A 57671-nucleotide genomic window follows, 5' to 3' on the forward strand; every position below is an offset into this window, starting at 1 on the left:
GTAAAGGCTAAAGAGCTAGATGAATCCTACCAGGAAGCTAGATTCTCGTTCGTTGAAAAAAACAGTCATTTTACTAGACTGCAAGAAACGATTCCTGAAGCACTTCGTTCAGTTGATCGGTTCGAGCTGGAAGTAAACCATCAGCAAAGCCAATTACACGATCTCAATACCAAGCTAGAACAGGCTCAGATAGCACTCCAAAATTCTAAGGTTTCCCTTTCCACCATTGAAGGACAACTTCAGTCGATCCTTCAGTCAAAAGAGACGAAGCAAGCCGAGCTTCAAGTAGAGCGAGAAGTGTTTAAGGTAAAACTGGAACAACAGGGCTTTCAAAACTATAAGCAATATGAAACAGCGAAGCGATCTGAAGTGGAGCTTCAACAAATGGAAGTAGAGATTTCGAACTATCGTGAGTCACTTCGCTCGGTAACGGATCGTTACACAGAGTTAGAAGCAGTATTAAAGGATGTACCACTTCCTAATATTCAGGAATTAACAGACCTCATAGAAAAAATGACACTGGAAATAAAGGATATTGATAATCACAAGAGTGACTTGAGCTTTAAAAAGCGCGAAAACGAACAAATATTAGAAACGATTCATTCCTTGAACAAAGAAATGAAGCAATTTGAAGAACAATACAAGATGATTGGTAACCTTGCGGATATTTCAAAAGGGAACAATAATCTACGAATTACATTTGAGAGATACGTCCTCGGTTCTTTTTTAGATGACATATTAAGAGAAGCGAATGGTCGATTGCTAAAAATGACGAGTGGAAGATTCCAACTGCTTCGAAAAATGGATAAATCAAAAGGGAACACGCAGAGCGGACTTGAGCTCCTCGTTGTTGATTCATATACGGGGCAAGAACGTCATGTAAAAACATTATCTGGTGGAGAGAGCTTTAAAGCCTCACTATCTTTAGCACTTGGACTAGCTGATGTTGTCCAGAATTATGCGGGTGGGGTTTCCCTAGAGACGATGTTTATTGATGAAGGCTTCGGTACGTTGGACCCTGAATCCCTCGACCAAGCGATTGAGGCACTGATTGACATCCAAAGTAGCGGACGCCTTGTTGGGATCATTTCACACGTACCTGAGCTAAAGGAACGAATTGATGCTCGATTAGAGGTAGTTGCTAGCCAAAGCGGAAGTACTACTTATTTTCAATTTATTAATTAACCATAACCAGGAGTAAAGGTACCTTTACTCCTGGTTATTTGGTTTATAGGAGGAATATGGGTTCCTTTGTAATTTTATTCGTGAAGGGCAAGCCTGTACACCAAAAAGGTTGAGCAATTAACATTTTAAAGTTAAAGTAAAAGGGTGCAGAACATTAAAGTAGGTGCAAATATGGAAAAACGATATTTTACAATAGGCATGGCAGGTCATATCGACCACGGAAAAACAACACTCACAAAGGCACTGACCAATGTTGATACCGATCGTTTAAAAGAAGAAAAGGAACGCCAAATTTCCATAGAACTAGGGTTTGCTCCCTTATATGAAGATGAACATATACAAATATCAGTGATTGATGTTCCAGGACATGAGCGTTTTATTAGGCAAATGATTGCTGGGGTGGCAGGTATTGATTTGGTCGTCCTTGTCGTAGCAGCAGATGAAGGAGTTATGCCACAAACAAAGGAGCATTTAGAAATTCTCGGTTTTTTAGGAATAAAGTCAGGTATTGTTGCGATTACCAAAATGGACAAGGTGGATGAGGAATTTTCAGAATTAGTAAAAGATGATATTTATGAAGAATTAAGCGGAACCGTCTTTGAAAACTCACCTTGCGTCCTTGTTGATAGCCTTTCAAATAAAGGCATTGACGAGCTTAAATCACGAATTATACAAACGTTAGAACAACAAGACGTTCGTGATGCAAAAGGACCCTTTCGCTTGCCAATCGACCAAGTGTTTACCGTAAAAGGTCAAGGAACGGTTGTAAGAGGAACCGTGTATGAAGGAGCTGTTGAGGAAGGTCAACTTCTTACCATTATGCCTCAAGGAATTGAGGTAAGAGCAAGGCAACTTCAAGTACACCACCAACCATCTAAACAAGCGTTTGCCGGTCAAAGGGCTGCGATAAATTTATCAAACGTAACCAAAGAGGCGATTGAACGGGGCGATGTTCTTGTATCGTCAGAGCATTTTAATGTCACACGTACCATTGATGTTGCCATTCAAATGGTAGAAGATCTTGAACATCTGGTAAAGCAAAGAATGCCGATTAAATGTCATATAGGAACAGCCGAAGTGATGGGTAGAATCGTATTTTTTGACCGAAATGAACTGAAAGAGAACAGTGGGGAAATCCTTTGTCAATTAAGACTTGAGGAGCAAATCGTCACAAAGCGTGGAGATCGTTTTATTTTGCGTAGACCTAGCCCGCAGGAAACAATAGGTGGGGGATGGGTTATCGATCCTAAAGGCGAGAAATACCGTTTCGGGCATCAAACGGTTGAAGAGCTCGCTAAGAAGAAAGAAGGGTCACCGGCCGAACGAATAACTGCCGCGTTAATTGAGGCGAAGAGTTTGTCAATTGATGAACTCATTAAGCGGACCTCTCTCGATAAGGAGGAACTTTTGCTTGCCCTTGCTGGAGGGGAAATTATCCGCTACAGTAATAAAGAATACACCTTACAAGCAATTATTAAAGACGTTGAGGATGAATTATTCGAGCGATTGACTGATTACCACAAACAGTTCCCTCTGCGAAATGGGGTAAATAAAGCCGAGCTTTTACAAGGTTTAAAAAAATGGTATTCCAGGTCGTTAGTGGAATATGTAATAGAACAGGGATCTGCTTCAAATCAGTTTCAACGAAAGGGACAATTTGTATCCTTAGCCACCTTTACTCCTCATGTACCATCAAATTGGGAAAAACGAACAGAAAACCTTCTAAATGCATTAAAAAAAGATGGTCTACAAGTAAAGTATTTACATGACTATATAAAAGAGGCTGGAATTCCGGAAACCCTAGTCGAGGACGTTAAGAGATATTGGACTGAACGAGAAATGATTATCCCTCTAGACGAATCATATTATTATCATGGTGAGGTTTTTACAGAAGCTGTGAAAAGACTTCAAGCTGAGACAGAACAAGAATTTGATGTTGGGAAAGCAAAGGAAGTACTCGGATTGTCTAGAAAATATATGATTCCTTTTCTAGAGCGATTAGATGAAAACGGAATAACAAGACGGATTGAAAACAAGCGAATGTGGTTATAAATAAATGAATAGCCTCACCGGTTATTGCAATTGATAATAACGCCGCTCTGTTACCATTAATTAGGGAAATAGATACAAACCGATCGCGATTTATAATAGAGAATACGTTGTTACAATGTTCCTCAAAGGGAATAACCGTGTTGTTTATTGACCTTTCTAGGGTCGTAATGATTGACACCATGGTTGCCACAAGTTATTAGACACCATTTGTGGACAAAATATAGGGATTTGTCCGCCTGAGATGGACAGTTGCAAAACCGCTTCTCATAAGGAAGTGGTTTTTATATTTGATAACAAAAAGCACGTTATGATATCTAACAAAATAGTTCTCAGTCACTAGGTTGTAAGTATTATAATGGGCTTAATAGTTTTTTTGTTACATAATTTCACATACCTTAAAGAACGATATGTAAGATTTGTCTTTTTATCCTCCACAATGACAAATGATCTTCTTTCAAAAACTTACTCTATTAACTAACTCCCTAGAACTTCTCGTAAGAATATCTCACAACTACCAGACATAATTGACAAAATGACTAGCTATTACCAAGAAGGATTTTACATAATGTATCATGCGAGGGTTAACAAGCAAATGTAAAATTAATTAAAAGTTTCGATTTTTCTGTATTTAATATAAAAAGAGGAGGGATACTGTCCATTTACAAGAAATATAATGTACAAGATGTGCATGAAAATAAAAGACTGCTATGATTCATTGTTTTTTTATTTTCAAAAAAAATAGAATAGAATTATTTCGGATTAGGGGGAACTAAGAGAATGGCGGATCAAGTAACCATTGGTTTAATTCAGGCTAGCAATGATGTGGATGGAAAAGAACCCGTTGAGGTTCATAAACAAAAAGCCATCGAAAAACATATCAATCTCGTTCGTGAAGCAAAGGAAAAAGGAGCACAAATTGTTTGCTTGCAAGAAATCTTTTACGGACCCTACTTTTGTTCTGAGCAAAATACAAAATGGTATGATGCCGCAGAAGAAATCCCTAATGGCCCCACAACAAAGCTATTTCAGGAACTCGCTAAGGAACTAGGAGTCGTAATTATTCTCCCAATTTATGAGCGTGAGGGTATTGCCACCTATTATAATACAGCAGCCGTTATTGATGCGGACGGTTCTTATTTAGGAAAATACCGCAAACACCATATCCCGCATGTAGCTGTAGGTGATCAGGGTTATGGGTTCTGGGAAAAATACTATTTCAAGCCTGGAAATCTAGGATACCCCGTATTTGATACCGCATTTGCAAAAGTCGGAGTGTATATTTGTTATGACCGACATTTCCCAGAAGGTGCCCGAGTACTAGGTCTTAATGGAGCCGAAATAGTGTTTAACCCTTCCGCCACAGTATCTGGTACCTCCGAATACTTGTGGAAGCTTGAACAGCCTGCCCATGCAGTTGCCAACGGTTATTACGTGGCCGCAATCAATCGTGTTGGCTACGAAGGTCCGTGGAATATGGGCGAATTTTATGGCCAATCGTACCTCGTTGATCCAAGAGGTAGCTTTGTGGCCACAGGTAGCCGAGACAAAGATGAAGTAATCATTGGAGTAATGGATAAAAAAATGATCCGTGAAGTAAGAGATGTTTGGCAGTTTTACCGTGATCGACGTCCCGAAACGTATGAGAAAATGACCTCAATTTAGAAAGCAAGTGTAAAAACAAAAAAAGCCTAGAGGGGGTATTTACATTTGAGTACGGTAAAACAATCGAGAATTTCCTACGATCATATAGCCGCTAACTTTCAGGAGGTCCATCCTGGCCTTTCCAATCGAGAGGCGGTAGAGGAAGCAAATCGCTGCCTTTATTGCTATGATGCACCTTGTATTACAGCCTGCCCAACAGGGATTGATATCCCAACCTTCATTAAGAAAATAGGCTCAGGAAATATAAAAGGTTCCGCAACTACCATCATGTCAGCCAATCCAATTGGCGCAAGCTGCTCCCGTGTCTGCCCAACAGAAGAATTATGTGAAGGAGCATGTGTACTCAACCATTCTACTAAACCTATTATGATAGGCAACCTACAACGATACGCAACAGATTGGGCAATGAAAAATAACCAAACTCTTTTTAAAGCTGGTAAGAAAAACGGCACTAGGGTTGCCGTAATCGGTGGTGGGCCTGCTGGATTATCAGCGGCAAGAGAGCTCGGTATCCTCGGGTATGACGTAACGATTTTTGAAGCAGCTGAACATGCTGGCGGCCTAAATACGTATGGAATCGTTTCGTTCCGACTACCAAAGGAAGTATCGTTTTGGGAAGTCAAACAAGTGGAAAGTGTCGATGTAAAAATTAAGACAAACACAAAGGTTGGCATCGATATCTCTGTCCAAGAAATTCTAGAAAACTATGATGTTGTTATTTTAGCAATTGGCATGTCTAGTGTCCCTAATATAGGGATTGAGGGAGAAGATTTACAAGGGGTATATGATGCGATTGAGTTTGTAAAACAAACGAAAACGAGTCCCATTACTGATGAGTTTCTCGGTAAAAAAGTGGTTGTAATTGGTGCCGGTAATACGGCAATTGATGGTGCTACTTGCTCTGTTCGCCTCGGAGCAGAAAATGTAAAGATCTTATATAGAAGAACGCTAGAGGAAATGACGGCGTATGACTTTGAATATGAATTTGCCAAGCAAGATGGAGTCGAGTTCAGATGGTTAACCGCCCCTGTCAGAATCATTGGAGATGAACTTGGTAACGTCAAGGCGATTGAATGTATCAAAATGGAACTAACCGAAGCCGGTGAAGATGGCCGAAGGAAGCCTGTTCCGGTAAAAGGCTCTGAATTCCATTTAGAGGTAGATGCTGTTATAAAAGCGATTGGCCAGTCTAGATACGTAAATCTCATCGAAGAGATGAACCTCGTGCATGATGGTGGCGTCGTTACAATTAACGAAAACACCTACCAGACCTCCAACAAAAAAGTATTTGCTTGTGGAGATGTAATTTTCGGAAAAGGTCAAGGAGAAGCGATGGTAGTTTCCGCAGCACAACAAGGCAAGAAAACTGCCCACGCCATCCACCAAATGATTACCAAAACCGTATCTGAAACCGCCTGAACAAGGGCAATCAATTCAAGGAGGTATGATGATGGCAGATTTACGTATCAACTTGGCAGGAATTCAATCACCGAATCCTTTCTGGCTCGCTTCAGCTCCCCCGACAAACTCTGGATATCAAGTGCAGAGAGCTTTTGAGGCGGGATGGGGTGGAGCTGTATGGAAAACGCTAGGAGAACCGATCCTGAATGTTTCATCTCGCTTTGCAGCTGTAAGCTTTAACGGACAAAGGGTAGCGGGCTTTAACAATATTGAACTGATTACCGATCGACCTCTTGAAGTGAATTTGAAGGAAATCGCGGAAACCAAAAAGAAATTCCCCAATCATGCGATTATTGCTTCTCTCATGGTCGAGCCAAAACAAGAGAAGTGGCATGAAATTGTCAAAAAGGTAGAAGCCATAGGGGTGGACGGTTTAGAACTCAATTTTGGTTGCCCTCACGGAATGGCGGAAAGAGGAATGGGTTCAGCCTCTGGTCAAGTTCCTGAGCTAGTCGAAAAACAAACGTATTGGGTAAAGGAAGTTGCCCAGACACCCGTCATTGTTAAACTCACTCCGAACATTACCGATATCACCGTTACAGCTGAAGCAGCAACAAGGGGCGGGGCAGATGCCATTAGCATGATCAACACCATCAATAGTTTAGCTGGTGTCGATATTGATACTTGGAACACCATTCCTCATGTAGCTGGTAAGGGGGCTCACGGTGGATATTGTGGACCCGCAGTAAAGCCAATCGCCTTAAATATGGTCGGTGAATGTGCGAGAAATCCTCATATCAATGTTCCGATATCTGGAATAGGCGGGATATCAAACTGGAGAGATACCGTAGAATTTTTGTTGATGGGTGCGACAGGCGTTCAAGTGTGTACAGCTGCAATGCATCATGGCTTCCGTATTGTTGAGGATATGATTGAAGGCTTAAACAATTATTTAGATGACAAAGGAATCGCTTCGGTCATGGATATTGTGGGTAAATCTGTACCTAAATACTCTGATTGGGGAAATCTTGACCTTAATTATAAAATCGTTGCGAGAATTAATAACGATGTGTGTATCAACTGCAATAAATGTCATATCGCCTGTGAAGACACATCTCACCAATGCATAGATCGGTTAAAAGGAGCCAACGGGGAAAGTATTTTACGCGTTCGTGAAGAAGATTGTGTGGGCTGTAATTTATGCTCGATTGTTTGTCCCGTCGACGGTGCGATCGACATGGTAGAGTTGCCCAATGAACTCCCACCAATGACTTGGAACGAGAGGCAAGCCGTGTTAGGGGCCATCCCATGCAATGTTGATGTTATAAAAAGATAATTCATTAAGGGGGAAACGAACTTGAAGAAAGTAATAAAAAACGGAACGATCGTAACAGCGTCAGATACGTATCAGGCTGACATTCTAATTGAAAACGGAACAATTCGTCAAATTGGTGATAACCTCCCTTCGAACGACGCAGAAGTGATTGATGCAACAGGGAAACTCGTACTTCCTGGTGGAATCGACCCCCATACCCATTTAGACATGCCCTTTGGCGGCACGGTAACAAAGGACGACTTCGAAACAGGGACAATCGCTGCAGCATTTGGTGGAACCACTACCGTTATCGATTTTTGTTTGACTAATAAGGGTGAACCATTAAAAAATGCGATAAAAGTGTGGCATGATAAATCGAAAGAAAAAGCGGTTATTGACTACAGCTTCCATCTAATGATCGGTGAAATTAATGACCAAGTTCTAGAAGAACTGCCCACAATCATGAAGGAGGAAGGAATCACATCCTTTAAAGTATTTATGGCATATAAAAATGTATTCCAGGCGGATGATGAAACCTTATTCCGTACCCTGTTAGCAGCAAAAGAACATGGAGCGCTCGTGATGGTGCATGCCGAAAATGGGGATGTGATTGACTACTTAACAAAGAAAGCACTTGAGTTGAATCAGACAGACCCTATTTACCATGCATTAACCCGACCACCAGAAGTAGAGGGCGAAGCAACTGGCAGAGCCGCTACTTTAACAGGGTTAGCTGAGTCGCAACTGTACGTCGTGCATGTTTCTTGTGCAGAGGCAGCTAAGAAAATAGCAGAAGCTCGCTCAAAAGGAATTGATATATGGGGAGAAACTTGTCCACAATACTTAGTTCTTGATCAATCCTATCTCGAAAAACCTAATTTTGAGGGAGCCAAATACGTGTGGTCACCGCCATTGCGTGAAAAATGGAACCAAGATGTATTATGGAATGCTCTCAAAACAGGTGAGCTGCAAACCCTAGGTTCCGATCAATGCTCCTTTGATTTTGATGGCCAAAAAAGCCTTGGTAAGGGAGACTTCTCAAAAATCCCAAATGGAGGTCCTATCATCGAGGACCGATTATCCATCTTGTATTCCGAAGGTGTGAAAAAAGGAAGAATCACTTTAAACCAGTTTGTAGATATCACCTCAACGAAGGTTGCAAAGCTTTTTGGGCTTTATCCGAAAAAGGGAACCATAGCGGTTGGTACAGATGCTGATATTGTCATATTCGATCCGAATGTTGAGCGGACGATCTCAGCAAAAACACATCATATGGCGGTTGATTACAATGCCTTCGAAGGAATGGAGGTAGTTGGTGAAGCCGTTTCGGTTCTCTCAAGAGGAGAATTTGTAATCCGTGACAAAGCCTTTATCGGGAAGATTGGTGGTGGACAATACATTAAACGAGCAAGGTACGGAAAAACACTAGAAACCGAAAACAAATCCGTACCAATTTAAAACAAATGCAAATGGGAAGGATATAAATTTTCTGCGAGTTCCATTACCAGAAAATTTTATATATTAAAACTAGAAAAGGAGTGGTTTCATGAAAAAAAGTAGTGGTTATTTAAAGTCTCCAGATTTACTTCCCATTTCCCACAGCGATAAGAAAATTGGATCATTAGGCTTTTCAATTATTTGGGTAGGGATGGCTGTCGTTTTAGCAGCCTTTGCGATTGGTGGCTCTGGTGTCCAGAGTCTGCCTCTTGGCTGGGTAATTGTAGCAACGATCATTGGTTCAGTCGCAATTGGAATCTTTATGACAATTATTGGAGACATCGGAATCGAACATGGATTATCCTTCCCCGTCTATATGAGAGCACCGTTTGGAACCATCGGGACTCATATCCCTTCCATCGTTCGTGGAGTAACCGCTGCTTGCTGGTTTGGTATTAATACGTACTTTGGTGCAACCGCAATGAACGGAATACTAAATGCACTTTTTCAATTTGATAATTGGTTTATTTGCTTCGTATTGTTTGCTACTGTACAACTTGTGAACACCGCCTTAGGGATTAAAGCGATTGAACGATTCGCCGATCTGGCCGCTCCGATCATCATTATTATCTCTGCCTGGATGTATACATCTCTATCTGACAAAGCGATAGAGCAAGGTAGAGACGTATGGACTTGGGTGGAAAGTCCGGTGACAGGTGGTGCTGCATTAACCGCATTTATGGTTGTGGTTATGGCGAATATGGGCTTTTGGGCTACTCTTGCCGCGGATATGCCTTCTTTATCCCGTTTTATCAAAGCTCCTAAAAACGAAAGAAATTGGTTTAAACGAAACAAAGCTCAAATTTTTGGAAATATCATAGCCATGCCGATTACAAACACGTTTATGGTCATTATCGGCGCAGTGTCCTATATTGCCGTTTTAAATTATGACCCGGTCGTCGCCCTACAAGAAGCAGCTACAGGCTTTATTCTAGGAATTCTTCTCCTTATGATCGTTTTAGCACAATGGTCAACCAATACCTCAGCAAATGTAATACCAGCAGCTACGATTTTCTCCAATGTTGGCGGTCCGAAAGTTCCGTTCTGGGTTGGAGTAATCATCGCCGGTGTGATAGGGATAGTCGTTCAACCTTGGAGCTTATTTGGAGTGATTGTTCCTGCTCTACTCGTGATCGGTGGGGTTCTATCAGCCATCGTTGGTATATTATTTACCGATTATTATGTAATTCGCAAAAGACGAGTTAACGTAGAAGACTTGTACGAAGCAGATGGTCAGTACAAATACATGAATGGGGTCAATCTTGCTGGAATGATTTCATGGATCATCGGAGGAGCAGCCGCATATTATTTATCAACCTATTCGTTTATTGTTGGATTCTTGGTAGGGGCCATTATTTACTATTTCTTAGCCAAGTATTGGTGGTTTAAAAAATATGAGCAAGCTGAGCTCGTGGATCCTAGCGACGAAAAATACCTCGGTATCACCGTCGGACGTGATTGGGATATAGAAGCAGGAGAAGAATCGGTTCTTGTACCTGAGCCGATTAACACACAAATATAAAAGGGGGACACTCCATGTCCGAATTCCAACAATATCTTCAAGAAAGAGATAAGATTGATTTTTTTATTCAAAAGGGATTTACGATTAAAAGTGTCACCGAAACATTAAACGGATCCTTTGTTGACTTTGTAAACGAACACTCTGAAGAAAAAGAAACCGTCACCTTACATGTCGCTACAGCTGAAGGGCGGAAGTATTTCTCAGTGATGATCATAAAACAGCAAAAAGGAGCTTAACACAAACGCGAGTCACACAGACAATGTCTGCGTGACTCACGTTTTTACCAATTGAATTGGAAGGGGGCTGTTCCTTGAAATCGTATATTACTGTTGGAGATTTGTTACAAAGAAATCATTTTGAAGATATTGAAGTTCTTGCAGGGGAAGAGGGACTTATTCGTCCAGTAAAGTGGGTACATATTGTAGAAGTAACCAATATTCGGAACCTTTTGCGTGGAGGTGAATTTATTTTATCCACATGTGCCTTATTACATGACAATAACGAGTTATTTTTATCCGTAGTGGAGCAATTAATTGAAGTACACGCTTCTGGATTATGCATTGAACTTGGAACATACACCACGCATATACCTAATGAAGTTATTGAGCTTTGCAACCTGCACCACTTTCCATTGCTCATTTTTCACAATGAAGTACCCTTCGTGGAAATCACTCAAGATATTCACGCCCTCCTAATCAATCGACAATATCAAATGATATCTGAGCTCGAAAGCTACACACAGGAACTAAACAAAAAACTGCTGACATTCGGTCATACAAAGGAAATCCTACAGTTTACGAAGGAATACCTACAGATTCAATTGATGATCGTCTTTAACAATCAAGAAATACAATTTTCTCCGGATGTAAAAGAAAGTGAAAAAAAGAAAATTATACACATGTTTCATAATGAGACGAATCAAGGTACTGATCTTGCCACACAAACGATGACAAAAGTTCCGATTCATCTATTAGGAGATACATATGCAGAATTATATCTAATTGCAGTAAACCACACTCTTACAGAATTTGATCACTTAATACTCGATCGAACCGCAACTGCTCTAGCACAACTCCTTTTAAGACAATTATACGTAGAAGAAAAAAAGAGGGTTGAGGAATCTGAATGGCTTTCAGGTTGGCTCGATGGGGAGCATAGCGAAGATGCCATTCATGACTACCTGGTCTATCATTTTCCTAAGATTAAGCCAAAGGGTGCGTTTGTATGTCAATTTAAGTTAGAAGCAATCTCAGACTTTTCCATGCTTGATATCACCTATTTTAATTTATACGTTCGTGCTTTCTTTGAGCCTCAAGGATTTACACTCTTTTCAATTGAAAAAAAGCATACAATTACTTTTATCTTCGTTAACGAACGAAACACCTCATCGTGGAAGGCCCGGATGAAGGAAGGGATTCAACGTTTAGAAAAATCGGATATAAAAATGGCCAACCAAACAAGTCCCTTTGTACTCGGAGTAGGAAAATTTGTTACACATTTATCCCATGTTCATGAAAGCTATTTAACCTCCTTAGAAACGATCCGCATCCAAGACCGCTTAACCGTACCTTCCCAAAGTCATTTTTACGATGATCTGCATATTTTCCGCCTTATTTCCTTATTAAATAAACATATTAATCTACAAGAAATTGTCATGGAGTATCTCGAGCCCGTTCTAACCTATGACGATATGTACAATGGCAAGTTATTAGAAACGTTAAAAACGTATCTATCCTGTAACGGGTCCAAGCAGGAAACAGCTAAGCGATTATTTATCGTACGCCAAACGCTTTACCATCGTATTGAAAAATTAGAAAAGCTACTTGGTGAGGACTTTTTACATCATGAAAAAAGGCTTGCGATTGAGTTCATGATTCTGTCTCACGAATTCCTTCTTTCTTCCCAGTTGAAGAAGGAGAAAGGAGTGCCCCAGTTATTCCCCAATGAAGGCAAAATGTAAAGTTTAACACAAGCATTTTTTCACAAAACGTCTAATGCCACAAAGGCAGCATATCCTTGATAATAAATACAAGAAGATAACTAATCATTTAAAAGGGGGATGCACAAATGACAGTAATCAAAAAGCAAACGGTAAAACTCAATAACTATATTAATGGGGAATGGGTAGAGGCTTGTAGTTCAGATTCATTGGAAGTGCTAAATCCTGCAACCTCAGAGGTGATCGCAACCGTTCCCCTTTCTTCTAAAGAGGACGTTGACCAAGCAGTAAAAGCAGCAAACATTGCTTTTCAAACTTGGAAAAATACTCCCGTTCCAAAGAGAGCAAGGATTCTATATAAATACCATTACTTATTAACAGAAAATCATGAAAAACTAGCTCAGTTAGTCGTAAAAGAAAATGGCAAAGCGTATAAGGAAGCATATGGAGAGGTACAACGAGGAATTGAATGTGTCGAGTTTGCCGCGGGAGCTCCTACATTAATGATGGGTGAAACGTTATCCAATATTGCTGAAGATATTGATTCCGAAATGTATCGTTATCCGTTAGGGGTAGTGGGTGGAATTACACCATTTAATTTTCCAATGATGGTTCCTCTTTGGATGTTCCCACTTGCGATTGCCTGTGGAAATACCTTTGTACTAAAACCGTCGGAACGAACACCTCTTTTAGCAAGTGAACTAGTTGAATTATTTACTCAAGCCGGAGCTCCTAAAGGAGTGCTTAATATTGTTCATGGAGCACATGATGTAGTGAATGGGCTGATCGAACATGAAGATGTCAAGGCGATTTCCTTCGTTGGTTCACAGCCGGTTGCAAAGTATGTATACGAGCGTTCAGCAGCACAAGGTAAAAGAGTGCAGGCATTATCCGGTGCTAAAAACCATCATGTAGTCATGCCTGATGCCAATCTGGAAAAAGCCGTTTCTCATATTATTAGCTCTGCTTATGGAAGTGCAGGCCAACGATGTATGGCATGTAGTGCAGTCGTTGTTGTTGGTGATGGAGAAGAGTTTGTAGCTGCACTTAGGGAAAAGGCAGACGAATTACTAATCGGAAATGGTCTTGATGAAGAGGTATTACTAACACCTGTTATCCGTGATTCTCACCGCGAGAAGGTCTTACAGTACATTGATATCGGCATAAAAGAAGGGGCCACTCTCGTTCGCGACGGTCGACCAGAGATGGAACAGCATAAGGAAGGTAGTTTTCTTGGACCCACTATTTTCGACCATGTTACTCCTGATATGAAAATAGCAAAGGATGAAATATTTGCCCCGGTTTTAAGCCTATTACGGGCAAAGGACCTGGATGAAGCTTTATCCTATATTCGCAAGTCTCGTTACGGAAATGGAGCAACCATTTACACAAAGGACGCAGCTGCTATTCGTCAATTCCGAGAGGAAGCAGATGCTGGCATGCTTGGGATCAATGTTGGTGTACCTGCAACTATGGCCTTTTTCCCATTTTCCGGCTGGAAGGACTCCTTTTATGGAGATCTACATGTAAATGGAAAGGATGGCGTCAATTTCTTTACAAGAAAGAAAATGATTACATCCCGTTTCGACTATTAAAACATAACAGGGTGAGAAAGGGGAATTTGCGATGGCACAAATGAAGCAAGGAGAAGATTTTCTAACAAAAGATAAAGACTTTGTATGGCACTCCATGAAACCGTACAATCCAAACGGTACGATGATTGCTGAAAAAGCAGAAGGCTCTTGGGTAACAGATCATGATGGAAATCGCTTTTTGGATGGAATGGCTGGTCTTTGGTGTGTCAATGTAGGATATGGTCGGACAGAGCTCGCCGATGCTGCATATGATCAGCTAAAGAAAATGGCTTATTTCCCACTCACCCAAAGCCATACACCTGCGATTCAATTAGCTGAAAAGCTTAATGAACTTTTGGGCGATGAATACGTGATCTTTTTTTCGAATAGCGGTTCAGAAGCGAATGAAACAGCCTTTAAAATTGCTAGACAATATCATCAGCAAAAAGGGAACCACTCACGATATAAATTCATCTCTCGTTATCGAGCCTACCATGGTAACACGATGGGGTCTCTTGCTGCAACGGGGCAGGCACAGCGAAAGTTCAAATATGAACCTCTAGCTCCTGGATTCGTTCATGTAGCGCCACCTGACTCTTATCGCTCAAACGATCAATTGGGCAGTCCAGCCTCGGAGCTCGACTCTGTCAAAGAGATCGAGCGAGTGATGACATGGGAGCTTAGTGAAACGATTGCTGGAGTCATTATGGAACCGATCATTACCGGTGGAGGCATCCTCATTCCGCCTGAAAACTATATGAAGGGTGTTAAGGAAGCTTGTGAAAAACACGGCGCTCTACTAATTGTTGATGAAGTGATTTGCGGATTTGGTCGTACAGGGAAAGCATTCGGCTTCATGAATTACGGAGTGAAGCCTGATATTGTTACGATGGCAAAAGGGATCACAAGCGCCTATCTTCCATTATCGGCAACAGCTGTCAAAAAGGAAATCTATGAAGCTTTTAAAGGCAGTGAAGAATACGATTACTTCCGCCATGTCAATACATTCGGTGGCAATCCGGCTGCTTGTGCTCTTGCATTAAAAAACCTAGAGATCATGGAGACCGAGAAACTGTTTGATCGTTCCAAAAATTTAGGAGAACAACTAAATGAGAGATTAAATAAAAGCTTACGTAACCATCCGTTCGTAGGGGATGTTCGTGGAAAAGGCTTACTTATAGGAATTGAACTCGTAAAGGATAAAGCCACTAAGGAACCATTAGATGTGGATTTGGTAAACCAAGTGATTGCTGGCTGTAAGAAAAAAGGACTCATAATTGGTAAGAACGGGGCAACCGTAGCTGGATTTAATAACGTTCTTACCATATCTCCCCCATTATCCATTAAAGAGGAAGATCTCGACTTCTTGTTTACAACTGTCACTACTGAACTAGAGGAGCTCGTCAAATAAACTTAGAGCATCGTGCGTTTTCCAAAGTAACCAGAAAGGAAGAATGCTATGAAAATCGGAGTACCAAAAGAGATCAAAAGCCAAGAGAACCGCGTTGCTCTTACACCTGCTGGCGTCCTACAATTAAGCACAAAAGGTCATCATGTTTTCGTAGAAAAGGGAGCCGGATTGGCTTCAGGGTTCATTGATGAAGAGTATATAGAAGCGGGAGCATGTGTCGTTGAAACAGCCGCTGAAGCTTGGGCATGCGAAATGGTCATCAAAGTAAAAGAACCCATTCCAAGTGAATATGCTTATTTTTATGAAGGATTAATTCTTTTCACCTATTTGCACTTAGCTGCCAATTTCACTTTAACTGAAGCTCTCATTCAGAAAAAGGTAGTAGCCATCTCTTACGAAACCGTTCAACTGAACGATCGCAGCTTGCCATTATTAACACCAATGAGCGAGGTAGCAGGAAGAATGGCTGCTCAAATTGGGGCCACCTACTTAGAAAAAAGCAAAGGTGGAAAAGGGATCCTGCTAGGTGGTGTACCTGGTGTAAATCGTGGGAAAGTTACGATCATCGGTGGAGGCGTTGTTGGAACAAATGCAGCTAAAATTGCTATTGGTTTAGGTGCAAAGGTATCGATCCTTGATGTTAGTGCAGCAAGATTAAGAGAATTAGACGATATCTTTGGCTCGTCTATTACGACACTTATGTCCAATCCATATACGATTGGCCAGGCGGTCGCGGATTCGGACTTAGTCATTGGTGCGGTTCTTCTTCCTGGTATGAAAGCTCCTAAGCTAGTAACAGAAGAAATGGTTCGACTTATGGAAGAAGGCTCTGTCATTGTTGATGTCGCGATTGACCAAGGAGGAATCTTTGAAACAGCTACACATGTGACCACGCATGCCGATCCAACCTACACAAAGCATGGTGTCGTCCATTATGCAGTTGGCAATATGCCTGGGGCTGTACCAAGAACGTCAACCATTGCGCTAACTAATGTCACGGTTCCATATATTATCGAAATAGCAGAGAAAGGCTATAAAATTGCATTTGCAGAAAACAAGGCCTTATTTAAAGGATTAAATGTTATTGATGGGAAGGTCGTTTACGAGGGTGTTGCAATGGCACATAATCTTCCGTACGTTTCAACCATTTAAAAGGCAAGGAGGGATATAGATGACGTTACTAACACTTTCTATCAATAAGGAACGACTAGAAAAAAGAATACATGTGCTTGCAGAGATTGGAAAGATTTCCGATACAGGTGTTTGTCGCTTAGCTCTTTCCAATGAAGATAAGCAAGCAGTTGACACCGTTAAAGGGTGGATGGAGGATGCTGGATTAGCTGCACGAATTGACCATTTTGGAAACTTAATTGGCAGACTAGAAGGAAAGAATCCTGATGCACCTATTTTAATGGTTGGCTCACATATCGACTCGCAGCCTTATGGAGGAAGATTTGATGGAGTAATTGGTGTATTAGGTGCGCTAGAAGTTGTCCAAACGATGATAGAAAAAAACATAGTCCCTGATACTCCTATCGAAGTAGTTGCCTTTTGTGATGAGGAAGGTTGTCGATTTAACAAAGGTCTATTTGGGGTCAGAGGAATTCTTGGCAAGCTAGAAGAAGGAGAGCTTGAGAGGAGGGACAAAAATGGAGTAACAAGAAGAGAGGCACTAATCGATTTCGGCTGTGATCCTACTAGATTTAAGGAATCAGAGTATAAAGAAGGAAGCATTGGTGCCTTCTTAGAGCTTCATATTGAACAAGGTCCTATTTTAGAAGCAAAGGGGATTCCTGTTGGAATTGTGACGGGTATATCTGGCCCACTTTGGCTTTCTGTTGAGTTAGAAGGGTTTGCTGGTCATGCTGGCTCCGTTCCGATGTCCATGCGACAAGACGCATTAGTTGGTGCTGCTAAAGTAATTATTGCACTAAACGAGCTAGCCAGTCAGGATCCAAATGCGCCAACTGTTGGAACCGTTGGAAGTCTACAGGTTTTCCCGGACTCTCGCAATATTATCCCTGAGAAAGTAAGCTTTACCGTCGATTTACGAGATATTGATATTAATAGAAGACATGTGCTTGAAGCAAATCTTAGAAATCAGATCAAAGAAATAACGGAAACTCATGGTTTACGTTGTACCATTTCCGAGGATACCAATAGCGAACCAAGGTATTGCTCTGAAAGATTAATGAATATTATGAGGAAACAGAGTGATGTGATCGGTCTTAATCCGATAGAATTAATGAGTGGTCCTTTTCACGATTCTCTTTCCATGTCTTATGCATGCGAATACGGTATGATTTTTGTAAGGTGCAAGGACGGAATCAGTCACAATCCAAAGGAATTTTCAACGATCGAAGATATCTCACTCGGAACCGAGTTACTCTACCGCACCGTCACCAACTACAAAGGGTGACTGACACCGTTCGTGGACAAATTTCTTCGTTTGTCCGTCTGAGATGGACATATAAACATCTAGTTCTATTGAGCTAGGTGTTTTTGTTCATTTTACGACATAAAAAGATATTTCTCTCCGAATTATGTAGAATCATATTATAATTAACAGAATCCAAAAAGAGTTACATAGCATCATAGCATATTTTACTCTATCGGTTATTAAAATGAATGGGGAGAAAAAATATGGAGGAATTAAAATGACATCAGAGAAGCAATTTGTACAAAAAAAATATTATCAAACCCTAATTGAACAAGAAACGGATTTCCCCGTACGTTCGCTTGGGGAAGCTTATTATAAGGAGCAACAAAAGGACGTACCTGACTTAACACCCATTCGATTCGCGCAAGGGGAAGTGTATTTCCTCTACAAAGACTTTGAATCAGCGATCTTTAAATGGGAAAGTATCCAAAATGAATTAGCACCTTGGGCGAAAAAGAATATTGCAGATGCTTACTTGGAGTTAGAGCAATATTCAACTGCAGAGGAAATCTATAAAAGAGTCAGTACCGAGTCCGTTGTACTTCATACAGAAGTCTCGTTACAGCTATTTAGACTGTATGTAAAAGACAGTCGTACCCATGAAGCCACGTCAATTATCAGCGACATCATTAATAACCATCCTGACTATCCAGGAGTAACTGAACTTGCCCGTCTCTTCTTTGAAGAAATAGAAGATTGGGCTAATGCAATTCATCTTGCCATGAAAGAATTTACGCGTACCAACTCTCCAGAATGGATCGATGTTATTAAAAGATATAGCGATGAAAAGCGGACCACCATTTTTAAACCTGAAGAGTACACGCCATTTTTATCGTATTTGTTACGCCTTGATCGCATTCGATTCGAAAAAATTGTTTTTAGGCTGTGGGAAAATTACGAAGAGCAAGCAGAGCTACTCGATTGGGTGAGCGAGCTTAATTCATTACTGCTCCAATCTGAGCTCCCTGAACAATTATCATGGAAGCTGTTATCTCAGAAATACTTAAAAACATTTCAGCTATTTTTAAATGGAAAGTATTCGTTAAACGAGATTCAGGAAATCATTCCATTACTACTGAGAAATTGGATGCGTTTCGCAGAATCAAATCATTTTATCTTTACCGCATGTGCAACACTTGCTTGGAACGAGGTTTTCCCTGGTACGATCAATGAAGACACCGTTACGGAGGCAAAACATGCATTATCGAATTCAACACCAAATGGACTAATTGACGTGCACCAGACTAAACAACTGTTCTCTAGTATCGTTACTTGGGCTGAAGAAGAAGATCTTCCGGTAAGTAATAAGCTGAAATGGATCATGGAAAATCTACAAAATAAGCAAAGCACCATTACTTTGTTTACAGGAACAAGTAAGCTACAAACAACGATTTTAAGTGATGTGCTTGGACATGAACAAGTAAACCAATTGTCTTCAAAACTGGCGTTGTATAGCTACTTGCCTGAGCCTGAATTAACTGAAGTGAACTCTGTGGAATCCAAACAAGTAGGCAGTCCTACGGAAATTGGGTCAACCGATCATTACATCCACTCTAAAGGACCTTATGAACTACTAAAAGGTGCAAACACCTCATTAATGTCCATACCACCGTATCGTGGAACGGTTCAAGAAAGAAGTTCTCTATCTGTTAATTTACACATGGCTGATAGCATTATTTATGTTCTGAATGAGGATAATCCATTAAACGATATGGAATTGAATGTGATTAAGCAAATGAACCAGCAAGCTAACGATCATACGTTCATTTTTATCCTTCCGATCCCAAATGCGGTAGAAGAAGAGACTGGCGTATCTTTTTATATGGAAACCATAAAGAAAAAGCTGAATCCTATTTTCCCGAATGCTGACATTTACCCGTACACGTCTTCTCAGTCTGTAGACTGGAGTGACATTTTGATCGATGTTAACAGTGAGCAATCCAACGAAAGAAGAACCAGAAAAGAGCTTTACTTTATAAAAGAAACACTACACTATCTATTAGCAAAACGAGCTGATAAAGAAGAAAAATTAATCGATGTCATTCAATGGAATAAAGAGATGTTAGCCAAGGTTAGTGGAGCTTCCATGCAGCTTGGAGATTTAGAACAGGAAGTCGGAGAAAGACTCAAGAACAATTATGTTACAATCCTGCAGGAGCTTTCTGCAGAAGTAGAAGCTGACATACCTATTGTTCTAAAGACCACAGCTGAATCTATTACAGATCAAAGCAACCTTGCCACTGTCCATCTTCAATTAAACGAGGAAATGAACAGGCGAATGGAGGAATATTTACAAAACACCATCCTTCCAAAGCTTTACTCCTCCCTTCAACAATGGATTGGTCTTACGAAAGAGGAGCTACAGCAAATTCGTGCTTATTTGGACGAAATGGCTACAAGTTTTAATGGCTTATATGGAATTGATAAATTCCAATTTCCAGTAGATGATCAATTGCTTCATGATTGGAGAAGAGATACTGGACGTTTGACCAGTGGTGTTCAATTAGAGCACATCAACATTATGTTAAAGCATAATCCAACCCAATTATTACTAAAGGGCGCAGGTAAGCTATTCGCTGGCATCGGTCAAAATAAAGCCATGCTGCAGCAAAAATACAAGCGTTATGTGGAAACGGAAGATTATTCAGAAGTAGCAAAACAAGGAAGTAAACAGTTTTTTGCACCTTATCATTTTTTTGCTATGGCCATACAAAGGGATTTAGAATCGTTCTTTCAAAAGCCAAAAGATGAATTAACACGTACGGCAGAAGACTTAGTAGAAAGAATCAGTCAGTATGAACAATCATTAACAAAGCTTCAGCAGAATCCAACAGCTTTTGAGGATCCAATTAAGCTGTTCACGGTCCGCTATAAGCAATATGAATTCTTATTTACTGGACTTCCAAAAGTCAAACAAGAAGTATAAGTAGTTTAAAAGCTGGTGCAAACATATGCACCAGCTTTTTTCATTTACCTTCCTAAACTTTGAACAAAATGTGAATACCTTCACATAGTTCATGAAAGTGTGACAAACTTCACAAGTTTTCAACATAAAAGAAGTTAAAATAGAGCTATCAAGTTGATTGTGAAATAACGAGCATAACGCTAAAGCTGGGGAGGACATAACAAAATGGAAAAACGACATTTAGTTCTTATTGGTAACGGGATGGCAGGAGTAAGAGTAATCGAGGAAATTCTAAAACTAACACCCGATGCTTTTCATATAACAATCTTTGGAAATGAGCCATATCCAAACTACAACCGAATTCAATTATCAAATGTACTGCAAGGGAAAACAACGGTAGATGACATTTTCCTAAACGAATGGGAATGGTACCAAGAAAATAATATCACTTTATATACAAATGAAGCAGTTGCAAAAATCAATCCACAATTAAAGACGGTCGTTTCTTCAAAGGGAAGGATCGTTGCTTACGATGAACTTATTATTGCAACAGGATCAAGCTCATTCATCCTACCGGTACCAGGTGCGGATAAACAAGGCGTAACAGGCTTCCGTGATATTCAAGATTGTGAAAATATGATGGAAGTAGCTCGAACTCATAAAAAAGCGGTAGTTATCGGTGGTGGCCTTCTTGGTCTTGAAGCTGCAAGAGGTTTAATTGACCTTGGTATGGACGTACATGTGGTTCATTTAATGCCACATTTAATGGAAAGACAGCTAGATGAGACTGCTGCAACGATGCTAAAAGAAGAACTTGAAGCTCAAGGGATGAAGTTCTTATTCGAAAAACAAACGAGTGAAATTCTTGGAGATGACCGTGTCACAGGCCTTCGATTTAGCGATGGAACAGAAATCAAAACAGATCTAGTCGTTATGGCTGTAGGAATTAAACCAAATACACAGCTTGCAAAAGAAGCTAGTATTAACGTAAACCGCGGGATTATTGTAAATGACTTTATGGAAACAAATACATCTAATGTATATGCGGTTGGGGAATGTGCAGAACATAGAGAGATCACGTATGGAATGGTTGCACCGCTGTATGAACAAGGAAAGGTTTTAGCACAGAGAATACTTGGTTTAGAGGTTGTACCTTATGAAGGATCTGTTACAGGCACTCAACTAAAGGTATCTGATGTTGATTTGTATTCTGCAGGTGAAATTATTGATGATAAATCTACAAAAGCAATTAAAGTTCACAATGAATTTGAAGGCATCTATAAAAAGATACTAGTAAGAGACAATCGAGTGGTAGGGATTGTTCTATACGGTGACACAAAGGATAGCACAAAATTGTTCCGTATGCTTGTTGATAAAGAAGATGTAAGTGGGAAAACAAGCGCAAGCATCTTAGACTCTGGATGCTGTGGCGGGGGTCAAGCTGACATGAGCGTTGACTCAATGCCAGATACGGAGATTGTGTGTGGATGTAACGGCGTCTCAAAGGGGACCATCGTCGAAGCCATTCAAGCAAAAGGACTTACGAACGTTGATCAAGTATCTAGCTGTACAAATGCCGGACGTTCTTGCGGTCGTTGTAAGGGCCTTGTTGGTGAAATTCTTGCTTACACATTGGGTGATTCATTTGATGCAACAAAAGCAAATAAGAAGACTCTCTGTGGCTGTACAACATTAAGTCGTGACGAGGTTGTAGCTGAAATTAAAGAAAAAGGCATGATGAGTACAAAAGAAGTCATGAATGTTCTTGGCTGGAACAACGAGGAAGGTTGCAGCAAATGTCGTCCTGCTCTTAACTACTATTTAGGTATGCTACATCCTGAAGAATACCTTGATGAACGCGACTCTCGCCTTGTTAATGAAAAAATGCACGCAAACATTCAAAAGGACGGCACATACTCTGTTGTTCCAAGAATGTATGGCGGAGTAACGAATGCTGAGGACTTAAAGAAAATTGCTGAGGTAACTGAGAAGTACAATATACCGCTTGTAAAGTTAACGGGTGGACAGCGTATCGCATTACTAGGTATAAAAAAGGAAGATCTGACAAATGTGTGGGAAGACCTTGGAATGCCTTCAGGTTATGCCTACGGAAAAACATTACGTACAGTAAAAACTTGTGTCGGCTCTCAATTCTGCCGTTACGGCACACAAGATACCATGCAACTAGGAATCGACCTTGAGAAGAAATTTGAACGTCTAGACACTCCACATAAATTTAAGATGGGCGTATCAGGATGTCCCCGTAATTGTGCTGAAGCAGGGATAAAAGATATGGGGATTGTCGGAATCGATGGCGGATTTGAGCTGTATGTGGGCGGTAACGGAGGAACCGATCTACGTGCTGGTGACCTTCTCTGCACGTTAAAGACTGAAGAAGAAGTAATGGATATGATTAGTGCTTACATTCAATACTACCGTGAAACCGCTAATTACCTAGAGCGTACATCTGCTTGGATTGAGCGTGTGGGGCTAGATCATGTAAAAGAAGTATTGCAGGATGCTGAAGTAAGAAAAGAATTAACGGCAAAACTGGATCGTTCGCTAACTAGATACACTGAGCCTTGGAATGAAGCATTGAAAAATCAACAAATTCGTGAAAAATACTACAAAACAGAGGAAATTCCAGAAGTTTTAGTCTAATATCATAAGTGGAAAAATTAATATTTACGAAGACGAAAATGACGGGTAAAATTAGAGGAAAGGTTTTGGTGATTGATATGCCACAAACATTAACAAAAGTTGATGTCGGAAATTATCAAACATTAGCACATCAAGCAGGAAAAGTAATCAGACTTGGAGAAAAAGAAATAGTCTTATTTAAATTATCAACTGGGGAAGTAAAAGCCGTTGAGAACAAAAGTCCCCATCCAAAGGGAGGCACATTGGCAGATGGCTTAGTTAGTGGAAGCTATGTATACTGTCCACTTTATGATTGGAAAATCTCTTTGAATGATGGTAAGGTGCAAGCACCAGACGAAGGACAAGTAAAAACGTATGAAGTAGAAGTAGAAGATAATCGGATTTTATTACTAATATAAAGGATGGGGGCGACTTCGCCCCCATTTGCCTTAGGGGAGGAAGTTTGTATGACAACAGGAAAAGCATTTTTAGTTGGAGCAGGACCAGGGGATATTGGTCTCATTACAGTAAAAGGCCTAGAAGCCATTCAAAGAGCGGAGGTTATTCTATATGACCGACTTGCAAACCCAAAGCTTCTGGATTTTGCACCGCCAAATTGTGAGTTTATCTACTGTGGAAAGCTTCCTGATCGTCATACCCTCAGGCAGGAAAAAATAAATGATCTTCTTGTAGAGAAAACAGCTGCAGGAAAAATCGTCGTTCGATTAAAGGGAGGAGACCCTGGAGTTTTCGGACGAGTAGGGGAAGAAGCTGAAGCTTTAGCTCAAAATGGCCTTTCCTTTGAAATGATTCCAGGAATAACTTCGGGAATTGCTGCCCCTCTTTATGCCGGAATTCCAGTAACCCACCGAGAATATGGAGAATCGTTTGCCATTGTTACGGCTCATGATAAATCAAAAGACGGTAAATCCGCACTCAATTGGGAAGGTCTTGCAAAAGGAATCGACACGATTGCTTTTTACATGGGAGTAGGAAATCTTTCACATATATGTACAAATTTACTCTCACATGGCAAACCAGCTTCAACTCCAGTCACACTCATTCAGTGGGGAACATTTGGACGTCAAAAAACACTTGAAGGGACACTTGAAACGATCGTTCAACGTGTAGAGGAAGCAAACTTTACGAATCCAGCCATCACACTTGTCGGAAACATCGCTTCTCTTAGAGAAAAAATAAGCTGGTTTGAGAAAAAACCATTGTTTGGCCGCCAAGTTTTGCTCCCAAGAACAGGGTTGAACACAAGCAATATAGCAAAGGCATTAGAAGAACAAGGGGCTGACGTGATTGAATTCCCAAAGTGGAAACGCGTAAAAATCACTCCAGATTACCTCATTTTATCTAAGCTTTCGATGTATTCTTCCATCATATTTACGTCTCCAGAGAGTGTTGACGAGTTCTTCCAAATATTAGTTGATGAGAAAATAGATATCCGGTCCATCCAAGCTGATTTGTACGGCTTGTCGAGGAAATCAGTAAATCAACTATTGAATAAAGGGCTGCTCGCTGAACCAATTGAGAAATTAAGAAAAGGAGGGACTATCCTCCTTATTGGAAATAGTAATAATATAGAAGAAACTAGTCAAAACGTCTTGAATTTTGGGAATTTTGATACCTTTACAACATCAATAAAAGAAGTCGATGAAAGTTATCTTCCTATTTTTAAACGTATGCTTGACGACTCTAAACTTAATACAGTAATCTTTCCAAGTTCCGCTTCTGTACCAATATTGATAAAAGCACTTGAAAAAACTGATTTTCTAACAATAGATATGGTAAAAGAACTAGAAATATACTGCTTAGGAAATCAAACGATGGATGCGCTTCTAGCTCATGATATACAAGGGGCAGAGCAAACAAAAGAAGCAACCATCCCATCCCTTGTATGTACTTTAGTTAATAAGTCTGATTCCTAAATAGCAAACGGTGATGAAATGGAGAACTTATATCCTGTTTTTTTAAATCTAAAACATAAAAAGGTATATGTAATCGGTGGGGGTCAAATTGCTGCTCGCAAACTTGAAGGACTATTGCAATCAGAAGCGGTTATTACCATCATAAGTCCCACTATCAATGAGTCGATCCTTACCTATGTAAGCAATGGTTTGGTTCATTGGATCCAAAAGACGTTTGAACTAAGCGATATAGAGGATGCGTTCTACATTATCTCTGCTACTAATGATCCACATGTAAGTACTGAATTAAAGAAAGTAGTCAGTCATCAACTCTTGAACTTTGCAGATGATCATTCCTCTTCTAACGTAATCGTACCTTCTGTCGTTAGAAGAGGGAAGCTTGCCATTGCTGTTACGACCTCTGGTGCTAGCCCTAGCTTATCGAAAAAAATTAAAAATGAGCTAGAGGGCATTTATGGTGAAGAATATGAAGAATATGTAGATTTCCTTATGGAAAAGCGCACCTTTATTCAAGAAGGTGTAAAGGACATTTATAAAAGAAGAAAGTTGCTCTCATTGTTAGTAGAAGATCCGATATTTCGTACGGAAGAGAGAGAAAAACGCTTCCAAAAAATTTACAAAAAAATCAACAGTAATTGTGAGTAAGGGGTGCCTTACTCCTTTTTTTTATGGTATAATCTGTTTTTGTAAACAGAATGCTAAAATTTAAGAGCATTTTTTAAGAGTATATTAAATATTTTTAAAGAAAAGACAAGAGTCGTCACAATTTGTTAATAACTATGTTGTACACTATTGTTTGTTACTCGCTACTATTTAAGATATTGACAATTACTAAAAATGAGCTATTATAGTAAAGGTTTTAATGATGAAGAGGTGACTAAATATGCTAAACAAAAAATTAACACACATACAATTTTATATTGTGGCAATTATTCTTCTGTGGATTAAAACATATGGAGCATATCGATTTGAATTTAACTTGGATCTTGATAATGGAATACAGAAATTTTTATTATTTATAAACCCCATTAGTTCAGCAATTCTCTTTCTAGGACTTGCTTTTTTATTTAAGGGAAAAAGATCTCTAAAGATGCTAGTGACTTTTAATTTCTTTCTTACTTTCTTATTGTTTGCAAACATTGTGTATTACCGCTTTTTCTCCGATTTCATCACGTTGCCCACATTGACTCAAACAGGTAACGCATCGGATCTTGGAGGAAGTATTCTAGCGTTACTTCGACCAACGGATTCATTGTATTTCGTTGACACATTGATTTTGCTAACACTGTTACTAACTAAGCGAGTAACCCCAATGGTTGGAAAATTAAAAGGACGACAACTTGCTCTTGTTTTTCTTACTGGTCTTGGATTCTTCGCAGTCAATCTTGGGTTAGCTGAGACAGATCGACCTCAGCTATTAACACGAACATTCGACCGTAACTATATCGTTAAATATTTAGGTATGTACAACTTTACTATATATGATGCGATTCAAAGCACAGGTGTATCTGCTCAACGTGCGATGGCAGACACGGACGATATTACAGAAGTGCAAAACTTTACAAGAGCGTTATATGCAGAGCCAAACCCAGAATTATTTGGTGTTGCAAAAGGGAAGAACGTAATCTATATTCACCTAGAGTCTGTTCAAAACTTCCTAATTGACTACCAATTAAACGGACAAGAAGTAACTCCGTTTATGAATTCATTAACGAGAGATTCCAATACGTTTTATTTTGATAATTTCTTCCATCAGACTGGGCAAGGGAAAACAGCTGATGCTGAATTTATGTTAGAAAACTCATTATATGGATTACCACAAGGTTCTGCTTTCTCAACAAGAGGACGTAACACATACCAAGCAGCACCTGCCATTCTTGGACAACAAGGCTACACATCGGCGGTGTTCCATGGTAATAATCGTACGTTTTGGAACCGCGATGAAATTTATAAGCGACTTGGCTTCGATAAGTTTTATGACTTAAGCTATTACAATGCAAAAGAAGAAGATGTCCTTAACTACGGTCTTAAAGATAAACCGTTCTTCGAGGAATCTGTTTCATTACTAGAGTCCGTACCACAGCCTTTCTATGCTAAATTTATAACTTTATCAAACCACTTCCCATATCCAATGGATCAAGAGGAAGCAACAATTGAAAAGCATACAACAGGAGACACTTCGGTTGATAACTATTTCCAAACAGCACGTTATTTAGATGAAGCTTTAAGTGAATTCTTTACGTACCTGAAGGAAAGTGGTTTATATGAAAATTCAATGATCGTTATGTATGGTGACCATTATGGTATTTCAGAAAACCATAATAAAGCCATGTCAATTGTGCTTGATAAAGAGGTAAATGAATTTGAAAGTGCACAACTACAAAAAGTACCACTTTTCATACACATCCCAGGTGTTGAAGGTGGAACGATGCATCAATATGGTGGTCAAATTGACTTAATGCCAACTGTTCTACATCTACTTGGTGTAAGTACGAAGGAATATGTTCAGCTTGGTACTGATTTATTTTCACCACAGCATGATGCTGTTGTACCATTCCGTAACGGGAATTTCATTAGTGAATCTGTTACTTATATCGATGGTAGACTCTATAATACAGCAACTGGTGAGCGCATCGAGGAAACAGAAGAGATCACTCGTATGAAGGAACAAACAGAAGAAAAGCTCCGAACATCTGACGTGATTGTAAATAAAGATTTACTTCGTTTCTATACACCAGATGGTTTTACTCCGGTAAATCCTGAAGATTATGACTATACAAACAAGGCTGAGGAACAAACAGAATCTGAAGTAGAAACTGATGGAAATTTAAAAACTGATGAGACTGAAGTACCCCAAGAAGATATAAACCAATAATAAAAACTGCAAGGGAATTTCTCCTTGCAGTTTTTATTTGCTATATTTTCTAACTAAACCAATAAATAGTCGAGTCCCCATAAACGTTAACATTTCAGAGACGAGCGTATGAATCCAAGACCATTGTTTACTAAATTTAATTAATTTCGTATTTTTTTCAAAGATCATCTCACCAACCGTCATAGGGACGCTAAATAATAGGGCTTTAAACATAATTCCTAACACGTTCGAATGATAAGTGGATTGATTAAAAAGGACACAAGTAATCGGAAAAAGTAAATAATCAAATAATACATTAATCTGAAAATATTCAGGCAAAAACCGCTTAGGATAAGAGACTTTATTCCGTCTAGTTAAGAAGGTATCCATTATACTAGAAAAAAATCCTTTTAGTAAAAAGATAATAATCCAATCTTTTTTAAATTTACCTTTGATAGTAAAAGGTACAAGAAATAATCCCATTATTAATAATCCATTTAATATTCTCTTCTCCATACCATCCCCCCGTTTTCTATAGCATGATGAATTCTTTCGTTTTCTATTATTACCAAGTTTTAATGAGAATTTCATGCGAACCAAAAAGAAGGCCAATCCAAATGGATTGACCTTCTTTTTTTATAGTTTGAAAGAACTCTTTAACGAAACAATCTGATTAAATACAATATGTGATGGCTTTGAGTCCTTTGGATCTACATTAAAGTAACCATGACGGAAAAATTGGAATTTATCATGTGCTTGAATGTTAGACATATTTGGTTCAATATATCCGTTAATTTTTTGCAATGAATTTTCATTTACGTTATCAAGGAAAGTTTTGTTTTCTGATTCTTCTTCATCCTCGGCTTTGTCGTCTAAGATCAGAGGCTCATACAAACGGAACTCTGTTGGAATCGCTTGTGATGCTTCCACCCAATGTAAAGTACCCTTAACCTTTCTTCCCGTAAAGCCCGATCCACTCTTTGTCTCCGGGTCATACGTACAGTGGATTTCAACAACATTGCCATTCTCATCCTTGATGACTTCTTCGCATTTAATAAAGTAAGCGTGCTTAAGTCTCACTTCATTACCAGGGAAGAGGCGGAAGTATTTACTAGGTGGATTCTCCATAAAGTCATCTTGCTCAATATATATTTCTCTAGAGAACGGAATTTGTCTGATGCCCATATCAGGATTCTCCGGATTTATCTCAGCATCAAGCATCTCTACTTGGCCTTCCGGATAATTCGTAATAACGACTTTTAACGGTCGAAGTACACCCATCGTTCTTGGTACTTTTAACTTTAAATCTTCACGAACAAAATGCTCAAGCATTGCAGAATCTACCACACCTGACCCTTTTGAAATTCCTGTTTCTTTTACAAACTCACGAATGGCTTCTGGAGTATAGCCTTTTCTTCGTAAACCAGAAATCGTTGGCATCCGAGGGTCGTCCCATCCATCAACAAAGCCTTCATCGACAAGCTGTTTTAGTTTTCTCTTACTCATTACCGTATTGGTAAGCCCAAGACGGCCAAACTCGATTTGTTGTGGCTGGCTATCCATTTCACATTGCTCGACAACCCAATTATAAAGAGGGCGTTGATCTTCAAATTCGGTTGTACATAATGAGTGGGTAACACCTTCAATTGCATCCTCAAGTGGGTGTGCAAAAGCGTACATAGGGTAGATACACCATTTGTCACCTGTATTATGATGACGTGCATGAGAAACACGATAAATAACTGGATCACGAAGGTTAATATTAGGTGAACTCATGTCAATTTTTGCACGCAGTACCTTTTGACCGTTCTCGAATTCTCCCTGGCGCATGCGGGCGAATAAATCAAGATTTTCATCAATTGAGCGATTTCTAAACGGACTTTCTTTCCCAGGCTCCGTAAGTGTTCCACGATATTCACGAATTTCATCAGCTGTTAAATCATCCACATAGGCAAGACCTTTTTTGATTAATAATACGGCTCTGTCATACATTTCCTCAAAATAGTCTGAAGCAAATCGAAGCTCTTCCCACTCAAAGCCAAGCCACTTGACATCTTCCTTAATAGAATCAACGTATTCTTGATCTTCTTTCAATGGGTTAGTATCATCAAAGCGTAAATTTGTACGTCCATTAAACTCGTCAGCTAAACCAAAATTAATTACAATCGATTTTGCATGACCAATATGTAAGTATCCGTTTGGTTCAGGAGGAAAGCGGGTAATAATTTCTGTATGTTTTCCCGATTCTAAATCCTCCTTAATAATTGTCTTAATAAAATTTGAAGTTTCCAACCAGAATCAGCCTTTCTTTGTAACTGTTTTAAATATCTATTGTCTTTCATTATAATATATCAGCAACACAATTAAAAACCCTTTATATTTGCGATTTGTTAATAATGTCAAGACTTATTTTCAGAAAATTTTATCAATATTCATTTCCAAGAACCTCGAATACTATGCATGCAAACGTTTTTATTAGTAAGATTGACCATATTCAAAAAAGTTTTCCAGAAAAGTTTCACTCCTGTAATATTCCTGTAACATTATGATCACAAACAATTACAGCCGTACATTCCATGCTGTAATATACATGTAATATAAAAGGCTCCTTTTTCTAAGAGATATAAAAAATTCCATACATGGTTGTATAATACACTCCCTCCAATTATTAGTGATACCTTTCTAGTAAAATACCAACTATCATTAAGGTAACAACAAGAGCTAACAGGAGGGAATACATGAAAAAACAACTATTTGCAGCCGCAGTGACAGCAGGTTTACTTTTCACATCCTTCAATGGTACAGCGAGCGCACATGAAAAAACATATAAAGTTTCTTCTGGAGATACTCTTTATCGAATTGCTATAAACAATAATCTATCAGTCTCGCAAATTATGGAGTGGAACAAGCTTTCTACTTCTAGCATTTATGTTGGACAAACATTAACATTACTTGCACCACACTCTCACACAACCACTACTTCTTCTACGTACACAGTAAAAGCTGGTGATACACTTTGGGGAATTTCAACAAGAAACGGAATGACTGTTAATCAGTTAAAAGCTTTAAACAACTTAACAACAAATACATTGTATGTTGGACAAGTATTAAAATTGTCTGGGACAGCGACAGCTCCAACAACAACTTCAACTTCAACGATTAATTCTTTAATTACAGAATCAAAAAAGTATATCGGTGTTCCATATGTTTGGGGCGGAACTACACCATCTGGTTTTGATTGTAGCGGTTATTTAAATTATGTATTTGCAAAAGTTGGAGTTTCTATTCCTCGAACAGTGGAGACGATCTGGGGAGCTACAAAATCTGTATCAGCACCTAGAGTAGGGGACTTAGTTTTCTTTACAACGTATAAAGCAGGTCCATCGCATGCAGGTATATATCTTGGAAACAATCAATTTATCCATGCAAGTTCTTCTCAAGGGGTGACGATATCTGATATGAACAACACATATTGGAAATCACGTTACCTAGGAGCACGTACTACTTTTTAATGAGATATAAGTAGAAGAACCTGTCCACACAGTTGATGACCATCATAACTGGGTGGACGGGTTTTTATTTTTTCAAAGGACATTATGTTCTGGAACTATATGTTTTCGCTATCGTTGATTTCTTGTTTTAAGTTGGCTCCAAACCGGTTGGAGACACGTAGATCATGACCATCTTCATCTGATGCTACATGTATGATATCTTCAACTGCACCACGTTTGCTTGCTTGCCTAATTTCCGATTCACTACTTGTCATATCTTCATTTATCAAATGACTCACCTCAAAAGATAGTATGTTCTATCAATAAACATCTATTCTAAGTGGAAGGTAAGGAATTCCTACTTTATGATTGCACCATTTGAGACTGAATGTAATGATACAAAAGCTTTCCTGTATTCTCAATTGACGACTCATGAGTACGCTCAAACGCATGCGAAGAATCGATACCAGGTCCGATTAACCCATGAACGATATCGTGTCCAGAGCGAATCGCTGCAGAAGCGTCAGAACCGTAATATGGATAAATGTCGAGCTTATACCCAATCTTATTTTCTTCAGCTAACTCCACCAAATGTTTTCTAAGTTCATAATGGTACGGACCACTCGCATCCTTGACACAAATCGAAACCGTATATTCATCTGTTGATTGACCATCACCCATAGCACCCATATCTACTGCCAAATACTCAATCGTTTCGGGTGTGATATTGGAATTGCCACCATAACCAATTTCTTCATTGTTAGATATAAGAAAATGCGTGGTGTATGGAAGTTCAATCGATTGTTGCTTAATCGTTTTTATCAATTGTAATAAAATAGCTACACTCGCTTTGTCATCGAGATGGCGTGACTTGATAAAGCCACTTTCTGTTCGCTCCACACGAGGGTCAAAGGAAACAAAATCTCCTACCTCAATACCAAGCTTTCTAACATCTTCTTTATTTTTCACAACCTCATCTATTCGGACTTCCATATTTTCTTGATTTCTTTCCGCTTTACCTGCATCCTTGTAAACATGAACAGACGTTTGTCGCATTAAAATGGTTCCCGTAAATCTCTTTCCATTACGTGTTTCAATTTGGCAATACTCACCCTCAATGGAGTTATATTGGAAGCCACCAATTAAATCGATCTTCAAACGACCGTTTGACTTTATTTCCTTCACCATTGCCCCTAATGTATCAACATGCGCAGTTAGCATTCTGTGATGACTGTCCACACGCCCCTTAATTGTAGCGAGTAAGCCACCTTTGCGATTTCTTTTTGTTTCCACTCCAATTTCCTCTAAAAACTTCTCTACAAAGGTAATCACATCATTTGTGTTGCCTGAAGGACTTGGAATAGAGACTAACTCGGTTAATAAATCTAATGTTTCGTTTATATCTATGTACGCCATGCATGATTCCTCCTTTTCAACTAAATAGTAGCATTCGGAATGGGAAAAATACAGCAGTGAGTTTTATAAAAGGATAAATTTGGATATGGATAAAAAAAGAAAACAAAGGAGGAAAATGATGTTCAGGGACATTTTTCATCAATCCACACTCCCACAGGTAGTTATAGAGCCTGACTTAACATATATTGAAATGAACAACGCATATAAAAAAATTAATGGCGAGAGCAACTCCCTCAAACAGGTGTTCTATAATGTGTTACAAAATGCCTTAGACGCTATCGAGGAAAAAGGGAAAATCATGGTTAACCTTGAAGAAGGGGGCGAGGTCCTTTGTATACGTATAATTGACAACGGTTGTGGCATGCCAGAGGAACGGATCAAACTGATAGGAGAGCCCTTCTACTCTACAAAGGAAAAAGGAACAGGCTTAGGTTTGATGACAAGCTACAATATCATAGAAAATCATGATGGGACGATTAGCTTTGAAAGTAGAGAAGGAGAGGGAACGACGGTTACGATTTCGTTTCCATACATTGAAAAAGAAGCATAAATAAAAAATGAGAGCTCATCAGCTGTGAGCTCTCATTTTTTTCTGATAAAGCCGTTCAAAATATGGGTGCAAATGCTGAACCACATACCCGAGAGTTACTGTGACCACAATCGTACCTACTCCAATTTCTCCTTTGAAGAGAAGAGCGAGTATAAATGCTGAACCTTCGGCGATCACCCTCGCAAACCCAAGAGAGAGACCAAAGCGCTCATGAATCGCAACCATTAATACATCCATGGGACTTGATGGTAGCTTGGCCTGAAGATAAATGGATATACCTAGACCCAAAATAAGAATCCCACAAATAAGTGAGATGACTTTCAACAAAAGTGACTCCGGGTGATAGTGATTAAATAAGACAAAAAACCAAAAGTCAATTAATAAACCAATCGATAAAATTGTAAGACCCGCTAAATATTCTGGTTTCTTCTTTTGAAGAATGGAATTAATAATAATTAGGATAATACCATTAATTAATACACATGTACCCATGCTAAGGCCAAATACACGTGCCTCTCCAATCGCCAACGCATCCCAAGCACCCGCACCAAGACCTGCTTGAATGATCAGACACACACCAAAGGTAAGTATCATGATTCCGATAAGAAAAAATCCAATTCTGTTTTTCATAAGCTACTCCTTTTTGAACTAATACAAACTATTATCTCCACACAAAGTATGAACATACAACTTGCCAATTCTGCTTTAGATGTTATAGAGTAGGCTTAAATACTGGAGGTAGTTATTTTGGAAAACAAATGCAAACTTAATCATCCCATTGGAGACGTTCGAAACAAATACGAAACTCAAAAAGAGTATTTACCGTCAGACATGATCACCTCTTTTGAGGCATTTTTTACCCATGAACATAGTCAAGATATCTTAAATGATGTGTTTCATCTGTTAAAAAAATACGACCTTGCTTCAGAAGAAGAGCGAGAGCAAAGAAATAAGCGTTTATTTATGGTGTTACATAATGTATAAAAATTGAGGCGGGCATAAAAGTTCATTAAGAGAAGATATAATGAATATAATGTTTAAAAAATTTGGGGTGTCGACATGAAAAAGGAAGTAAAGGTAGCAATGATTGGAATTGGTGCAATTGGAGAACGTGTTCTGCGTAAATTCCAGTACCATTCAGGCGTGGAGCTCGTTGCTGTTTGTGATCATAATGCTAAAAAATTACAGACACTCAAAGAAGACTTAGAAGACGTTTCACTCCATTCGGACTATGTAGACATGTTACAGAAAAATGAGATTGATTTGGTATATATTGCAGTCCCTCCCAAATATCATCATGAAATTGCTTTATATGTAATAAAACAAAAGAAGCATGTATTATGTGAAAAACCGTTAGCCAATTCATTAAATGAAGCCCTCGAAATGCTCCAGGCAGCGAGGGAAGCTCGAGTTACACATGCGATGAATTTTCCAATGGTGTATACAAATGTGTACCAATTATTTAAAGATAAAGTGTTATCTGGAGAAATCGGGGAGGTAAAAAGAGTAGAGGTTCATTTACATTTTACCGAGTGGCCACGTGCATGGCAGAAAAATAATTGGATTTCTAGCCGAGAGCAAGGCGGCTTTATAAGGGAAGTAGCACCACACTATATTCACATGATTCACGATATGCTAGGTGAACTGCGTGACGTAACATCGTTTGTCGAATATCCTGAAGACGAGTCTTTATGTGAAACCTCATTTGTCACACATATGAAGCTTCAAAATGGCGTAACCGTATTATTTAATGGCGTAAGCGGGATTGGCCAGAAGGAACATCTCTCGTTTAAAGTGTTTGGAGAAAAGGGGACGCTTGACTTAACAAACTGGAGCCAGCTTTCTATGAGTTCACCAGATAAGCCCACTACGGTTCTTCCGATTGAAAGAACTGAGCAACATGATATTGTTATGGAGATTCTTAATGCCATTGAAGGAAAAGAAGCAAAAATAGTAACGTTTGAACATGGCTATCAAGTACAACAAGTGTTAGAAAAAATATTAAAAAAATAGCACAAAAGACACCTCGCAGGGTGTCTTTTTTTCGGTATTCGAAAGATTCCTATTGCAGGGAGAAACTGATTGGGAGTATGATAACTTTTGAATAGTGAAAATGGAAAAAGAAAGAAGCTGTGTGTATGAAACCTTCTTCGTATGAGTATAATGAAAAGCTTAGCATTCAAAATGGAATCGCTTCAACAATCGTCACAAACATTACGAATAATTACTTCACTTTATTTGCCATCAGCGCCTTAGGTGCAAGCAATTATCAAATCGGCCTTATGAATTCCCTTCCTCAATTTATCGGTATGTTTGCGATGATTGCCGGATCAATTCTATTAGGGCGATTAAATGAGAAAAAGAAGTTTACCGCCTTATCCATACTCTTTACTCGATTATTTCTTATATTAATGACATTTGTCATATATATTCCAGGTGACTATAAAAGCTGGGTTTTTGTCATACTAGTTGGCTTAATGAATTTCCCCGGTTCCTTTGCTCTTGTAAGCTGGCAATCTTTGATTGGAGATTTGATACCAGAGTCACGGAGAAGTAATTTCTTTAGTAACCGCAATCGTATATTAACAATGGTAGGAATGATTTCAACTTTTATTATCGGGCTATCTTTACAGTATTTTAATCCTTCCAATCCAATGCCCTACCAAGTATTATTTTTTCTAGCCTTTTTATTTGGTTTAGTGGAAGTGTATTATTTATTTAAACATAAGGAACCAAAGCTAGAAAAGAAAGCTATGGCCAAAAGCAAAGGACTCGGATTTCATGTTTATAAGCACAAGCCATTTCTATACTTCTTAGTTTGTGGATTATTCTTTAACTTTGCTTGGCAAATGGCCTGGTCACTTTTTAGCATTTACCAGATTAAATATGCCATGGCTACGGGTCTATGGATTAGCTTATTTGCTGTTGCCAATCAAGTCGCACAAATTGTCAGCTTTAAGTGGTGGGGAAGAATGGCAGACAAGCATAGCAATGCGAAGATGATGATTCTTGTGTCGGTCGGGATGGCAACCGCTCCTATTTTAAACGTTTTGTCTACCAATCTAGTTTACTTATTAATCGTGAACGGGTTGTCAGGTTTCTTCGTCTCAGGCACGGTCTTGATTTTATTTAATCAACTGCTAGAAGTAACAAAAGAAGACAATCGAAGCTTATGTATCTCACATTACAATGTGTTATTAGCATTTGTGGCTTTTATCGCTCCTCAGTTTGGGGTATATTTACTTGAAACCACATCTATGGACATGGCCATGACGACAGCAACTGTATTGCGTGGATTAAATGCTTTTCTTTTCTTAGCTCTTTACATTTTCATAAAAAAAGGAAAATTTAAGCAAAACACGCTTATTCCGTCTAACTAACCATTGTTCTAGAATGACCCTTTTCGGTCTATACTAACAAAAAGTGGTCGGCAAATAAGGAACAAGTCATCTTCATCCGAGGGTGACTATTTTCTTTCAAGAAATACGGTATGCAGATAGATGAAGGGGGATTCGCTTGTGGAAAGGGAACGAGAACTAGAGCAGAAAAGAGTAAACGAGATCATAAAAGTAATTGATTATAAATCAAACAAAATCTTTAAGCATCTTGAAAAAGTAGGTGGAGATGCACTTGAAATTAGGCAAAATTTTTGGAATGACGTAACGGTGAATACGGACGAAGCGGATGATTTAGCAGAAACATTCTCAAGCATCAAACAACAAGCCCAGCTTCTATTAGAAAGGGAACGAAGCCAAAGTCAACTCGATAAACAAATCAATACCTTGTTTCGGTTGAAAAAATCACCATACTTTGGTCGTGTAGACTTTTTAGAGAACAACGAACCAACTACCGAATCTATTTACATAGGAATTAGTTCATTAATGGATGAAAAAGATGAAAACTTTCTTATATTTGATTGGAGAGCACCGATATCCAGCCTTTATTACGATTACTCTCCTGGAGAGGCAAAATATATCACACCAGAGGGGACGATTGAAGGCGTCATTGAGTTAAAGCGTCAATTTTTAATTCGCAACAGTGTTATACAAGGAATGTTCGATACCGGGATTACAATTGGTGACGAAATGTTACAGGAAGTACTAGGAAATAACGCGAATTCACAAATGAAAAGTATCGTTGCGACAATTCAAAAAGAACAAAATCGAATCATTCGAGATGAAAAAAGCAAACTTTTAATTGTTCAAGGAGTTGCAGGAAGTGGAAAAACATCCGCAGCCTTACAGCGTGTAGCTTATTTACTTTACCGTTATCGCGGGAAGATTACCTCTCAAAACATTATGCTGTTTTCACCAAATCCTTTGTTCAATAGCTATGTGTCCACGGTTTTGCCAGAGCTTGGTGAAGAGAACATGCAGCAAAGTACGTTTTTAGAATTTCTCTCATCAAGAGTAGGTCGAAAGTTAGAGCTTGAGGATTCTTTCATGCAGCTAGAAAGCCTCCTTTCCTCCGAACAGATCAGTTCGTACGAGCTACGAATGAAGAGTATTAAGTTAAAGTCGAGTCTTGATTATAAAAATATTCTTGATGGCTATATTCAACAACTAAACCATTCAGGCCTTCAGTTTCATCCGATCGTTTTCAAAGGAAAAGTTCTTTTGTCACCTGAAGACATAACAGAAAAGTTTTATCGTCTAGATAAACAAGCAAGTATCCCAAGTCGAATGGAAGAGTTAAAAGAATGGTTATTAAAAGAAATTCGTAAACACAAACGTGCAGAAGCAAAGAAAGACTGGGTAAAGGAAGAAATCCAGTTTCTTGATAAAGAGGATTATTTAGAGAGCTTCAAAAAACTTCAGAAAAAAGAGAATGACGGATTTCAAGATTTTGATGTAGAAGAGAAATTTTTATCCAGTGTTGTCGTTGCTAGATACTTTAAACCTCTCATCAAAAAAGTTAAAAGATATCAGTTCATTGATTACGAAGAAATATACCGAAACCTATTCTTCACCCTGTCTGGAGAATGGGAGGAGGTCGTTGGACTAAGCTTAAGGCAATTAGAAGAGGGAGTTTTAACCTATGAGGATGCGACCCCATTTGTCTATTTGAAAGAGAAGATCGAGGGAAGCAAATCTAGGCTTTCTATCAAACACGTCTTTATTGATGAGGCACAGGACTATTCACCATTTCAATTTGCTTATATTCGTGAATTGTTTCCGGTAAGCAAAATGACCTTACTTGGTGATATCAATCAAGGGATTTATGCACATACCGATGACACAAGCTCCATTTTGCTTGGTGAAGACGTGAAAGACAAAGAATCCATTATTTTAACGAAGAGCTATCGGTCAACAAGACCCATTGTTGAATTTACAAAAGGCTTATTGCCAACCGGGGAAATGATCGAACCATTTAACCGCGATGGAGATAAACCAACTCTAACCATTTACAATAAGAAGGAAAGTCATGAACAGGGGTTACAAAGCCTTCTAGATCAGCTCGTTGAAGCAGGGCATGAAACGATTGCAGTCATTTGTAAAACGGCGAAAGAAAGTGCAACGGTCTATGCTTCCTTAAAAAACAGTCGTGATATTCACCTGGTCGAAAAGGGAACCGTCTCCTTCGAAAAAGGGATTACCGTCATCCCAGCATATTTGGCAAAGGGGATCGAGTTTGACGCAGTTGTTATTCACGACGCATCTGAACATACGTACTTTAGAGAAAATGAACGAAGACTCTTTTATACAGCTTGCACAAGAGCGATGCACGAGCTACACATCCTTTCCCTAGGTGAACCGTCAATGCTTTTAAAAAATAGTATGGAAAAACTACAGGCAGCCTCCAAATAGGCTGCCTGTTTTTTATATGATTTATAACGAATCTGCAAGCTCGAACCAGTACGTACAGAGCGTCTCAAGCCCTTTGTCAAAGTTCTCAAGATGGAAATGCTCGTTTGGAGCGTGGAAATTTTCCGTTGATAAACCAAATCCCATCAATACAACTGGTAACCCTAATAATTGATCAAAAGCCGCAACGATTGGAATGGAACCACCTCCACGAGTGTATGCAGTAGGAACCTTGTAAATGGCTTCGTATGCTCTGCCAGCTGCTTGGATGGCCGGATGCTCAAGAGGAGTCACATACGGATGACCTTGATCAAACAAGGACACATTTACCGTCACACCCGCAGGTACATTCGCGTAAATATGCTTGGTTAATAGATCTGCAATTTCAGCTGGATCTTGATTAGGAACCAAACGACAGGTAATTTTTGCAGAGGCCTTAGCTGGAATGACCGTTTTAATGCCATCCCCTTGAAATCCCCCATAAATGCCGTTCACTTCTAAAGTCGGTCGTACGTATGTACGTTCTCGGGCGGTAAAACCAGGTTCTCCATGCAGTGCAGAAACTCCTAACTGCTCCATTAGTTCCTCGTCTATGTCACCTAGTGCAGCAAAAGCTTCTCGTTCTTCTGGTGTAATCTCTTGAACACGATCATAAAAGCCTTCGACTAACACTTTTCCGTCAGGACTGTGGAAGGAATTTACCATCTCCACCAGTGCATGAATCGAATTCTGCACCGCACCTCCGTATAGTCCTGAATGAAGATCGCTATTTGCACCAGTTACATCGATCTGTAGTCCGCATAAACCGCGTAGTCCATAACAAATCGCAGGCTTTCCAGGTCCTTGCATACCGGTGTCTGAAATCACTATCACATCAGCCGCCAACAGTTCCTTATTCTCTTCAACAAACTGTGGAAGAGTAGGACTTCCAATCTCTTCTTCCCCTTCAATACAAAACTTGAAATTCACAGGAAGGCTGCCAGTTGTTCTTAGGATCGCTTGCACTGCTTTTATATGCATAAACACTTGACCTTTATCATCACTAGCCCCTCGAGCGTAGATTTTATTGTCACGAATATTGGCTTCAAATGGGGGAGTATCCCAAAGATCAAGCGGATCAACCGGCTGAACATCATAATGGCCATATACGAGTACAGTTGGCTTTCCTTCTTGCTTTAACCAATCACCATACACAACAGGATGTCCGTTGGTTTCATACACTCGGACATTTTCCATACCGGCATCCTCAAGTGCTTTTGCCGTCCATTTTGCTGCTTCTTTCACATCATCTTTATGCTCAGGAAGAGAGCTAATACTTGGTATGGCCAAATACTCGGTAAGCTCTTCTAAATGTTTGCTTCGATTCGAAGTTAAATATTGAAAAATCTCTTTGTTCATCACTCATTCTCCTTTAATAAAAACAATTCTTAATTAGTATTTCGATAGACGAAACGAAAAATCCTTCAAAAAAAATCATGGGGATTTTTCATAATATTGGTAGAAAAAGTATGGTGTTAGTAGTATAATGGTGTAAAATTACACAAAAAGGAGGATATGACAATGAACTCCACTACAAAGGAGCAAAGGAAACAGATCTTTCGAGAAGAGCTTTATTTGTTAAAACAAGAGCAACTTATTTCTCATGCTATCTATAACAAGGTAATCGAGGAATACGAACACTATTACTATATAAGTATCCCTAATGAAACGTTAAAAGAAAAAGTGACGACACCTGTTAAAACAGTGGTTGCCAAATCAGAGAAAAAGAAAACGGTAAGGGAAAAGAAGAAGAAAACGCCCGAGCAATTACGTGAAAGAAATATCACTTGGTTGCTTAACTTAGGGGTCATTCTGCTATTGATTGGTGGTTTATATGTGGCGACTAGCAACTGGGAGACCATGTCTAGTTGGATGAAGGCTAGTGCCATCGGTCTGGTTGCTTGCTTATTCTACGGAATGGCTTATATATCTAAAAGAATTCTTCATATCACCCAAACAGCATTTGCTTTTACCGTCTTAGGAAGCCTATTTTTACCCATTTTCCTGTTATCTCTTGGCTGGTTTCAGCTATTAGGCTCTTATTTCTCTTTTACAGGAGAGGGAAGATACTTTCTAGGCATGCTAAGTGGCTACATACTTGTACCAGTTTATCTCTTTTTAGCTAAAAAGATTTCTTCTCGTTTATTTGTTTGGTTTGCAGGAATTGCTGCTACAATTGGTACTGCATTTTTTCTCACGGCACTTCCTATCCAAAGAGATGGTTTTTATTTCGGAATGATGTTGTACCATGGGGGCTTGTTAGTCTTCCATTTTTATATGAAAAAGAAACCCTCTCTTACATGGTTTACAAAAGAGGTTCTTCCATTTTTCCAAGCTAGCTTAGTAATGACGACGGCTTTTATGCTCATTCTATTTGATAACCCTGTCTTCTATGGAATGAACATCTTACTCACTGCCGTCTTATATTTATCAATGGTATTTGTGACTGGCCACAAAAACTATCATTTAGTTTTTACCTTATTTTTGGTTTATGGAGTGTATCAGATTGTCGAGAACTCTATCCTTCTAACAGTTGGACCAATCATGTATGCATTGGTAGGGTCGTTTCTACTAGGCATACCTCTATTTTTACAAGGAGGAGTGGATTGGAACAAAATCTTCTCGATGACAAGTTCGGTGGTATCACTTATTGCATTTGTGTACATATCCGCCAAATCCTTCCTCGTCAACTTAGGAGATCCAAGACTGGTGATGATGATTTCTTATTTGATTCTTGCAGGTAATTTTTATTACTTAGCTCTTTCTGAAAAAAAGCATTGGTTTACGTATGTAACTTCTAGTTTTTTAGTTGCGGCTTTATTTGAATTAATGATGCTTGTAAATAAGGTTGCCCTGTTTGATTCCGTTCTCCCATTGTTTTTTATCGGGTTCTTCCTCTTCGGTGTTTTTGGTGTTACGGTACCGTCGCTCATTCGCCAAAGCTCTAGAGATGTGGGGTTGGGTGTCATGCTTTTACCGCTTCTTCCGTCATGGCTGATGTATGACTGGTGGGAAACAGGGGTGATGTTTGGGTTATTAGCTCTATGCTTGATCCTTGGCAAAAAAGTGGAGGAACGCTCGTTTTATCAGGAAATAACTACTTGGGTCATTCCTATTTGTTATGGGTTAAGTACGGCTGCCTTCTTAGAGGAAGGTAAGGAATGGTTCCACTGGAGTAAGGAAGCCGTGGGTCCTGCCCTAAATTTTATCGCAGGAAGCGTACTTCTTCTCTTGATCGAGAAGACAAAGAAGCCGGCCTTTTTTGTATCACAAGCCTTCTACTTGATAGGAATTCTTTATTCATTTAGTTTGCCAGTTAATGATTATATCAGAGTTTTTATTCTCTCTGGTGGAATCGCTGTTTCGTACCTGCTTTATCAACAGACAAAGCAAAAGGCCCTCACGTATTACGTGACTCTTTGCTCTCTCATTACCTATATTTCTCTTATCTATGCGATTCATGAAAGTCCTCGCTTTCCTTTATGGCTAGAAGAGGAACAATGGGTGTTCGGTGGAGCGATTTTAATCGTCGTAAGCTATGTAATTCGAAGATATGACTTGGAACTGTCTACTAGTTTCTTATACACAGCTCATGTATATTTACCAGTAGCCTTGCTACTAACATTCTTTGCCTTTAATAGTGATGGCATTTGGAGCTTTGCGATTGCTACTTCGCTGTATGGCGTGAGTGTTAAGCTCGTTAGCAAAGAATGGTTACTAAAAACGCTCCTTTACGGCTGTTATGTAAGTTTATTTGTTGCTGTCAGTCTATTTCTTACTGAATTGGACTCGACCGAGTATTCCTTTTTCGTGACAAGTATCTCTATAGCGATATGGTGGGGAATTAGCACCAAAGAATGGAAGGAGAGGACAACCCTTTTTCTTGTGCCATTTTCAATTATCGGAATGCTCTCCATGCTAACATCGTATCCTTTTGGAGAATATACGTATATTTGTCTGATGCTTTATGGGATAGGGCTATTGTTCCTTATACACCATCAAAAATGGGATTTCCTCGTTTTACTCCCATTGATTGTCATGCTAGCAGGCAGCATTCAACTTTCTTATGTTTCAACCTTACTCGTTCCAGAGAGTACAATGGTACTTTTTGCGGGTCAGGGCTTGTGTTCCTTTTTTGTAGGTAGAAAGCTTTATAAAGGACTATTCGTGTCAAATGCTAAACTTCCATTTCTCTATTGTGATGCCTATACAATTACAGCTTTTCTGTACGTTTTATTTCTGTATACCTTGGAAACAGAAGGGATATTTTTGAGGATCTTGCCTGGTATCCTTATATGTATGTTTTTATGGATGCAGCAAAGGCGGGTTAGTCCAAAGCTAGATTGGATACCAAAATTTTTAGCGGGCGGCTATTTACTCGATCCTTACTATCAAGTGCTTGACCAACTTACGATCCCTGTTTTGTTCGAGAGAGAGTTATATGTCTTACCATTCATCCTACTTGGAGTTTATCTGGGGCGATGTTTGAAGGGGACATATTCCCTGCTAATTCAGAGAATTCAATGGGGAATACTGATCGGAGTCGCTTTATTACTTGTTCAAGATGGATTACAAAGCAATACCGTGTATGATGCGATTATCGTTGGAACCCTTTCACTTCTTTCGATTTTGGCTGGAACGATACTTCGTATCAAATCGTATTTCTTTGTAGGCTCTGGTGTCCTGTTACTTAATGTCTTCTTGCAAACAAGACCATATTGGGGAAATCTCCCATGGTGGGCATACTTGCTACTAGCCGGATCCCTGTTAATCTCTGTGGCTAGCTATAACGAATGGAATAAACAAAAGCGCTCAAAAGGGGAGACACCAAAGCTAGAAGAAATCAGAAGGAAGGTTCTGTTGCGACTAAAGACGTGGAAATAAAAATTGTAATGTTTGTTTTTTCTACTAGAGTAGTGATATGATATAAACTGATTTTACATAAGAAGGAGATGTTCTCACAATGGCTAAAAAAGGATATATAGCAATGGAGAATGGGGAAAAAGTAGAATTTGACTTATTCCCGAACGAAGCACCTGTTACAGTTGAAAACTTTGAAAAATTAGCAAACGAAGGTTTCTACGATGGAGTTACTTTCCACCGTGTTATCCCTGGTTTCGTAAGTCAAGGGGGAGACCCAACTGGAACAGGAGCAGGCGGCCCTGGTTATTCTATCAAATGTGAAACAGTAGGAAACCCTCACAAACATGAGGAAGGCAGCCTTTCTATGGCACACGCTGGAAAAGATACAGGCGGAAGCCAATTCTTTATCGTTCACGAGCCACAACCACACTTAAACGGAGTTCACACTGTATTCGGTAAAGTAACTTCAGGAATTAGTGCTGTTAAAGCGATGAGAAACGGTGACACAATGAAAGAAGTTCGCGTATTCGACGCTGAATAATACAAAAGAAGAGTCCATATGGGCTCTTTTTTGTTGCCCAAGCCACACACCGCTCTAATGAATGAACCACAATCCTCTTTCATATATTGGTACAAGCGTGCAAAAGGGAGGGGACGACCATTCGATTTTTAAAGAATTTTAAAGATTTTGCAACAAGGGGGACGGTCGTTGAGATGGCGATTGGGGTCATCGTTGGAACAGCGTTTGTTAAAATGGTGGACTCGTTCGTGAAGGATATTATTACGCCGCCGCTTGGCCTTATTTTAGGGAGAGTCAACTTCACAAACATGTACTTTTCCCTGACAGGACAAACATACACGACTTTAGCTGAAGCGAAAGAAGCAGGGGCGATTACGATTAACTATGGCGTATTTATTGGTACCATTATTGATTTTGCCATTATTTCATTTGCAACTTATTTTGTCCTTTTACAGATAGGGCGTTTAAAAAAAGTGCCTGTTGTTAGCATCCCGGTAAAGGAATGTCCATTCTGTTTGTCAAATATTCCTGCAAAGGCTGTACGGTGCCCACAATGTACCTCGCAACTTACGATCGGTGGGGAAGATGAGGTTGGGGAACAAGATAATAATACCCGAGTAAAAATTCATTTTCGACAAAATAAAAAGCGCTTGAGCTAGCTATTCTCAAGTGCTTTTCCAACGTTACCATAGTAATTCATAAAGGCGGCTATTAAATACATTCGTATCAATCGGACATTGTGATGCATCGCGGCCATATTGCCAGCCCCACACATTGGCCTTACATGACGGCTTTTTCGGACGAAAGTTAGGAGCGCTTCTTGCTCTGGTCGGACCAGGTTCAGGCTCTGCGCTCCACAAAATGAGCTGGTTGGCCACTTTATTATCTTTAGCAATAGCGGCACAATACGCTTTATTAAATTCTCCATGAACCGGATCATGGTATAGGCCAGCTTTGTAGCCACTCGGGTACAACGCGTCGACAAAGCCTCTAATCCATTCTTCATCTACTTTAAAAAACTTCTCAATATTGCCAAATACCACTTTGCCCTTTGGGATACTTAGTCGTCTTGCATGATAAATGGCATTTTGTGCGACAACTTTTCCTTCCCGGTATCCAACCGCTTCACTAAAATTACTTAATATCGGTAACAGCTTAATGCCTCTATTACGAATAAAACGTACTTCTTCTCTCGTGAGCCCAGCTACTTTTCCAGGAATGGGTGCTAAATATCTTCCCCAATAGGATGGTTTCCCAAATCCCTTTTCCACACAACTATACAGGTCCTCCGTTACTTCTGCAGCAGAGTCTACTCCCCAATAATAAGCCAATGGCCATTCTCCCTTCAACTTATGTTAACTTTAGATTATATCGGGAGAATCTTGTCCTCATTCCAAAAAAAGCGTGATTACCTAAGATGATTCCAAGTAATCACGCGATTTTTATTTATGAGCTTGGCACTAATAATATAACGCTCTGGTGCATTGCCTAAAAAATAGAAGGGGTAACAGGTTGTCAACGTCAAAGTTGCACTAGGCTTTGGCGTCATTACCGTATGATCGTCCGCTTTTACAATACGAATGCGAAAGATTTTATAGGTGAAAGTTCCTTCTGTTGTTGCAACGACCAGTTCATCGTCTTCTTTCAGATGACGCAAGCCTCTAAATACGGTGTCTCGATGACCTGAAAGAATCGTATGATTTTCTTCACCGGGCAAAGCACTTCGAATATAATGACCGACTCCTGTTCGCAATACTTCTTTTCCAGTACCTTCATAAATAGGAAACACTTTCTCTAATCGAGGAATGTACAGTTCACCAAATTTCTCACCGATAGATGGTTTCACTTCATACACTGGCCACTGTTTGTCAGAATGTTCTTCTGTAAATTTTACAGAAGAAGATGGCTCTATTTTAACCTGTTGGACGGAAGAGATTCCTTGTAAATAGTAATACGTGTTGACAGCAATAAGACTAACCCCTAAAAGGAGAAAGCCTACTGCCTGCATTTTTATCTTCATGTATTATTTTATTGTGGAGATCGTTTTCTTTCGTATCAAGAAAAGACCAAGGCCAGAGAAAGCTAGAATGAGACCAAGAATGATTCCCGTTCCATAAAAACTTGCTGTTTCAGGAAGTTGTGCCACTAGTTCCCCAACATCTGCAACCTTTTCAAAAGCACTCAAAACGAAATCTCCTGAAAGCATGGCGTTTGTTAGCTCAACATCCGCTAGCAACTCACCACTTGAACTATGCAATTGTACAAAGAGAGCGTCACTTGTAAATTCATTCGCCTGTAATAGCTGTTCATACGATATACCCGTTTGCGCTCCTGTTGAATCGACTAAATAAAAGGAAGGAACTAACTGCATAGCGTCCATCATCTTCGCAAACAGGGAAGAGAGCTCTTCTTTTTCATCATCTGTAAACTCTGAGTCAGAAGCCAACATTATTTCCTCAATTCTTGTATCGAAAGCTACCATTTGTTGCTGCATTTCATCCGAATCGATTTTCTCGAGGTGTGCAAACAATTGATCAGCTTCGCCCTCTGTGATGCCAATCGAAGCTAGAAATTCCTCGAGATCCTTTAATACAGAAAGGTGATTTAAATAAAAATCAACTGCATCTGCTAATTCTTGCTTGGACTCATGTTCCTCAACCGTTGTACCGTATTCAGCCAAAATCACATCCAGTTCTTCTCTGGATAAATCGTAGTCTGCTAATATTTCATTAAGCTCCGTATCCGTCACAGCAGCATGGGCAATCGGAGTGCCCAATTGCAAAAAAATAAGACCGAAGAAGATAAGCGCACTTATTTTTTTCACTATACTAATCCTCCATTTCGAAAGTATCGATAATGGTATTGTTTGTAAATTTATGAAAAAACATACTCGATTTTCCTAATGAATGTTATTGTTTGCTAATATTGGAACAAAAAAAAGAGCACCTCGTAAAAAGAGGTACTCAAGTTTGTATTATTTGGCTGCCTTACGCGAAAGCTCGGATAAAAAGTCAGCCAACCATACAAGCAATAAATAACAAAGAATAATCAACGTAATGTCTGAATAATGGAAATAACTCATGCTAAGCTTAAACTGCTGACCAAGCCCTCCTGCACCAACAAAACCTACAACAATCGTTGTTCTCATAATCACTTCCCAACGATAAAGGATAAAGCTTAAAAATTTCGGAAGGACGGAGGGAAGGACACCATATAACAAGATTTGTGCGTGACTCGCTCCTGAAGAGGAAAGATGCCGAATAGGTCTTTCATCAAGATCTTCAATAACCTCAGCACATAGCTTTCCAAGTATACCAAAATTATGAAGGGCTAGTGCAACCGCACCCGGAAGGATACCTGGTTGAAAAATAAAAATAATCATCATGGCCCAAATCAGTTCTGGTACCGCTCTACTCAAAATATAGGAAGCTCGAATGAGAGAGAAAGATACCCAATGAAAGGGAGAACGACTCATCGTTAGCTTTCCATTTGCTACATTTCGTGCAGCAGGGACAACCGTGATTAGCATAACAATCGTGGCTATTCCTATAGCAATAATACTCATCATCAGCGTATCATAAGTCAACTGCAGGGTCAGAAGCCAGCTCTGAGCCGAAAAAAAGACAGGAGACTCTTCACCCATTCCAAGTAAGCTTAAGAAAAACTTTTTTGCATACTGACCATTTTCGTCTGTAAACAAAGTGAAAAAAGAGGCATGCTCGACTGCATACAAATATATCCAAGACCCCACCACTAATGCAATGGATATGAAAAATGATAGCAGAGAAAAGCTTGAGGAGCGTTTCGCTAGACGAGAACGCCATTGGCTGCTCCATCCGTCAATGACGATCACAATAGCCATTAAAAATAATACAAATGTCCACACTTCTTCGTAATTTAAATCATCCAATGAAAGCTGGATCTGGTACCCTAGTCCTCCTAAACCAACAAAGCTCATGACCGCAGAGGAACGAACCGCACATTCGAAACGGTACAGTGTATAAGAAATCATATTTGCTTTTACAAGCGGAAAATATCCATAAAATAACAGTTGCCACTTAGACGCACCTGTTGACTGTAAAGATTGAATCGGTTCATTTTTTACATCTGACAGCATATCAGCGAAGATCCTCCCTAGAATTCCTCCATATGGAATCGCGATAGCCAAAATAGCTGAGTAAGGTGTTAAACCGAAAGCAGCTACAAACAACAACGCCCAAACTAGCTCATGAATAGCACGAAGGAAACCAAGAAACCCTCGGAAAAAGCTTTTACTCAAAGGCTTCTTAGAGCTTTGTAATACACCTGAAGCCAGAACCCCAAAAACAACAGCAATAACGATGGCAATTGTCATTCCAGCCACTGCATAGGTAATCGTCACCCAAGCAGAATCAAGGGCGAGGAGAAGAATGTCAGGAGAAAGATCAGGGTGTACCATCGCTTCAATAATTTGGAGGAAGGTTGCACCTCCACCCGGATGAAGAAGCGGCTCCTTCCAATCAATCACACGTAAGCTCCATAAAAATACTAGAACTAAAATAAGAGTGAGAAGGTTTTTTTGTTGAAATCTAAGACTCTGTTTCATTCGCTCGTCTCCCTCAATTTGTATAACTCTTTGAGGTGACCTTCCGTTAATTGGTCAACAGGAAGATCGAAAACCATTCCACCTTGTCTTAGACCAATGACTCTAGTAAAGTACTTTTTTGCATAATCAACTGAATGAAGGCTCGTAATCAGTGTCTGTTTTTCTTCTTGAACAAGCTTTGTTAATATGTCTAACACATCTTCCGCTCGAGCAGGATCGAGAGAGGCAACTGGTTCATCTGCTAGGATAATTTCAGGCTGTTGCACGAGCAATCTGGCTAATGCCACACGCTGCTGCTCACCACCAGACAATGAAGCGGTTCGCTCAAACATTTTGTGACCCAATCCTACTCGTGAAAGTGCATGTTCGGCCATTTCCTTCTCTTGAGGAATCACTAACGAAAGAACAGATTTGAATAAACTCCAGTCCGCTAGTTTCCCAGCTAACACGTTATGTACGACAGGGAGAGCATTCACTAAATCAAACTGCTGACGAATAACACCAATCTTTTTGGCACGTACTTTGCGATTACGATAAAAGGAGGGAGGTTGCCCATCAATCATGATGGTTCCCGTTCCACTGATATTTGACAAAGACAGCACATTTAAGAGCGTGCTTTTTCCCGCACCGCTCGGGCCAATTAAGGCAATTCGTTCACCCTTTTTAATGAATAAAGAAAGGGAAGATAAGGCTATCTTCCCGTCAAAAGAGACTGATACATCTTTTAATTCGATGATGTTTTGACTGGTCTCCACATCTACACCTCTATTTAATAATACCGATTTGTTTTGCCACTTTTTCAATGGCTTCGTAGTTTTCATTTTTTGTTGTTATAAACTTATCCGTTTGGAAAAGATCCAAAATCGTTTGCTGTTCACTACCCATAGTAAGAAGGGCATCTGTTATTTTTTGCTTTACGTCGGAATCGTATCCTTCAAGCGTATTAATTGTCCAGTGATAATCGTAGTAGGCAGGGGTCGTATAAAATACATCCACTTTGTTCGTATCGACTTTTCCTTCTGCTACTGCTGCCTCCCAAACGGCTACGTTTAGAGCACCCGTTTGATAAGCACCTGACTCTACTAGCTTATAAGTTTTATCGTGAGAACCAGAGTAAGATGGTTTGCCGTTAAAATCTTGGTCGGCATCAATTCCTTCTTCCATTAAATAATAACGAGGCATTAAATGTCCAGAAGTGGAGCTTTCACTACCAAAAGTAAAGCTTTTTCCTTTTAAATCACTTAACGATGTTAATCCAAGTTCTTTTTGAGCAATAAAAACAGAGTGGAATTCTTCATCACGAGGTCTTTGAGCGATAGCTTCCGCGTCTGGAACGAGGCTTCTTGCTTGAACACCCGTTAAGCCACCAAACCAAGCCAGTTGGATTTCACCTCGTTCAAAGGCCGTTACTAGCGCTGCATAGTCTACGGATGGTACGTATTCAACCTCTAAACCAGTCTCATTAGAAAGATAGTCCGCCACTTCACCCATGCTACGACTTAAAACCGAAACATCTTGGTCTGGAATCGCACCAATTTTTAGGGTTTGTTTGGTTGTTTCTTCTTGCTCAGATGTCTCGTTCTCCTCCACACAACCGCTTAGAAGACCAAGTAGTATAACAAACGTCAAAAAAGTTACTAATCTTTTCATTTTAGTTCCCCCAAACCTTAGTAAATATTTATTTATTATGTAGAATAAAAATCCTTATTAATACATTTTCCTCACGTTATTTAAGTAATCATAAAAAACCTCATTTTCTAATCATACTAAAATTTAAAGTTTTACACTACTGATTTATTGTAATAGGAATACTTTATCAATTTCGAGAATGTAATTCATATGAAATTTGTCCACGCACTATGCACAACGTAAGAAAATATGCTAAAGTAAAAACTATAAAAACCTTTATATTTCAACGTTTAAAATACATAACAACTGTCTTTTTACAGTGGACAGTTGTTTATTTTGAAACAACATTGCAAGGGGGATGAATGGTATGCCAAGTAAGAAATTAGCGAAGTTTTTAACTGAAAATCTCGAAGATTTAAAGGGGAAGGGTCTTTATAACGTCATCGACCCACTAGAAAGCGCAAACGGTCCAATGATTACAATTAACGGAAAAGAGCTTGTGAATCTTTCCTCCAATAACTATCTGGGACTTGCAACCGATTCTCGTCTAAAAGAAGCAGCAATAGAAGCCATTGAAAAGTTTGGAGTAGGTGCGGGTGCTGTACGAACAATCAATGGAACGTTAAAGCTTCACTTAGAACTTGAGGAGAAATTAGCTCAATTTAAGCAAACAGAAGCTGCCATTGCCTACCAATCAGGCTTTAATTGTAATATGGCTGCTATCTCAGGAATTATGGATAAAAATGATGCTATTCTTTCTGATGAATTAAACCATGCCTCCATTATCGATGGCTGCCGCTTATCACGAGCAAAAATCATTCGTTACAATCATTCAGACATGGATGATCTTCGTGTAAAGGCAAAGGAAGCAACAGAGTCAGGACTCTACAATAAGGTAATGGTGATTACGGACGGGGTATTTTCCATGGATGGTGACATTGCCAAGCTTCCTGAAATCGTTCAAATTGCAGAAGAGTTTGATTTAATTACGTACGTAGATGATGCGCACGGTTCCGGTGTACTTGGAAAAGGTGCGGGAACGGTTAAGCACTTCGGATTATCCGACAAAGTAGATCTACAAATCGGAACTTTATCAAAAGCCATTGGAGTGGTCGGGGGATATGTGGCAGGGAAGCAAGATTTAATTGACTGGTTGAAGGTTCGCAGTAGACCGTTTTTATTCTCCACCTCTTTAACTCCGGCCGATGTGGCTGCAAGTATTCGTGCCATCGAGTTATTAACGGAAAGCTCGGAACTGAACGAAAAGCTTTGGGATAATGCGAATTATTTAAAAGCAGGCCTTGTCAAATTAGGTTTTAATATCGGCGACAGTGAAACACCAATTACTCCATGCATCATTGGTGAGGAAGTAAAAACTCAGAAGTTTAGCAAGCGCCTTTATGAAGAGGGTGTGTACGCCAAATCGATTGTCTTCCCAACCGTACCAAGAGGGACTGGAAGGGTAAGAAATATGCCTTCCGCAGCTCATACAAAGGAGATACTAGATCAAGCACTTGTCATCTATGAAAGAGTTGGGAAAGAGCTAGGAATCATCTCAGAGGAAGCATAATCGGGAGGAAAAACATGAAACGCATTTTGATAACGGGGGCATTAGGGCAAATTGGGTCAGAGCTAACCGTTAAATTAAGAGAATTATACGGTGCTGACAATGTAGTGGCGACAGATATTCGTAAAAATGAAAGCGAAGCAGCTTTAAGTGGACCATTTGAAGTTGTGGATGTGACAGACGGAGCTAGAATGCTTGATGTTGCGAATAAGTACAAAACAGATACCGTTATTCATATGGCCGCACTTCTTTCAGCGACAGCAGAAGCAAATCCTGTGTTTGCTTGGAATTTAAATATGGGTGGGTTAATGAATGCTTTAGAAACAGCTCGCGAGACCAAAAGTCAGTTTTTCACTCCGAGCTCAATTGGAGCTTTCGGCCCAACGACTCCGAAAGTAAATACCCCTCAAGACACTATACACCGTCCAACCACGATGTACGGAGTAAATAAGGTCGCGGGTGAGCTGCTTTCTGATTATTATTATCATCGATACGGAGTTGATACGAGAGGTCTCCGTTTCCCTGGATTAATTTCCTACGTAACAGCACCGGGTGGAGGAACGACTGATTACGCAGTAGAAATTTATTACAAGGCTCTTAAATTTGGACAGTATACATCCTATATCAAAGAAGGAACGTACATGGATATGATGTACATGCCGGATGCTTTAACTGCTATTGTTGATTTAATGGAGGCGGATTCATCTCAACTTATCCATCGCAATTCCTTTAATGTGACCGCTATGAGCTTTGCACCAGAAGAAATTGCGGCTGAAATTAAAAAGCATATTCCACATTTCACGATGAAATACGATGTTGACCCCATTCGACAAGGGATTGCTGACAGTTGGCCGGATTCGATTGATTGTACCGCTGCTAAGGAAGAATGGGGATTTAAGGCAGAATATAATTTAGAGACGATGACCGTCGACATGCTGGATAAATTAAGAAAAAAAATGATCTAGTGCGGGGAAGGGGCTAACCATGCGGTTAACCCCTTTTTTATCTGTTTTTAGTGACTATTTTACATAAATAAGTTTGTCTTTCTTTTCAACTACTCGGCCAATAACGGTATATACGCTATCAATAGAAGTGTACTCCTCTGCTTCCTCCGAAGAGAGAGCAATTAAAAGTCCACCTGAAGTAATGGCATCGCAAAGGACCAGTTGTTGGTGTAACGTTATTTCACTGCTGTAATGAATATCCTTTTCAAGCCATTTGTGATTGGACTTAGAACCTCCAGGAACAATCCCTTGCTCAGCCAGCTCATATGTACCATTAAGAACTGGCACTCGCTCAAAATCAATTTCAAAACTAACATCACTTCCACGAGCTATCTCACTCGCATGACCAAGCAAGCCAAATCCTGTCACATCTGTTACGGCATGAGGAGTGAAATCCTTCAATCGTTCACAAGCCTGTTTGTTCAACTCCGCCATAAGCAGAGTTACCGTTTCCTCTTGTTCCTTTGTTACAACAGCCCGCTTAATTCCAGTAGTCATAATGCCAACACCAATCGGTTTCGTCAAGACAAGTACATCACCAGGCTTTGCACCAATGTTTTTCCAAATTTTATTTGGTTCAACGATTCCAGTTACTGAAAGCCCAAATTTAGGCTCTTGATCATCAATGGAGTGACCGCCAATCGTTAAGGCACCAGCCTCAACTACCTTATCACTCGCACCTTTTAAGATCTCAGATAAAATTTCGGGTCCCAGCTTTTTGACAGGGTAACCAACAATATTTAATGCCGTTTTCGGTGTCCCACCCATAGCGTAGACGTCACTCAATGCATTAGCTGCTGCAATTTGACCAAACATATATGGGTCATCAACAATTGGTGTAAAATAATCAATTGTTTGAATGATAGCTAAAGAATCAGTTAATTGGTACACCCCTGCATCGTCAGACGTTTCATGGCCCACTAATAGCTCCGGTGTTCTTTTTTGTTCAGGTAAAAGGCGCAAAACTTGCGCTAAGTCCTCAGGACCAATTTTACAGCCTCAACCAGCCTTTGTAGAAAGGGAAGTTAGTCGTACTTTTTCTAACTCGCTCATGATTACTCACCTCCAAAAAATAGTATACAACCTAAGCGGGGGAAAAGCACTTTTTTGGTAGTTTCCCGACAGGAGATTTAAGAATTTCGTAACCTTGCTAAAACTAGCAACCCTGTAATAAAATAGTATTATCACAAAGAAATGAAAGTTTTGTGAAATCTTTCTGCTGAAAATGGAGGAAGCTACGATGTCTTTTGAGGTAAAAGTTGAATTTTGCATGATGTGAAACTACGCACCAAAAGCCGCGAGTTTCGCGGAGGACCTGTTTAATCATTTCCGTAAGGACATTACAAAACTAGAGCTCATACCTGCATCTGGTGGGGTTTTCGAAGTTACGGTAAATGGTGAAAAGATGTATTCAAAAGCGGAAACGGGCGTATTTCCAAAAAGCCCAGACATTATCGCAAAAATGGAAAGCTAAATATAGTAGTAAAGCCGTCTTGTAATAGACGGCTTTTCATTTTTATAAAGAGAGGCTACCTCTTTATCTCTATTAGACGATCTACCGGTGCTAACGTTTTTTCCTTATCAATAGAAATCTCTAGTACTTGATCGATTTTGTACGCAACAACCTCATGGGCTCTCACATCAAATGGCCAATCCACCTTCCTAGTTCGTATCTTTCCGCCACAATTGACAGAGATAACAACCGTATTCTCCTGAAGGGAAACGGTTGTTTCAGTGGATGGGTCTGGAATATCTGCTTCAATAATAAACTGTGTTCCTGATTCAAATATATCTATGCGAAAGGCAGTTTCGTCCAAAAAAGTTGTAAGCGGGTCCAAAAATAAGGTTTCTAACCATTTGTCGATTGACCGGGAGTCAGAATTCTTTTTTGAAGATGTCATCGCTGTGTTCCTCTCATGTAGTTGATAACTGTTATTATCGTATGAGAATTTTTTCTAGCGGTGAAACATGTTATACTAAACAGGCAAAATAAGGGCTGGAGGGTTAATTTTGAAGGAGTTTGTACGATATATACCACCGATTCATGAGCTTCAAAAAGACGATCGTTTTTCTACACTCACACAAGCATACGGAATTGACAAAAACGAAATAAGTCTGATTTTAAAAAATGTCGTCAATAGCATTCGCGAGCAATTACTTTCTGGTTGCTGGGAAGGGGATTTACCGGGAACCCAACCATTTATAGATCAGCTCTTTCAAGAAACAGAATATGAACTAATACACGCTTATCAATATACGATTAAAAGAGTCATTAATGCCACTGGAACCATCTTACATACAAACCTGGGCAGAGCGCGCCTCAGCCAGAACGCTATAAATCATGTCATTCAAACCGCCCAAAACTACTCTAACCTCGAATACAAGTTAGCAGAAGGAGAAAGGGGCTCACGACATGATCATGTAGAAGAGCTTATTAAACGATTAACTGGAGCAGAAGCCGCAATGGTCGTAAATAACAACGCAGCTGCGGTTTTTCTTATTCTACGTGCGCTAGCATTTCAAAAAGAAGTGATCGTATCAAGAGGACAACTGGTTGAAATAGGAGGTTCCTTCCGTATTTCCTCCATTATGGAAGAGAGCGGGGCAAAGCTCGTAGAAGTGGGAACAACAAATAAAACACATTTGTATGATTTTGAAAATGCTGTTAGTGAAGACACAGCGATGATTATGAAGGTACATACAAGTAATTTTAAAGTGATTGGATTTACAAAGTCAGTAGAAACATCCGATTTAGTGGATTTAGCAAAGAGTCATAAGTCTGTTATTTTTTACGAGGATTTAGGTAGCGGTGCACTATACGACTATAGTCAACATGGAATAGGGGAAGAACCCGTTGTGTCTGATGTTCTTAAACAAGGAGTAGACCTTGTTTCATTTAGTGGGGATAAGCTACTTGGTGGGCCACAAGCAGGGATCATTGCTGGTAAAAAGATATTTATCAACCAGTTAAAAAAACACCAACTTGCTCGCGTGCTACGAGTGGATAAAATGACTTTAGCAGCCCTTGAGGGGACTTTACTAGATTATAGTAAAGGGAAAGAAGCGATACAATCCATTCCTGTGGTACGAGATCTACTTGCCACAGAAAAAGAGGTACAAATACGAACCCACCAGTTTATTGACCGGCTAACACAACAAACAAGCGGCTATACAGTGACCAGCAAGGAGGCAACTAGCCAAGTAGGCGGAGGAACGATGCCAGACGTGGAGCTTCCTACTGAAGTTGTTCATATCAAAAGTGAGTCCATGACTGCAGATACACTAGCTAACCGTCTGCGAACCGAAAATACCCCTCCTGTTGTGGCACGTATTCAAAAGGATGAACTGCTATTGGATTTACGAACGGTGACAGTAGAAGAAGAGGATATGATTATTGATGCGTTAGTTTCCGTTGATAGGATGCTGTCAAAAGAGCTGTAGGGAGTTTCCTACAGCTCTTTAATTTATTACATATCATGTCCGGAGTTATGCTTTTGTCTCGTATGGTTACGGTTTTTCACCTTTTTTGAACCGCTTAGTGGCTCTGGTTGGCTACCGTTATTGTGACCTTTTGGTGCATTTTTACGCATGTCTTTTCCGTCATTTTTGTTCATTTTCATCCCTCCTATTGATAGGATGGAATCCGCAAGATTTTTTATACCGAATATTTTTATGGTTACCTGCACAATTTAACCTCAAGCAAATAAAGAAAGGAGAGGCTTACATGCCTTATAAAGAGGACAAACAACATGCATTTTTAGCTGCACAGCAAGGCGTTAATGAAGCGCAGGAGCTGTATAACGATATTGTTCAAGACAGTGCTAGCTATGGACATCAGTTAAAGCACTTGAAAAAAGAGGTAAACGAAG

The 57671-nt window shown here is 39.6% G+C and carries 48 protein-coding genes and 1 pseudogene (2 of these 49 only partly in view); 34 read left to right on the forward strand and 15 right to left on the reverse strand.

The features are described from left to right. From ACQ5H4_RS07200 to ltaS, 20 genes are all read left to right on the forward strand, one after another. Positions 1-1185, forward strand: the end of a protein-coding gene (locus tag ACQ5H4_RS07200) for an AAA family ATPase (protein WP_430774274.1). It extends 1953 nt beyond the left edge of the window; 1185 of the gene's 3138 nt are visible here — the last part of the coding sequence; its start codon lies off the left edge, out of view; its stop codon occupies positions 1183-1185. Between the two features lie 171 nt (positions 1186-1356). Then, complete coding sequence (gene selB / locus ACQ5H4_RS07205; protein ID WP_430774275.1) at positions 1357-3237, forward strand: selenocysteine-specific translation elongation factor; 1881 nt, start codon at positions 1357-1359, stop codon at positions 3235-3237. Between the two features lie 29 nt (positions 3238-3266). Continuing rightward, positions 3267-3437, forward strand: coding sequence for an STAS domain-containing protein (locus ACQ5H4_RS07210; protein WP_430774379.1), 171 nt, complete (start codon positions 3267-3269; stop codon positions 3435-3437). 577 nt (positions 3438-4014) lie between these two features. Continuing rightward, positions 4015-4899, forward strand: a complete 885-nt coding sequence (locus ACQ5H4_RS07215; RefSeq protein ID WP_430774276.1) for a nitrilase-related carbon-nitrogen hydrolase — start codon at positions 4015-4017, stop codon at positions 4897-4899. Between the two features lie 45 nt (positions 4900-4944). Continuing rightward, positions 4945-6318: an NAD(P)-dependent oxidoreductase gene (locus ACQ5H4_RS07220; protein WP_430774277.1), complete on the forward strand. Its 1374-nt coding sequence runs from the start codon at positions 4945-4947 to the stop codon at positions 6316-6318. A 31-nt stretch (positions 6319-6349) separates the two neighbouring features. Beyond that, positions 6350-7636, forward strand: a complete 1287-nt coding sequence (preA, locus tag ACQ5H4_RS07225; protein ID WP_430774278.1) for an NAD-dependent dihydropyrimidine dehydrogenase subunit PreA — start codon at positions 6350-6352, stop codon at positions 7634-7636. Between the two features lie 21 nt (positions 7637-7657). Then, on the forward strand, positions 7658-9073 hold the full coding sequence (gene hydA, locus ACQ5H4_RS07230; protein WP_430774279.1) for a dihydropyrimidinase: 1416 nt from the start codon (positions 7658-7660) through the stop codon (positions 9071-9073). 88 nt (positions 9074-9161) lie between these two features. After that, positions 9162-10634 (forward strand): NCS1 family transporter, encoded by a 1473-nt coding sequence (locus ACQ5H4_RS07235; protein WP_430774280.1) that lies wholly within the window; start codon positions 9162-9164, stop codon positions 10632-10634. Positions 10635-10648: 14 nt separating this feature from the next. Then, complete coding sequence (locus tag ACQ5H4_RS07240) at positions 10649-10870, forward strand: hypothetical protein (protein WP_430774281.1); 222 nt, start codon at positions 10649-10651, stop codon at positions 10868-10870. A gap of 74 nt (positions 10871-10944) precedes the next feature. Beyond that, positions 10945-12594 carry a PucR family transcriptional regulator gene (locus tag ACQ5H4_RS07245; RefSeq protein ID WP_430774282.1) on the forward strand — a complete coding sequence of 550 codons (1650 nt, stop codon included), beginning with the start codon at positions 10945-10947 and terminating at the stop codon, positions 12592-12594. 107 nt (positions 12595-12701) lie between these two features. After that, positions 12702-14168, forward strand: coding sequence for a CoA-acylating methylmalonate-semialdehyde dehydrogenase (locus ACQ5H4_RS07250; RefSeq protein ID WP_430774283.1), 1467 nt, complete (start codon positions 12702-12704; stop codon positions 14166-14168). A 31-nt stretch (positions 14169-14199) separates the two neighbouring features. After that, positions 14200-15558 carry an aspartate aminotransferase family protein gene (locus tag ACQ5H4_RS07255; RefSeq protein ID WP_430774284.1) on the forward strand — a complete coding sequence of 453 codons (1359 nt, stop codon included), beginning with the start codon at positions 14200-14202 and terminating at the stop codon, positions 15556-15558. A 48-nt stretch (positions 15559-15606) separates the two neighbouring features. Beyond that, complete coding sequence (gene ald, locus ACQ5H4_RS07260; protein WP_430774285.1) at positions 15607-16710, forward strand: alanine dehydrogenase; 1104 nt, start codon at positions 15607-15609, stop codon at positions 16708-16710. A 19-nt stretch (positions 16711-16729) separates the two neighbouring features. Next, positions 16730-17977: a M20 family metallo-hydrolase gene (locus ACQ5H4_RS07265; RefSeq protein WP_430774286.1), complete on the forward strand. Its 1248-nt coding sequence runs from the start codon at positions 16730-16732 to the stop codon at positions 17975-17977. 238 nt (positions 17978-18215) lie between these two features. Next, positions 18216-20924 carry a tetratricopeptide repeat protein gene (locus tag ACQ5H4_RS07270; protein WP_430774287.1) on the forward strand — a complete coding sequence of 903 codons (2709 nt, stop codon included), beginning with the start codon at positions 18216-18218 and terminating at the stop codon, positions 20922-20924. 204 nt (positions 20925-21128) lie between these two features. Then, positions 21129-23564 (forward strand): nitrite reductase large subunit NirB, encoded by a 2436-nt coding sequence (gene nirB, locus ACQ5H4_RS07275; RefSeq protein WP_430774288.1) that lies wholly within the window; start codon positions 21129-21131, stop codon positions 23562-23564. Between the two features lie 38 nt (positions 23565-23602). Further along, positions 23603-23962 carry a nitrite reductase small subunit NirD gene (gene nirD / locus ACQ5H4_RS07280; RefSeq protein WP_430774289.1) on the forward strand — a complete coding sequence of 120 codons (360 nt, stop codon included), beginning with the start codon at positions 23603-23605 and terminating at the stop codon, positions 23960-23962. Positions 23963-24010: 48 nt separating this feature from the next. Continuing rightward, complete coding sequence (cobA, locus tag ACQ5H4_RS07285) at positions 24011-25480, forward strand: uroporphyrinogen-III C-methyltransferase (RefSeq protein ID WP_430774290.1); 1470 nt, start codon at positions 24011-24013, stop codon at positions 25478-25480. A gap of 18 nt (positions 25481-25498) precedes the next feature. Continuing rightward, positions 25499-26125, forward strand: a complete 627-nt coding sequence (locus ACQ5H4_RS07290; RefSeq protein ID WP_430774291.1) for a precorrin-2 dehydrogenase/sirohydrochlorin ferrochelatase family protein — start codon at positions 25499-25501, stop codon at positions 26123-26125. Between the two features lie 238 nt (positions 26126-26363). After that, positions 26364-28355: a lipoteichoic acid synthase gene (ltaS, locus tag ACQ5H4_RS07295; RefSeq protein ID WP_430774292.1), complete on the forward strand. Its 1992-nt coding sequence runs from the start codon at positions 26364-26366 to the stop codon at positions 28353-28355. 33 nt (positions 28356-28388) lie between these two features. On the opposite strand, the gene ACQ5H4_RS07300 is transcribed toward ltaS, so the two are convergent. Continuing rightward, positions 28389-28850, reverse strand: a complete 462-nt coding sequence (locus tag ACQ5H4_RS07300) for a CBO0543 family protein (RefSeq protein ID WP_430774293.1) — start codon at positions 28848-28850, stop codon at positions 28389-28391. A 120-nt stretch (positions 28851-28970) separates the two neighbouring features. Then, complete coding sequence (locus ACQ5H4_RS07305) at positions 28971-30626, reverse strand: glutamine--tRNA ligase/YqeY domain fusion protein (protein ID WP_430774294.1); 1656 nt, start codon at positions 30624-30626, stop codon at positions 28971-28973. Between the two features lie 446 nt (positions 30627-31072). Between ACQ5H4_RS07305 and ACQ5H4_RS07310 the strand changes: the two genes are divergently transcribed. Next, positions 31073-31846: a C40 family peptidase gene (locus ACQ5H4_RS07310; RefSeq protein ID WP_430774295.1), complete on the forward strand. Its 774-nt coding sequence runs from the start codon at positions 31073-31075 to the stop codon at positions 31844-31846. 95 nt (positions 31847-31941) lie between these two features. Here the strand turns inward: ACQ5H4_RS07310 and ACQ5H4_RS07315 are convergent, their stop codons facing one another. After that, positions 31942-32100, reverse strand: a complete 159-nt coding sequence (locus ACQ5H4_RS07315) for a hypothetical protein (protein ID WP_430774296.1) — start codon at positions 32098-32100, stop codon at positions 31942-31944. An 88-nt stretch (positions 32101-32188) separates the two neighbouring features. After that, positions 32189-33241, reverse strand: coding sequence for a M42 family metallopeptidase (locus tag ACQ5H4_RS07320; protein WP_430774297.1), 1053 nt, complete (start codon positions 33239-33241; stop codon positions 32189-32191). A 118-nt stretch (positions 33242-33359) separates the two neighbouring features. On the opposite strand from ACQ5H4_RS07320, the gene ACQ5H4_RS07325 reads away from it, so the two are divergent. Further along, complete coding sequence (locus ACQ5H4_RS07325; RefSeq protein WP_430774298.1) at positions 33360-33791, forward strand: sensor histidine kinase; 432 nt, start codon at positions 33360-33362, stop codon at positions 33789-33791. A gap of 18 nt (positions 33792-33809) precedes the next feature. On the opposite strand, the gene ACQ5H4_RS07330 is transcribed toward ACQ5H4_RS07325, so the two are convergent. Next, positions 33810-34421 carry a YczE/YyaS/YitT family protein gene (locus tag ACQ5H4_RS07330; protein WP_430774299.1) on the reverse strand — a complete coding sequence of 204 codons (612 nt, stop codon included), beginning with the start codon at positions 34419-34421 and terminating at the stop codon, positions 33810-33812. Positions 34422-34538: 117 nt separating this feature from the next. Between ACQ5H4_RS07330 and ACQ5H4_RS07335 the strand changes: the two genes are divergently transcribed. From ACQ5H4_RS07335 to helD, 4 genes are all read left to right on the forward strand, one after another. Next, positions 34539-34775, forward strand: coding sequence for a hypothetical protein (locus tag ACQ5H4_RS07335; protein ID WP_430774300.1), 237 nt, complete (start codon positions 34539-34541; stop codon positions 34773-34775). 75 nt (positions 34776-34850) lie between these two features. Then, positions 34851-35804 (forward strand): Gfo/Idh/MocA family protein, encoded by a 954-nt coding sequence (locus tag ACQ5H4_RS07340; RefSeq protein WP_430774301.1) that lies wholly within the window; start codon positions 34851-34853, stop codon positions 35802-35804. 125 nt (positions 35805-35929) lie between these two features. Then, positions 35930-37171, forward strand: coding sequence for an MFS transporter (locus tag ACQ5H4_RS07345; RefSeq protein WP_430774302.1), 1242 nt, complete (start codon positions 35930-35932; stop codon positions 37169-37171). Positions 37172-37309: 138 nt separating this feature from the next. Beyond that, positions 37310-39598 carry an RNA polymerase recycling motor HelD gene (gene helD, locus ACQ5H4_RS07350; RefSeq protein WP_430774303.1) on the forward strand — a complete coding sequence of 763 codons (2289 nt, stop codon included), beginning with the start codon at positions 37310-37312 and terminating at the stop codon, positions 39596-39598. Positions 39599-39619: 21 nt separating this feature from the next. Here helD and ACQ5H4_RS07355 read toward each other — a convergent pair whose 3' ends face one another. Further along, positions 39620-40993: a dipeptidase gene (locus ACQ5H4_RS07355; protein WP_430774304.1), complete on the reverse strand. Its 1374-nt coding sequence runs from the start codon at positions 40991-40993 to the stop codon at positions 39620-39622. Between the two features lie 162 nt (positions 40994-41155). On the opposite strand from ACQ5H4_RS07355, the gene ACQ5H4_RS07360 reads away from it, so the two are divergent. From ACQ5H4_RS07360 to mscL, 3 genes are all read left to right on the forward strand, one after another. Next, complete coding sequence (locus ACQ5H4_RS07360) at positions 41156-44518, forward strand: hypothetical protein (RefSeq protein WP_430774305.1); 3363 nt, start codon at positions 41156-41158, stop codon at positions 44516-44518. Between the two features lie 79 nt (positions 44519-44597). Beyond that, positions 44598-45038, forward strand: coding sequence for a peptidylprolyl isomerase (locus ACQ5H4_RS07365; RefSeq protein ID WP_430774306.1), 441 nt, complete (start codon positions 44598-44600; stop codon positions 45036-45038). An 86-nt stretch (positions 45039-45124) separates the two neighbouring features. Further along, positions 45125-45676 carry a large conductance mechanosensitive channel protein MscL gene (gene mscL, locus ACQ5H4_RS07370; RefSeq protein ID WP_430774307.1) on the forward strand — a complete coding sequence of 184 codons (552 nt, stop codon included), beginning with the start codon at positions 45125-45127 and terminating at the stop codon, positions 45674-45676. A 24-nt stretch (positions 45677-45700) separates the two neighbouring features. Here the strand turns inward: mscL and ACQ5H4_RS07375 are convergent, their stop codons facing one another. The 6 genes from ACQ5H4_RS07375 to ACQ5H4_RS07400 form a co-directional block, all read right to left on the reverse strand. Beyond that, a complete protein-coding gene (locus ACQ5H4_RS07375; RefSeq protein WP_430774308.1) occupies positions 45701-46348 on the reverse strand; it encodes a glycoside hydrolase family 25 domain-containing protein in 648 nt (215 codons plus the stop codon). A gap of 77 nt (positions 46349-46425) precedes the next feature. Continuing rightward, a complete protein-coding gene (locus ACQ5H4_RS07380; protein ID WP_430774309.1) occupies positions 46426-47025 on the reverse strand; it encodes a class D sortase in 600 nt (199 codons plus the stop codon). 15 nt (positions 47026-47040) lie between these two features. After that, positions 47041-47841, reverse strand: coding sequence for a processed acidic surface protein (locus ACQ5H4_RS07385; protein ID WP_430774310.1), 801 nt, complete (start codon positions 47839-47841; stop codon positions 47041-47043). Between the two features lie 150 nt (positions 47842-47991). Next, positions 47992-49602: a PhnE/PtxC family ABC transporter permease gene (locus ACQ5H4_RS07390; RefSeq protein WP_430774311.1), complete on the reverse strand. Its 1611-nt coding sequence runs from the start codon at positions 49600-49602 to the stop codon at positions 47992-47994. After that, positions 49599-50357: a phosphonate ABC transporter ATP-binding protein gene (locus ACQ5H4_RS07395; RefSeq protein WP_430774312.1), complete on the reverse strand. Its 759-nt coding sequence runs from the start codon at positions 50355-50357 to the stop codon at positions 49599-49601. The genes ACQ5H4_RS07390 and ACQ5H4_RS07395 overlap by 4 nt, the downstream gene beginning before the upstream one ends. A 10-nt stretch (positions 50358-50367) precedes the next feature. Then, positions 50368-51252, reverse strand: a complete 885-nt coding sequence (locus ACQ5H4_RS07400) for a putative selenate ABC transporter substrate-binding protein (RefSeq protein ID WP_430774313.1) — start codon at positions 51250-51252, stop codon at positions 50368-50370. Between the two features lie 346 nt (positions 51253-51598). On the opposite strand from ACQ5H4_RS07400, the gene ACQ5H4_RS07405 reads away from it, so the two are divergent. Both ACQ5H4_RS07405 and ACQ5H4_RS07410 read left to right on the forward strand, forming a co-directional pair. Beyond that, a complete protein-coding gene (locus ACQ5H4_RS07405) occupies positions 51599-52801 on the forward strand; it encodes a glycine C-acetyltransferase (protein ID WP_430774314.1) in 1203 nt (400 codons plus the stop codon). Positions 52802-52815: 14 nt separating this feature from the next. Then, on the forward strand, positions 52816-53763 hold the full coding sequence (locus ACQ5H4_RS07410) for an L-threonine 3-dehydrogenase (protein ID WP_430774315.1): 948 nt from the start codon (positions 52816-52818) through the stop codon (positions 53761-53763). Positions 53764-53817: 54 nt separating this feature from the next. Here ACQ5H4_RS07410 and selD read toward each other — a convergent pair whose 3' ends face one another. Continuing rightward, a complete protein-coding gene (gene selD, locus ACQ5H4_RS07415; RefSeq protein WP_430774316.1) occupies positions 53818-54855 on the reverse strand; it encodes a selenide, water dikinase SelD in 1038 nt (345 codons plus the stop codon). Between the two features lie 238 nt (positions 54856-55093). Between selD and ACQ5H4_RS07420 the strand changes: the two are divergent. Continuing rightward, positions 55094-55276 (forward strand): annotated as a pseudogene (locus ACQ5H4_RS07420) (Rdx family protein); the annotation flags it as partial. Between the two features lie 55 nt (positions 55277-55331). Here ACQ5H4_RS07420 and ACQ5H4_RS07425 read toward each other — a convergent pair. Continuing rightward, positions 55332-55703, reverse strand: a complete 372-nt coding sequence (locus ACQ5H4_RS07425; RefSeq protein ID WP_430774317.1) for an Hsp20/alpha crystallin family protein — start codon at positions 55701-55703, stop codon at positions 55332-55334. A 109-nt stretch (positions 55704-55812) separates the two neighbouring features. Between ACQ5H4_RS07425 and selA the strand changes: the two genes are divergently transcribed. Further along, positions 55813-57243 carry an L-seryl-tRNA(Sec) selenium transferase gene (gene selA / locus ACQ5H4_RS07430; RefSeq protein WP_430774318.1) on the forward strand — a complete coding sequence of 477 codons (1431 nt, stop codon included), beginning with the start codon at positions 55813-55815 and terminating at the stop codon, positions 57241-57243. Between the two features lie 26 nt (positions 57244-57269). Here the strand turns inward: selA and ACQ5H4_RS07435 are convergent, their stop codons facing one another. Next, positions 57270-57416: a small acid-soluble spore protein P gene (locus tag ACQ5H4_RS07435; RefSeq protein WP_119708486.1), complete on the reverse strand. Its 147-nt coding sequence runs from the start codon at positions 57414-57416 to the stop codon at positions 57270-57272. Positions 57417-57526: 110 nt separating this feature from the next. Here ACQ5H4_RS07435 and ACQ5H4_RS07440 point away from each other — a divergent pair, with 110 nt between their 5' ends. Beyond that, positions 57527-57671 carry the 5' portion of a hypothetical protein gene (locus tag ACQ5H4_RS07440; protein WP_119708487.1) on the forward strand. The gene runs 116 nt beyond the window's last position, so only the first 145 of its 261 coding nucleotides appear in the window; it begins with the start codon at positions 57527-57529; its stop codon lies beyond the right edge, outside the window.

It is taken from the genome of Bacillus coreaensis (genome assembly GCF_050586445.1).
Classification (GTDB): domain Bacteria; phylum Bacillota; class Bacilli; order Bacillales; family Cytobacillaceae; genus Robertmurraya_A; species Robertmurraya_A coreaensis.

What these genes read in the sequence shown, in the direction of transcription:
- selB (WP_430774275.1), top strand. Translation starts at nt 1,357, where the DNA reads ATGGAAAAACGATATTTTACAATAGGCATGGCAGGTCATATCGACCAC.
- ACQ5H4_RS07215 (WP_430774276.1), top strand. Translation starts at nt 4,015, where the DNA reads ATGGCGGATCAAGTAACCATTGGTTTAATTCAGGCTAGCAATGATGTG.
- preA (WP_430774278.1), top strand. Translation starts at nt 6,350, where the DNA reads ATGGCAGATTTACGTATCAACTTGGCAGGAATTCAATCACCGAATCCT.
- ACQ5H4_RS07235 (WP_430774280.1), top strand. Translation starts at nt 9,162, where the DNA reads ATGAAAAAAAGTAGTGGTTATTTAAAGTCTCCAGATTTACTTCCCATT.
- ACQ5H4_RS07240 (WP_430774281.1), top strand. Translation starts at nt 10,649, where the DNA reads ATGTCCGAATTCCAACAATATCTTCAAGAAAGAGATAAGATTGATTTT.
- ACQ5H4_RS07250 (WP_430774283.1), top strand. Translation starts at nt 12,702, where the DNA reads ATGACAGTAATCAAAAAGCAAACGGTAAAACTCAATAACTATATTAAT.
- ACQ5H4_RS07255 (WP_430774284.1), top strand. Translation starts at nt 14,200, where the DNA reads ATGGCACAAATGAAGCAAGGAGAAGATTTTCTAACAAAAGATAAAGAC.
- ald (WP_430774285.1), top strand. Translation starts at nt 15,607, where the DNA reads ATGAAAATCGGAGTACCAAAAGAGATCAAAAGCCAAGAGAACCGCGTT.
- ACQ5H4_RS07265 (WP_430774286.1), top strand. Translation starts at nt 16,730, where the DNA reads ATGACGTTACTAACACTTTCTATCAATAAGGAACGACTAGAAAAAAGA.
- ACQ5H4_RS07270 (WP_430774287.1), top strand. Translation starts at nt 18,216, where the DNA reads ATGACATCAGAGAAGCAATTTGTACAAAAAAAATATTATCAAACCCTA.
- nirB (WP_430774288.1), top strand. Translation starts at nt 21,129, where the DNA reads ATGGAAAAACGACATTTAGTTCTTATTGGTAACGGGATGGCAGGAGTA.
- nirD (WP_430774289.1), top strand. Translation starts at nt 23,603, where the DNA reads ATGACGGGTAAAATTAGAGGAAAGGTTTTGGTGATTGATATGCCACAA.
- cobA (WP_430774290.1), top strand. Translation starts at nt 24,011, where the DNA reads ATGACAACAGGAAAAGCATTTTTAGTTGGAGCAGGACCAGGGGATATT.
- ACQ5H4_RS07290 (WP_430774291.1), top strand. Translation starts at nt 25,499, where the DNA reads ATGGAGAACTTATATCCTGTTTTTTTAAATCTAAAACATAAAAAGGTA.
- ltaS (WP_430774292.1), top strand. Translation starts at nt 26,364, where the DNA reads ATGCTAAACAAAAAATTAACACACATACAATTTTATATTGTGGCAATT.
- ACQ5H4_RS07300 (WP_430774293.1), bottom strand. Translation starts at nt 28,850, where the DNA reads ATGGAGAAGAGAATATTAAATGGATTATTAATAATGGGATTATTTCTT.
- ACQ5H4_RS07310 (WP_430774295.1), top strand. Translation starts at nt 31,073, where the DNA reads ATGAAAAAACAACTATTTGCAGCCGCAGTGACAGCAGGTTTACTTTTC.
- ACQ5H4_RS07315 (WP_430774296.1), bottom strand. Translation starts at nt 32,100, where the DNA reads ATGACAAGTAGTGAATCGGAAATTAGGCAAGCAAGCAAACGTGGTGCA.
- ACQ5H4_RS07320 (WP_430774297.1), bottom strand. Translation starts at nt 33,241, where the DNA reads ATGGCGTACATAGATATAAACGAAACATTAGATTTATTAACCGAGTTA.
- ACQ5H4_RS07325 (WP_430774298.1), top strand. Translation starts at nt 33,360, where the DNA reads ATGTTCAGGGACATTTTTCATCAATCCACACTCCCACAGGTAGTTATA.
- ACQ5H4_RS07330 (WP_430774299.1), bottom strand. Translation starts at nt 34,421, where the DNA reads ATGAAAAACAGAATTGGATTTTTTCTTATCGGAATCATGATACTTACC.
- ACQ5H4_RS07340 (WP_430774301.1), top strand. Translation starts at nt 34,851, where the DNA reads ATGAAAAAGGAAGTAAAGGTAGCAATGATTGGAATTGGTGCAATTGGA.
- ACQ5H4_RS07345 (WP_430774302.1), top strand. Translation starts at nt 35,930, where the DNA reads ATGAAACCTTCTTCGTATGAGTATAATGAAAAGCTTAGCATTCAAAAT.
- ACQ5H4_RS07355 (WP_430774304.1), bottom strand. Translation starts at nt 40,993, where the DNA reads ATGAACAAAGAGATTTTTCAATATTTAACTTCGAATCGAAGCAAACAT.
- ACQ5H4_RS07360 (WP_430774305.1), top strand. Translation starts at nt 41,156, where the DNA reads ATGAACTCCACTACAAAGGAGCAAAGGAAACAGATCTTTCGAGAAGAG.
- ACQ5H4_RS07365 (WP_430774306.1), top strand. Translation starts at nt 44,598, where the DNA reads ATGGCTAAAAAAGGATATATAGCAATGGAGAATGGGGAAAAAGTAGAA.
- ACQ5H4_RS07380 (WP_430774309.1), bottom strand. Translation starts at nt 47,025, where the DNA reads ATGCAGGCAGTAGGCTTTCTCCTTTTAGGGGTTAGTCTTATTGCTGTC.
- ACQ5H4_RS07390 (WP_430774311.1), bottom strand. Translation starts at nt 49,602, where the DNA reads ATGAAACAGAGTCTTAGATTTCAACAAAAAAACCTTCTCACTCTTATT.
- ACQ5H4_RS07400 (WP_430774313.1), bottom strand. Translation starts at nt 51,252, where the DNA reads ATGAAAAGATTAGTAACTTTTTTGACGTTTGTTATACTACTTGGTCTT.
- ACQ5H4_RS07405 (WP_430774314.1), top strand. Translation starts at nt 51,599, where the DNA reads ATGCCAAGTAAGAAATTAGCGAAGTTTTTAACTGAAAATCTCGAAGAT.
- ACQ5H4_RS07410 (WP_430774315.1), top strand. Translation starts at nt 52,816, where the DNA reads ATGAAACGCATTTTGATAACGGGGGCATTAGGGCAAATTGGGTCAGAG.
- ACQ5H4_RS07425 (WP_430774317.1), bottom strand. Translation starts at nt 55,703, where the DNA reads ATGACATCTTCAAAAAAGAATTCTGACTCCCGGTCAATCGACAAATGG.
- ACQ5H4_RS07435 (WP_119708486.1), bottom strand. Translation starts at nt 57,416, where the DNA reads ATGAACAAAAATGACGGAAAAGACATGCGTAAAAATGCACCAAAAGGT.